Source organism: Lentzea sp. NPDC006480 (genome assembly GCF_040611995.1).
Lineage (GTDB): Bacteria > Actinomycetota > Actinomycetes > Mycobacteriales > Pseudonocardiaceae > Lentzea.
Genome location: NZ_JBEXPJ010000050.1, coordinates 1 through 50,554, shown reverse-complemented (window position 1 = coordinate 50,554; position 50,554 = coordinate 1). Strand labels below are relative to the sequence as shown.

49 protein-coding genes are annotated in these 50,554 nt (G+C 67.0%); 27 read left to right on the top strand and 22 right to left on the bottom strand.

Going from position 1 to position 50,554, the window contains the following annotated elements; all coding sequences use genetic code 11:
• The coding region (locus tag ABZX92_RS21255; protein WP_355561880.1) for a cytochrome P450 at positions 1 to 1,172 on the bottom strand (1,172 nt) is incomplete at its 3' end.
• Between the two features lie 162 nt (positions 1,173 to 1,334).
• Between ABZX92_RS21255 and ABZX92_RS21250 the strand changes: the two genes are divergently transcribed.
• The gene (locus ABZX92_RS21250) at positions 1,335 to 2,624 is read left to right on the top strand and encodes a VCBS repeat-containing protein (RefSeq protein ID WP_355561877.1); all 1,290 of its coding nucleotides are present in this window, start codon (positions 1,335 to 1,337) and stop codon (positions 2,622 to 2,624) included.
• 165 nt (positions 2,625 to 2,789) lie between these two features.
• Complete coding sequence (locus ABZX92_RS21245) at positions 2,790 to 5,507, top strand: NACHT domain-containing protein (protein ID WP_355561874.1); 2,718 nt, start codon at positions 2,790 to 2,792, stop codon at positions 5,505 to 5,507.
• A gap of 21 nt (positions 5,508 to 5,528) precedes the next feature.
• On the opposite strand, the gene ABZX92_RS21240 is transcribed toward ABZX92_RS21245, so the two are convergent.
• On the bottom strand, positions 5,529 to 6,083 hold the full coding sequence (locus tag ABZX92_RS21240) for an XRE family transcriptional regulator (RefSeq protein ID WP_355561871.1): 555 nt from the start codon (positions 6,081 to 6,083) through the stop codon (positions 5,529 to 5,531).
• Positions 6,084 to 6,140: 57 nt separating this feature from the next.
• On the opposite strand from ABZX92_RS21240, the gene ABZX92_RS21235 reads away from it, so the two are divergent.
• From ABZX92_RS21235 to ABZX92_RS21225, 3 genes are all read left to right on the top strand, one after another.
• The gene (locus tag ABZX92_RS21235; protein WP_355561868.1) at positions 6,141 to 6,836 is read left to right on the top strand and encodes an AzlC family ABC transporter permease; all 696 of its coding nucleotides are present in this window, start codon (positions 6,141 to 6,143) and stop codon (positions 6,834 to 6,836) included.
• Positions 6,815 to 7,123 (top strand): AzlD domain-containing protein, encoded by a 309-nt coding sequence (locus ABZX92_RS21230; RefSeq protein ID WP_355561865.1) that lies wholly within the window; start codon positions 6,815 to 6,817, stop codon positions 7,121 to 7,123. The genes ABZX92_RS21235 and ABZX92_RS21230 overlap by 22 nt, the downstream gene beginning before the upstream one ends.
• Positions 7,124 to 7,303: 180 nt before the next feature.
• Positions 7,304 to 9,691 carry a BREX system ATP-binding domain-containing protein gene (locus ABZX92_RS21225; RefSeq protein WP_355561862.1) on the top strand — a complete coding sequence of 796 codons (2,388 nt, stop codon included), beginning with the start codon at positions 7,304 to 7,306 and terminating at the stop codon, positions 9,689 to 9,691.
• 33 nt (positions 9,692 to 9,724) lie between these two features.
• Here ABZX92_RS21225 and ABZX92_RS21220 read toward each other — a convergent pair whose 3' ends face one another.
• Together ABZX92_RS21220 and ABZX92_RS21215 are read right to left on the bottom strand one after the other, a co-directional pair.
• Positions 9,725 to 11,203, bottom strand: coding sequence for a non-reducing end alpha-L-arabinofuranosidase family hydrolase (locus tag ABZX92_RS21220; RefSeq protein ID WP_355561859.1), 1,479 nt, complete (start codon positions 11,201 to 11,203; stop codon positions 9,725 to 9,727).
• 183 nt (positions 11,204 to 11,386) lie between these two features.
• A complete protein-coding gene (locus tag ABZX92_RS21215; RefSeq protein ID WP_355561856.1) occupies positions 11,387 to 11,827 on the bottom strand; it encodes an Lrp/AsnC family transcriptional regulator in 441 nt (146 codons plus the stop codon).
• Positions 11,828 to 11,901: 74 nt separating this feature from the next.
• On the opposite strand from ABZX92_RS21215, the gene ABZX92_RS21210 reads away from it, so the two are divergent.
• Complete coding sequence (locus ABZX92_RS21210; RefSeq protein WP_355561854.1) at positions 11,902 to 13,089, top strand: PLP-dependent transferase; 1,188 nt, start codon at positions 11,902 to 11,904, stop codon at positions 13,087 to 13,089.
• A 140-nt stretch (positions 13,090 to 13,229) separates the two neighbouring features.
• A complete protein-coding gene (locus ABZX92_RS21205) occupies positions 13,230 to 14,576 on the top strand; it encodes an amino acid permease (RefSeq protein WP_355561883.1) in 1,347 nt (448 codons plus the stop codon).
• Positions 14,577 to 14,631: 55 nt separating this feature from the next.
• On the opposite strand, the gene ABZX92_RS21200 is transcribed toward ABZX92_RS21205, so the two are convergent.
• Positions 14,632 to 15,084: a helix-turn-helix domain-containing protein gene (locus tag ABZX92_RS21200; RefSeq protein WP_355561851.1), complete on the bottom strand. Its 453-nt coding sequence runs from the start codon at positions 15,082 to 15,084 to the stop codon at positions 14,632 to 14,634.
• 79 nt (positions 15,085 to 15,163) lie between these two features.
• Between ABZX92_RS21200 and ABZX92_RS21195 the strand changes: the two genes are divergently transcribed.
• The 4 genes from ABZX92_RS21195 to ABZX92_RS21180 are packed head-to-tail and all read left to right on the top strand — an operon-like array spanning position 15,164 to position 17,508.
• Positions 15,164 to 15,754, top strand: a complete 591-nt coding sequence (locus ABZX92_RS21195) for a dihydrofolate reductase family protein (protein WP_355561849.1) — start codon at positions 15,164 to 15,166, stop codon at positions 15,752 to 15,754.
• On the top strand, positions 15,751 to 16,119 hold the full coding sequence (locus ABZX92_RS21190; protein ID WP_355561846.1) for a PPOX class F420-dependent oxidoreductase: 369 nt from the start codon (positions 15,751 to 15,753) through the stop codon (positions 16,117 to 16,119). The genes ABZX92_RS21195 and ABZX92_RS21190 overlap by 4 nt, the downstream gene beginning before the upstream one ends.
• A 10-nt stretch (positions 16,120 to 16,129) precedes the next feature.
• Positions 16,130 to 16,762 (top strand): pyridoxal 5'-phosphate synthase glutaminase subunit PdxT, encoded by a 633-nt coding sequence (gene pdxT, locus ABZX92_RS21185; RefSeq protein WP_355561844.1) that lies wholly within the window; start codon positions 16,130 to 16,132, stop codon positions 16,760 to 16,762.
• Entirely contained in the window at positions 16,759 to 17,508 is a 750-nt protein-coding gene (locus ABZX92_RS21180; protein ID WP_355561841.1) for a YebC/PmpR family DNA-binding transcriptional regulator, read from the top strand. The genes pdxT and ABZX92_RS21180 overlap by 4 nt, the downstream gene beginning before the upstream one ends.
• Positions 17,509 to 17,561: 53 nt before the next feature.
• Here the strand turns inward: ABZX92_RS21180 and ABZX92_RS21175 are convergent, their stop codons facing one another.
• Positions 17,562 to 18,122, bottom strand: a complete 561-nt coding sequence (locus tag ABZX92_RS21175; protein WP_355561838.1) for a TetR family transcriptional regulator — start codon at positions 18,120 to 18,122, stop codon at positions 17,562 to 17,564.
• Between the two features lie 59 nt (positions 18,123 to 18,181).
• Here ABZX92_RS21175 and ABZX92_RS21170 point away from each other — a divergent pair, with 59 nt between their 5' ends.
• A complete protein-coding gene (locus ABZX92_RS21170) occupies positions 18,182 to 18,988 on the top strand; it encodes an SDR family NAD(P)-dependent oxidoreductase (protein WP_355561835.1) in 807 nt (268 codons plus the stop codon).
• Here ABZX92_RS21170 and ABZX92_RS21165 read toward each other — a convergent pair.
• Positions 18,960 to 19,124 (bottom strand): DUF397 domain-containing protein, encoded by a 165-nt coding sequence (locus ABZX92_RS21165; protein WP_355561832.1) that lies wholly within the window; start codon positions 19,122 to 19,124, stop codon positions 18,960 to 18,962. The genes ABZX92_RS21170 and ABZX92_RS21165 overlap by 29 nt on opposite strands.
• On the bottom strand, positions 19,121 to 19,957 hold the full coding sequence (locus tag ABZX92_RS21160) for a helix-turn-helix transcriptional regulator (protein ID WP_355561829.1): 837 nt from the start codon (positions 19,955 to 19,957) through the stop codon (positions 19,121 to 19,123). The genes ABZX92_RS21165 and ABZX92_RS21160 overlap by 4 nt, the downstream gene beginning before the upstream one ends.
• A 103-nt stretch (positions 19,958 to 20,060) precedes the next feature.
• On the opposite strand from ABZX92_RS21160, the gene ABZX92_RS21155 reads away from it, so the two are divergent.
• Positions 20,061 to 20,561: a DUF4262 domain-containing protein gene (locus tag ABZX92_RS21155; RefSeq protein WP_355561827.1), complete on the top strand. Its 501-nt coding sequence runs from the start codon at positions 20,061 to 20,063 to the stop codon at positions 20,559 to 20,561.
• Positions 20,558 to 21,025, top strand: a complete 468-nt coding sequence (locus ABZX92_RS21150; protein WP_355561825.1) for a GNAT family N-acetyltransferase — start codon at positions 20,558 to 20,560, stop codon at positions 21,023 to 21,025. The genes ABZX92_RS21155 and ABZX92_RS21150 overlap by 4 nt, the downstream gene beginning before the upstream one ends.
• A 360-nt stretch (positions 21,026 to 21,385) precedes the next feature.
• Here the strand turns inward: ABZX92_RS21150 and ABZX92_RS21145 are convergent, their stop codons facing one another.
• Both ABZX92_RS21145 and ABZX92_RS21140 read right to left on the bottom strand, forming a co-directional pair.
• Positions 21,386 to 22,048, bottom strand: coding sequence for a glycoside hydrolase family 75 protein (locus tag ABZX92_RS21145; RefSeq protein ID WP_355561823.1), 663 nt, complete (start codon positions 22,046 to 22,048; stop codon positions 21,386 to 21,388).
• An 85-nt stretch (positions 22,049 to 22,133) separates the two neighbouring features.
• On the bottom strand, positions 22,134 to 22,697 hold the full coding sequence (locus tag ABZX92_RS21140) for a TIGR03086 family metal-binding protein (RefSeq protein ID WP_355561820.1): 564 nt from the start codon (positions 22,695 to 22,697) through the stop codon (positions 22,134 to 22,136).
• Positions 22,698 to 22,845: 148 nt separating this feature from the next.
• Here ABZX92_RS21140 and ABZX92_RS21135 point away from each other — a divergent pair, with 148 nt between their 5' ends.
• Entirely contained in the window at positions 22,846 to 24,315 is a 1,470-nt protein-coding gene (locus ABZX92_RS21135) for a peptide MFS transporter (RefSeq protein WP_355561817.1), read from the top strand.
• Between the two features lie 165 nt (positions 24,316 to 24,480).
• Here ABZX92_RS21135 and ABZX92_RS21130 read toward each other — a convergent pair whose 3' ends face one another.
• Both ABZX92_RS21130 and ABZX92_RS21125 read right to left on the bottom strand, forming a co-directional pair.
• Positions 24,481 to 25,761 carry a cytochrome P450 gene (locus tag ABZX92_RS21130; protein ID WP_355561814.1) on the bottom strand — a complete coding sequence of 427 codons (1,281 nt, stop codon included), beginning with the start codon at positions 25,759 to 25,761 and terminating at the stop codon, positions 24,481 to 24,483.
• Positions 25,762 to 25,792: 31 nt separating this feature from the next.
• On the bottom strand, positions 25,793 to 26,386 hold the full coding sequence (locus ABZX92_RS21125; RefSeq protein ID WP_030470246.1) for a TetR/AcrR family transcriptional regulator: 594 nt from the start codon (positions 26,384 to 26,386) through the stop codon (positions 25,793 to 25,795).
• Positions 26,387 to 26,565: 179 nt separating this feature from the next.
• Here ABZX92_RS21125 and ABZX92_RS21120 point away from each other — a divergent pair, with 179 nt between their 5' ends.
• Both ABZX92_RS21120 and ABZX92_RS21115 read left to right on the top strand, forming a co-directional pair.
• A complete protein-coding gene (locus ABZX92_RS21120; RefSeq protein ID WP_355561811.1) occupies positions 26,566 to 26,718 on the top strand; it encodes a hypothetical protein in 153 nt (50 codons plus the stop codon).
• Positions 26,719 to 26,966: 248 nt separating this feature from the next.
• Entirely contained in the window at positions 26,967 to 29,852 is a 2,886-nt protein-coding gene (locus ABZX92_RS21115) for a PQQ-dependent sugar dehydrogenase (RefSeq protein ID WP_355561808.1), read from the top strand.
• 49 nt (positions 29,853 to 29,901) lie between these two features.
• On the opposite strand, the gene ABZX92_RS21110 is transcribed toward ABZX92_RS21115, so the two are convergent.
• Positions 29,902 to 31,386: a S8 family serine peptidase gene (locus ABZX92_RS21110; protein WP_355561806.1), complete on the bottom strand. Its 1,485-nt coding sequence runs from the start codon at positions 31,384 to 31,386 to the stop codon at positions 29,902 to 29,904.
• Positions 31,387 to 31,558: 172 nt separating this feature from the next.
• On the opposite strand from ABZX92_RS21110, the gene ABZX92_RS21105 reads away from it, so the two are divergent.
• From ABZX92_RS21105 to ABZX92_RS21075, 7 genes are all read left to right on the top strand, one after another.
• Positions 31,559 to 32,122, top strand: a complete 564-nt coding sequence (locus ABZX92_RS21105; protein ID WP_355561803.1) for a YbhB/YbcL family Raf kinase inhibitor-like protein — start codon at positions 31,559 to 31,561, stop codon at positions 32,120 to 32,122.
• Positions 32,123 to 32,306: 184 nt separating this feature from the next.
• Positions 32,307 to 33,506, top strand: coding sequence for a glutamate-cysteine ligase family protein (locus ABZX92_RS21100; RefSeq protein WP_355561800.1), 1,200 nt, complete (start codon positions 32,307 to 32,309; stop codon positions 33,504 to 33,506).
• Complete coding sequence (gene egtB / locus ABZX92_RS21095) at positions 33,503 to 34,792, top strand: ergothioneine biosynthesis protein EgtB (RefSeq protein WP_355561798.1); 1,290 nt, start codon at positions 33,503 to 33,505, stop codon at positions 34,790 to 34,792. Before ABZX92_RS21100 ends, egtB begins: the two co-directional genes overlap by 4 nt.
• Positions 34,793 to 34,796: 4 nt before the next feature.
• Positions 34,797 to 35,522, top strand: coding sequence for an ergothioneine biosynthesis protein EgtC (egtC, locus tag ABZX92_RS21090; protein WP_355561795.1), 726 nt, complete (start codon positions 34,797 to 34,799; stop codon positions 35,520 to 35,522).
• The gene (egtD, locus tag ABZX92_RS21085) at positions 35,519 to 36,490 is read left to right on the top strand and encodes an L-histidine N(alpha)-methyltransferase (RefSeq protein WP_355561793.1); all 972 of its coding nucleotides are present in this window, start codon (positions 35,519 to 35,521) and stop codon (positions 36,488 to 36,490) included. Before egtC ends, egtD begins: the two co-directional genes overlap by 4 nt.
• A 62-nt stretch (positions 36,491 to 36,552) precedes the next feature.
• Complete coding sequence (locus tag ABZX92_RS21080) at positions 36,553 to 38,163, top strand: alpha/beta hydrolase (protein WP_355561790.1); 1,611 nt, start codon at positions 36,553 to 36,555, stop codon at positions 38,161 to 38,163.
• 91 nt (positions 38,164 to 38,254) lie between these two features.
• Entirely contained in the window at positions 38,255 to 39,847 is a 1,593-nt protein-coding gene (locus ABZX92_RS21075; RefSeq protein WP_355561787.1) for an alpha/beta fold hydrolase, read from the top strand.
• Here ABZX92_RS21075 and ABZX92_RS21070 read toward each other — a convergent pair.
• Both ABZX92_RS21070 and ABZX92_RS21065 read right to left on the bottom strand, forming a co-directional pair.
• On the bottom strand, positions 39,804 to 40,817 hold the full coding sequence (locus tag ABZX92_RS21070; RefSeq protein ID WP_355561785.1) for a hypothetical protein: 1,014 nt from the start codon (positions 40,815 to 40,817) through the stop codon (positions 39,804 to 39,806). The two genes, ABZX92_RS21075 and ABZX92_RS21070, sit on opposite strands and share 44 nt — an antisense overlap.
• Positions 40,814 to 41,530, bottom strand: a complete 717-nt coding sequence (locus ABZX92_RS21065) for a sulfite exporter TauE/SafE family protein (RefSeq protein ID WP_355561783.1) — start codon at positions 41,528 to 41,530, stop codon at positions 40,814 to 40,816. The genes ABZX92_RS21070 and ABZX92_RS21065 overlap by 4 nt, the downstream gene beginning before the upstream one ends.
• 163 nt (positions 41,531 to 41,693) lie before the next feature.
• Here ABZX92_RS21065 and ABZX92_RS21060 point away from each other — a divergent pair, with 163 nt between their 5' ends.
• Positions 41,694 to 43,457, top strand: coding sequence for a LamG-like jellyroll fold domain-containing protein (locus ABZX92_RS21060; RefSeq protein WP_355561781.1), 1,764 nt, complete (start codon positions 41,694 to 41,696; stop codon positions 43,455 to 43,457).
• On the opposite strand, the gene ABZX92_RS21055 is transcribed toward ABZX92_RS21060, so the two are convergent.
• Positions 43,417 to 44,334 carry a sigma-70 family RNA polymerase sigma factor gene (locus ABZX92_RS21055; protein WP_355561778.1) on the bottom strand — a complete coding sequence of 306 codons (918 nt, stop codon included), beginning with the start codon at positions 44,332 to 44,334 and terminating at the stop codon, positions 43,417 to 43,419. The two genes, ABZX92_RS21060 and ABZX92_RS21055, sit on opposite strands and share 41 nt — an antisense overlap.
• On the bottom strand, positions 44,331 to 45,293 hold the full coding sequence (locus ABZX92_RS21050; RefSeq protein ID WP_355561775.1) for a YafY family protein: 963 nt from the start codon (positions 45,291 to 45,293) through the stop codon (positions 44,331 to 44,333). The genes ABZX92_RS21055 and ABZX92_RS21050 overlap by 4 nt, the downstream gene beginning before the upstream one ends.
• Positions 45,294 to 45,476: 183 nt before the next feature.
• Here ABZX92_RS21050 and ABZX92_RS21045 point away from each other — a divergent pair, with 183 nt between their 5' ends.
• On the top strand, positions 45,477 to 45,668 hold the full coding sequence (locus ABZX92_RS21045; protein ID WP_355561772.1) for a S1 RNA-binding domain-containing protein: 192 nt from the start codon (positions 45,477 to 45,479) through the stop codon (positions 45,666 to 45,668).
• A gap of 43 nt (positions 45,669 to 45,711) precedes the next feature.
• Here the strand turns inward: ABZX92_RS21045 and ABZX92_RS21040 are convergent, their stop codons facing one another.
• The 3 genes from ABZX92_RS21040 to ABZX92_RS21030 are packed head-to-tail and all read right to left on the bottom strand — an operon-like array spanning position 45,712 to position 47,918.
• Positions 45,712 to 46,587 (bottom strand): hypothetical protein, encoded by an 876-nt coding sequence (locus ABZX92_RS21040; protein ID WP_355561770.1) that lies wholly within the window; start codon positions 46,585 to 46,587, stop codon positions 45,712 to 45,714.
• Complete coding sequence (locus ABZX92_RS21035; RefSeq protein WP_355561767.1) at positions 46,569 to 47,030, bottom strand: hypothetical protein; 462 nt, start codon at positions 47,028 to 47,030, stop codon at positions 46,569 to 46,571. Before ABZX92_RS21035 ends, ABZX92_RS21040 begins: the two co-directional genes overlap by 19 nt.
• A gap of 15 nt (positions 47,031 to 47,045) precedes the next feature.
• The gene (locus ABZX92_RS21030) at positions 47,046 to 47,918 is read right to left on the bottom strand and encodes an alpha/beta hydrolase (protein WP_355561764.1); all 873 of its coding nucleotides are present in this window, start codon (positions 47,916 to 47,918) and stop codon (positions 47,046 to 47,048) included.
• Between the two features lie 50 nt (positions 47,919 to 47,968).
• Here ABZX92_RS21030 and ABZX92_RS21025 point away from each other — a divergent pair, with 50 nt between their 5' ends.
• Positions 47,969 to 49,633 (top strand): BTAD domain-containing putative transcriptional regulator, encoded by a 1,665-nt coding sequence (locus ABZX92_RS21025; RefSeq protein WP_355561761.1) that lies wholly within the window; start codon positions 47,969 to 47,971, stop codon positions 49,631 to 49,633.
• Here ABZX92_RS21025 and ABZX92_RS21020 read toward each other — a convergent pair.
• Together ABZX92_RS21020 and ABZX92_RS21015 are read right to left on the bottom strand one after the other, a co-directional pair.
• The gene (locus ABZX92_RS21020) at positions 49,630 to 50,082 is read right to left on the bottom strand and encodes a hypothetical protein (RefSeq protein WP_355561759.1); all 453 of its coding nucleotides are present in this window, start codon (positions 50,080 to 50,082) and stop codon (positions 49,630 to 49,632) included. The genes ABZX92_RS21025 and ABZX92_RS21020 overlap by 4 nt on opposite strands.
• 23 nt (positions 50,083 to 50,105) lie before the next feature.
• A complete protein-coding gene (locus ABZX92_RS21015) occupies positions 50,106 to 50,441 on the bottom strand; it encodes a hypothetical protein (protein WP_355561756.1) in 336 nt (111 codons plus the stop codon).
• Positions 50,442 to 50,554: the final 113 nt, after the last annotated feature.

The window sequence follows — 50,554 nt, the reverse complement described above, 5'->3', positions numbered from 1 at the left end:
GGCCGCGTTGCCGGACGGGGTCGGGGCCAGGCCGCTCGGCGTGCACCTCGAAGGGCCGTTCCGAGCCGCGTGATCACGACCTTCATCTCCAGCTGCGCGAAGTGTTCGCCCAGGCAGCGGTGGATGCCGCCGCCGAACGCCTGCAGCGCCGCCGCCGGTTCGGTGAGGAACCGGTCCGGCCGGTACTCGCCGGGATTCTGGAACACGGCCGCATCCCGGTGCGACACACCGGGATGCAACATCACGGTCGCGCCGCGCGGTATGACGTAAGTCTCATGTGGAATGTCCACAGTGGCTTTGCGGGCGAGCACGGCGGTCACCGGGTGCAGCCGCTCGGACTCCTTCAGCGCCCGGCCGAGGAACGCCTCGTCGCCCACCCGCGCCAGCTCGTGCGGATGCCGCAGGAGATCGATCAACGCCCAGGCCAGATGCCCGGTCGTGGTCTCGTGCCCGACCCACACGAGCATGACCACGAGATCGACCAGCAAGTCGTCGTCCCGCAACGGCGCGTTCGCCATCAGCTCCAGGAAGTCCGGTTCCTCCGCCGGGATCGCGCGTCGCTCGGCCACCAGCGCCGACGTGATCCGCCGCAGCCGGTCGCGCGCACGGTGGCTCCGCAGCAGATGCGGTGCGGGCACCCAGCCGGGCAGCAACGGGTCCATGCCGCCCGCGAACGCCCGGAACTCGGTCAACAGCCCGCAGAACCGCGCGGCCGCGTCGTCGCCGAGGAAGAGCGACGTGGCGATCTCGATCACCAGCGGCCCGAGCAGGTCGGTCAGCTCGACCGTGCCGGTGTCCGGCAGTGAGTCGATGAGCGCGTTCGTCCTGCGGTCCATCTCCGCGACGTGCAGCCTGACCCGTCCGCCGGCGAACTGCGGCGCCAGCACCGCCCGTTGCCTCAGGTACTCCTCGTGCGGAGCGAGCCAGAACGTGTTCTGCCCGAACATGTGCCTGAGGAACCGGTAGGACTCGCGGATCGACAACCGCAGCGCGTCCGACTCGGCGTGGAAGAACTTCGCGTTGTCCTGCCCCAGCAACACGATCCCCGGCCCGCCCGGCAGCCGCACCGAGAACATCCGGCCGTGCTCGGCCTGTCCGCGCCGCACCAGCTCACCGGGGTCGCGCAGGAACTCCAGGGTGTGGCCGAGCAACGGGCGTGCTCCGGAAACCACGGGCGGCAGGGTCACCACCGGTGTATAGCGCCCCGATGATCGCCCGGCCAAGGAGTGGAACGGGAGCCGGTCGAGACGTGTGGAGTGCGTGTAGGGGCCGTGTAGCCCGCCTCCCCAGGCTCAGCGCCAACCACTCGACAGGGGAGACCAACCGTGAAAAGGATGCTCGTAGCGCTGAGCGCCGCTGTCATCTCGTTAGCGCTCGTTGTGCCTGCTTCCGCCGCACCGCCGACGCCCGCGTTCGGCGCGGCGATCGACAAGTACGCCACCTACGTGGGCCAGACGACGTGCGACCCGGACGCCAAGCCGGGCGTGGTCGGGTTCCGCGACCTGCTCAAGGCCGAGTACGGACGGGCCGACCTCGGCATGGTCCGTGCCTGCGACTCGGGCGGCCAGAGCGAGCACAAGGAAGGCCGCGCGCTCGACTACCCGTTCGACGCCACGAACTCCACCCAGGCCGCGCAGGCCGCCGATGTGATCAACTGGTTGCTCGCGACCGACCAGTACGGCAACAAGCACGCGCTGGCCCGGCGGCTCGGCATCATGTACATGATCTGGAACCACAAGATCTGGAAGGCCTACGAGGCCTCGTCCGGCTGGCAGGCCTACAGCGGAGAGTCGCCGCACACCGACCACATCCACTTCAGCTTCAGCTGGGCGGGCGCGCGCAAGCAGACGACGTGGTGGACCTCGGCGCGCAGCCTCTCCGCGGAGAGCGTGAACGGCGACCGCTACGACGACCTGCTCGCGGTCGGCCCGGACAACACGATGCGCCTCTACCCCGGCACGTCGACCGGAAAATTCGGGGCGTCTGTTGAAGTGGGACCGGGCTGGTCCGCGTCGTTCAACCGGATCGGCGTGGGCGACACGAACGCCGACGGCTTCGCGGACATCATCGCCACCGACACCGACGGTTCGCTGCACTACTGGCACAACTCGGGCCGCGGCACGTTCACCAAGCTCGCCAACTCCGGTTCCGGGTGGCAGACGCTGGAGTGGTTCGCGGTGCTGGACGTGAACGGCGACAACCGCGCGGACATCGTCGGCCGCGACGGCGGGCGGCTCTACTGGTACCCCGGCGAGGGCTCCGGCAAGTTCTCGGCGCGGATCTTCATCGGCGAGGGCTGGGCGTCGTTCCCGCGCTTCGTCGGCGGGGATGCTGATGGTGACGGCGACGGCGACCTGTGGGGCGTGAACACGGCCGGTGAGCTGTTCTTCTGGGAGGGCAACGGAAACGGCACCTTCTCCAGTGGGCGTCAGGTCGGTGCCGGGTGGGCCGGGTTCTCCGGTCTGAACGTGCTCGACGTGAACGGTGACGCTCGCGCGGACATCGTGGCGGTGCGGTCGAGCGACTCGACGTTGTGGCGGTGGGGTGGAGAGGGCGACGGCACGTTGTCCACGGCGGTGCAGGTCGGCTCCGGGTGGAGCGGCTTCCGGCCCGCCTTCTACTAGAGCTCAGATCGTTGGGTGGCCTGCTCACAGGGGTGATCGGGCCACCCATGACCAAGGTGAGCCATCAAATGGGTGAACCTGATGCTTCGTCGTAACGAGCAACGGCCGCATTTCGACCAACGTGTCGTCGAACACCGTCATTGATGACAGCAACAGAGGTGACCAATGAGCCTGCTTTCGTTCCCGGTCATCTCGTCGTCTGGCGTGCTTGTAGCGCTGGTTACCTACATCTATCAACGTCGAAAGTATGCCAAATCGGTAACGCGAGCTCTCGGACTGGAGAAGTTTCCCACTTACGTTGTTCGAGGTGTGGGTTACCGACTTGCAGCATATTTGCGTCCACGCCTTGCTGCGAGACTGAGCCTGCGTGACTTCGCGATCAACCGGCTGGCTGCAAGCTCGGCAAAAGTGATGGTTCCGGCCGCAATTCCGGTCGAGTTGAACCTTGACCGCATGTTCGTTCCGCTCACGGCTGTTTCCTCAGAGCATGGAAGGGTGTCGGCCGTTCAGGTGGCTCACGGTGACGAGTATCGACGGGTACTTCTTATCGGAGACCCTGGGTCCGGAAAGTCGACGCTCGTCAAGCGAATATATCGAGACATCTGTCAAATCGCAATCATTGCCAGGCAAATTGGACGAATTCCAGTTCTCATCGAATTGAAGAACCTCGATGTGCGCACCGGGGTCGAGGGCGGTGCTGAGCGCCGTAGTCTTCTTGATATTGTCAAATCGCATGTCACATCGGTTCAGGCGTACTCTGGCGAGGATCTATTCGAATCGTTTTTGAACGATGGCCGGGTTACGGTCATGCTTGATGGCCTGGATGAGGTCAAGACAAGCGATTTCGACAAAGTGTCGGAAGACATAAGTTCTTTTTGTGAGGAGCTCGGGCGCAGAAACCCAAAAAATCAAATAGTGCTGACCACCAGGCGCCAGCTGTATGTCAATCTTCCGGAGGAATTTTCTTCGAAGTTCGAATCGCATCTCACGCTGGAGCCGTTTACTCCTGATGATATGTACGAGTTCCTGAGTAAGTGGCCTTACAAGTCTCATCCACATCGCGAGTTGGCTAGAATATTTGCCAACCTTTCAGCGCAACCAAATATTCGGAGTATGTGCCAGACGCCGCTCATCCTTGCGATGTACGTGGCTACTGATCAAATAACGGGTGGTGAGGAGCTCCCTGAAACGCGACCGGATTTCTATAGGGCTGTCACCGATGAACTTCTGGTTCGGCGTCGTGGGCGTCAGCTCGGATTGACTACCGGCTTGAATCTCCTGCGCCGGAACCGTCAGCAGATTCTCGGTCGACTTGCGCTCGAACACTTGCTCGATGGGAAGCAGTCTCGTAATACCTTACGCTTCGACGCTGCAGTGCGGATTATTAAGGAGGTCAACGAGGGAATCTCGGATTTCGAGGCTGGCCGTCTTTTGCGTGAACTTTCGCGTGACACGGGATTGTTTACCGAGGAGAAGCGAGAGGAAACTCTCAGATTTGTTCACCTGACTTTTTGTGAGTTCCTCGCCGGCCAGTTCATCGCGCAGGGTGCCGTTTCTTCCTGGTGCACAATTACGTCCAATGTGGAGAATGGCAATGAGGCAATGGACTCGAGGCGGGCCGTAGAAAGATTCTCTGAGGTTATAGTCTTTGCAACCGCCCTTGAGGATAATAGACACATACGGAGAGAAAGGGTTCGGTGGGTTCTTGAGCACGGTGGCTGGGATCTGGCTTTGCGGGTGATATTGGATACCCAGCCGTATGATGACGGCTATGCAGTCGACAAGTTGATGGAAATAGCTGAATCGGTCGCCCGCTTCCATTCTAGTGATAGAAACGAGCAGTGGTTTCACCTGCTTCGCCAGGTAGCGGTTGTTCTGCGAGATCGCGAGCTTGTTGACGGGGCGACAAGCGATGTGCAGACTAACTATCTCGCAAGGTTCTTCATGCAGGCGGCAAATGAGTCCACCGCCGAGCTCAAGAACCTTATTCTGCCATATCTCAGGCTAGATCCTGCAGGGGCACTTCAGTTGATCTATTCAATGGGTGAGGGCGCGGTTTCGGAATACTCGCCACTTCTCATCAAAGCGCTTGACGAGCCTGCGGTTCTAGCTCACGCATTGGCGCAATTCTCCATTGCTGAAGAGGGCGCGAGGACGTGGGGTCGAATCCTCGCTCTCGGGTCCATTCATCATAGGAGCGTACTGCGGCGTCTTCGTTTGATGCAGGTCGAAGAAATACTGGAACGCAAGGCTTCGGCTGCAGCCGGACGCCGTAATGGTTGGCATCGTTGTTGGCTCACTCGGGGTAGCGTATTGGGGGAGGTTCTAGAGGCGGGGATTGCATGGCCAGGAAGATCGGCCCTCTTGGCGGCAACTGCCACTATTTCTCCGCGAAGAAATAGAGCTACCGACATGTTGGCATGTGTATCGATAGGTGCGGTCGTTGGTGCAGTTCTTACTTCGGTTGCAGTGGCCGGGGTGGGATACCTTCTAGCCCCTATGCCGATTGTGTATGCATGCTTAGTCGCTGTTGGCTTGACACTGTCTTCGATAACCGTTTCGGCGTTTCAGAGAAACAGCTGGTGCGGGACTAAATCTCTTTTGCGATACTATGATTCGACTGCCTCTCGAGTTCACTCAGAATCCGCCTCTGCTATTGTTTCGATGGCGGCTCGAAACCCCTCCGTTTCTACGCTTCAGCTCATGCGTATTGCGCGAGGTGAACCGCATCCGGAAGGAATCCGCTTCAGCTGGCGGGAGCGTTTTAAGCTCGCCCTGCCGGCAGAGACAATCATTTGCGCGAACTCACGTATGTCGTTAATTAGGTACATGACGCCGTATCTTCTCATGGCGGACCTGAATGATTCGGAACTGAGTGATTGAACCTCTCTCGTGTCGAGAAAGTCAGGCCGTGTGCTCCATGACCATCATCGCGGTCGTGCCCGGCTCGAGCGCCTTGCAGATGTGCGGCAGATCCCCGGGATAGACGATGTAGTCGCCGGGCCCGAGTTCGACCGGGTCCTCGGCGAGGCCGGCCAGGCAGCGGCCGGAGGCGACGACCATGTGCTCGACGCTGCCGGGCACGTGCGGCTCGGACTCGCGGGCGCCGCCGGGTTCGAGGGCCAGCCAGTAGATGTCGTGCTTGGTGCCCGGACGGCAGGCGGCCAGCAGCGTGGCGGAGTAGTGCGCGCGCTCGGAGTGGATGACCGGGCCCTCGCCGGCTCGGATCACCTGGACGCGCGGGACGGCGGGTTCGACCAGGCGGCTGAACGGGACGCCCAGGGCGACTCCGAGGGCCCACAACGTCTCCACGCTCGGGTTGCCGGCGCCGGATTCCAGCTGGGAGAGCGTGGACTTGGCGATTCCGGCCTTGCGGGCCAGGTCGGAGAGCGACATGCCGGTGCGGTCGCGCTCGCGGCGGAGGTTGGCCGCGATGAGGTCGAGTGGTGCGTTCGACACAGAAGTCCATCCGTTCGGCTTGACGAACACCCGTTCAGGTGTTCATCGTAATGGGTGATGCGTTCGATATGGCGAACCCTTGATGCTGTGCTTCTGCGTGACGTGGCCGCAGTCGCATTAGGTGCCGCGGTGACCGGCGCTTCGTTCGGCGCGATCTCGGTGGGCTCGGGCCTGCCGTGGTGGATGCCGGTGCTGATGTCGCTGGTGATCTTCGCGGGCGGCTCGCAGTTCATGGCTGTGGGCATCGTCGCCGCTGGTGGCAGCCCTGCCGCTGCGGTGTTGGCCGGCCTCGTGCTCAACGCGCGGCACCTGCCGTTCGGGCTGGCGATCGGCGACGTGCTGGGCAGGAACCCGCTGGCCAGGATCGTCGGCAGCCACCTGCTGATCGACGAGTCGACGGCCTTCGCGATGGCGCAGAAGGATCCCGCGAGAGCGCGTGCGGCGTACTGGGCGTGCGGCGTGTCGTTGTTCTTCAGCTGGAACGCCGGGGTGCTCATCGGGGCGCTCGCGGGGCAGGCGATCGGGGATCCGGCGACGTTCGGGCTGGACGCGGCGTTCCCGGCGGCCATGCTCGCGCTGACCCTGCCTGCTTTGAAGGACGCCTCGACGCGCAACGCGGCGCTGGCCGGTGCGGCGATAGCGCTCGCGACCACGCCGTTCCTGCCCGCGGGTGTGCCGGTGCTGCTCGCGCTGGCCGGGTTGCTGGTGTTCAAGACCAAGAAGGAGGAGCCGTGCCCGTCGCCGCAGTCCTGATCCTCGCCGCCGGCACGTTCGCGATCCGGCTGGCCGGGCCGCTGCTCAGGGACCGGTTCACGCTGCCGGAGAAGGTCCGCGAGCTCCTCTCGGCGTCGGCCACTGTGTTGTTGTTGGCGCTGGTGGCGGTGTCGGCGCTGACGAACGGGAAGCAGTTCGGCGGCTGGGCGCTGGCGATCGGTGTGGTGGTCGGCGGGCTCGCGGCGTGGCGGAAGCTGCCGTTCATCGCGGTGATCGTGCTGGCTGCGGCGACCACGGCGGGGTTGAGGCTGATCGGTGTCGCGTGAAGGGCTGTCGTTCGTTCTTGGGGGCGGTTGAGCGTGCCGGAGTGGCGATCATGGCCGGGTTGGGGCTGATCGGCGTGGTCGCTCGCTCATGGGTCGGCGGCGAGGCGCACTCGGGTGGCATGTGGGGGTGCGATGCCCTCGCAATAGGGGGCTGATGGGCGACAGGCCTCAGATGGACCCATGGCTGCGAAACCTGGACTGGTCGGGCGGGACCGGGAGACGACTCGGCTGGCGGGTGCGCTGTCGGCGGCGGCACGTGGCGACGGGCATCTTGTGGTGGCGACCGGGGGACTGGGGGCCGGCAAGACGGCGCTGCTCACCGTGGCGCGGGAGCTGGCGGCGCAGCGGGGGTTCACGGTGCTGGCCGCGCGGGGGAGCTATCTGGAGCGCGAGCTGCCGTTCGGGCTGGTGAGCAGGCTTTTCGTGTGCGTGCAGCCAGGGGACGAGGTGCAGCACCTGCCGCGCATCGCAGCCGCGCTGGGGCAGTCGGACCAGCTCGCCGAACCGGGGCCGGTCACGTTGCCCGAGCTGCACGTCCTGCACCGGGCACTCGCGCGCATGGCCGGCGAACGGCCCGTGGCGATCGTTGTCGACGACGCGCAGTGGGCCGACCAGCCTTCGCTGCAGTGGCTGAGCACGTTGCCGCACCGCATCGAGCACCTGCCGGTGTTCGCACTGGCGGGGATCGGCGCGGGCGAGGTGTGCACCGGGCCGCAGACGCTCGAAGAACTGCTCGCCGCGAGCACCAGCGAGATCCGGCTGGACGAGCTGTCGTTCGACGGCGTGCGCGCGCTGGTCGAGCAGGAGCTGGGGCGTCGGGTCGACGACGAGTTCGTGACGCTCTGCCGCACGCAGGCAGGCGGCAACCCGTTGCTGCTGCTCAACCTGATCCGCGCCTACCCCGGTGCGACCGCGCCGGCGTTGCTGCCCACGGTCAACGTCCGGCTGCGCCGCCTCGCCCCGCACGCCCCCGACGCGCTGCACGCGCTGGCCGTGCTGGGTGGCGAGGTCACGTTGCCGCGCGTCGCCGAGCTGATCGGCACCGAAGCGTGCGAGCTCGCCGGAACGATCGCCTCGCTGCACCGGATGGGCTTGTTGAGCGCGGCCGGATCGCTGGTGCATCCGTTGGTGCGCAACACACTTCGCGAAGAACTGACCATCACCGAACGCCAGGACCTGCACGCTGCCGCGGCCCGGCTGCTCACCGAGACGGGCGCGTCGGCCGAAGCCGTGGCCGAGCACCTGGCCGAGACTCGGCCGCTGGGCGAGGAGTGGGCGACCGAGGTGCTGGTGTCCGCCGCCGGACGGGCCCGCGCGCGCAACCGGGTCGTGGACGCCGTCCGGTATCTGCGCAGGGCGATGGACGAGCCGGGATCTCAGGATCTGCTGGCGGAGCTCGGTGAGGCGGAGTCCTATGTGGATGTTCCGGCCGCCGTGGACCACTTGGGCGAGGCCGATCCCGCGCACCCCGCGCTGCCGGGGCTGCTGGCGTTGCTGGGGGAGGAGCCGGAGTTCGAACCGGACGCGGTCGGCGACCCGGACGTCGTGCCCACCACGCCATCGGAGTTCGAGCCCTACCTGCGGGCGATCACGCTCATCAGGACGCGTGGCGAGCTTGCGCCCGCTTATGCCCGTGCGGACCGTGCGTTGACCATCGCACGCAGGTGGCAGCACCGGCCGTGCGTCGCGGCGGCGCTCACGGCGCGTTCGGCCTGCCTCAGGGATCTTGGACGACTGGCGGCCGCGGAATCCGATGCGCGGGAAGCACTGGCGATGCTCGAAAGCTGCGGGGCGGCGCGCGTGTCGACGCCGACCTTCGCCGCGCTGACCGAACTTTCGCTGGCCCTGCTGGACATGGGTGATGTCGAGATGGCGGCGCAGGTGTTCGAGGTCGTGCCCGGCGAGGTGCCGGATCTGTTCGGCGCACCGGCACTGCTGGCCGCGCGCGGCAGGGTGCGGATCGCGGCCGAGCGGCGCAAGGACGGCGTGCGTGACCTGCTGGACTGCGGCGAACGACTCCGTGCGCGTGGTTGCGACAGCACGTCGTGGCGGCTTCCTCTCGGAGGCGACCACCTGGTCGCGGAGGAGTTCTTGGCGCGCGCAACGGGCGCGGTGCTGCCGTTGGCGGCCGTGTTGCGGGAACAGGGTGTGCTCAGAGGCGTGGAAGGCATTGCGCTGCTTGAAGAATCGGTCGGTCTGCTCGCTACGACGAACGCGTTGCTCGAACGAGCCCGCAGCCACTTCGCGCTCGGCCGCGCGCTGCACCTCGCCGGACGGGTCAAGCCCGCCCGCGCCGAGCTCAGGACAGCCGTCGATCTCGCGGACGACTGCGGCGTCGAGGACCTGGCCGAGGAGATCCGGCAGGAGCTGGCCGCCGGGCCGGCTGGGCTGACCGAGTCCGAACGCCGGGTCGCCGCGCTGGCGGCCGAGGGGAAGATGAACCGGGAGATCGCGGCCGCGCTGTTCGTGCAGCTGCGCACGGTCGAGATCCACCTGACGAAGGTCTACCGCAAGCTCGGCATCGACGGCCGCGACCAGCTCGCACCCGCACTCCGGCTCGCCGGCTAGCGGGCTCGGCAGCACACCGAGCCCGCCACACCGCTAGCGCTGCAACGTGAGCACGCCCGGCTTGTACGGCAGGAGGCCGTAGTCCGTGCCGTCGGAACCGGGGTCACGTCCCTGGTAGAGGAACTGCAGGTTGCAGGGATCGACGGTCTTGGTCTGGTCCGGGTTGGCGCGCACCAGATCGCCGTGGCTGATGTCGTTGGTCCACGTGGCGCCGCTGTTGGCCTTGCCGGCGAACGGGTTGCTCTCGGTGTCGGCCTGCGGGGTCCACGAGCCGTTCAGGCTGGTGGCGGTGAACGAGCGGAAGAAGCGTCCCCTCGCCCCGCGCGCCTCGACGATCATGAGGTACTGGTTCTGGTCCTTCACCTTGTAGACCTCGACCGCTTCGAACAGGTTGGCCTCGGTGTCGCTCATGATCTTCGTAAAACTCGCGCCGAAGCTACCGGGGAAGTTCCCGATGGGCATGCTCGCGCGGTAGATGTTGCCGAGGTCGTCGGCGAAGAACAGGTACATGTTCGTGCCGTCGCCGATGATCGTCTGGTCGATCGGCGCTCCCTTGGCGAGGGTGCCGGTGAACAGCTGCTGCTGCGCGGACCAGCTGTTGGGGTCGGCGGGGTTGGTCGAGGTGCGGTAGGAGAAGGTGTCCGGCCAGCCCCACTGGTAGGCGAGCACCCAGATGTTCTTCGGGGCGAAGTAGAACAGCGTCGGCGCGACGGCGCCGAACGACATGGAGTTCTGGGTGGCGGTGCCCATGTCGGACCAGTTCGTGAACGGGCTGAAGCTCGTCGACTTCCAGGCCGTTCCGGTGTCGTGCGTCGTGGCGTAGACGAGGTGCTGGCCGTTGTAGACGACGTTGGTGAAGTCCTTCAGCGACACCCAGCCCGACTTCGGGTTCGCGAGCGGGCCGGTCGACGTCCAGCGGTACGTCGACGGCAGCGCGCAAGTGCCGCCACCTCCGTCGACCCGGACGAGCTGCCACTGCTGGTTGCTGCCGTTCCAGTCGCTCCACTGCACCACGGCGGCGCCGTCGGCGGCCGAGGCGCCCTGCACTTCGACCGCCTTGCCGCTGTTGCGGTTGAGCAGCCGGACGTATCCGCTGTCGGAGTCGGCGAGGCGGAACTGCTGGTTGGCGCCGCCGTTGTCGGTCCACTGCACCATGGCGGCGCCGTCGGCGGTCGAGCCGCCCTGCACGTCGGCGACCTTGCCGGAGTTCCGCACGCGCAGCTTGTAGTAACCGCTGCCGGCGTCCACGAACTGGAACTGCTGGTTGCTCGCGTTGCTGCGGGTCCACTGGATGAGGCTGCCGCCGTCCGCGGTGGACGCGCCGTTGACGTCGAGTGCCTTGCCGCTGCTGCGGTTCAGCAGCACGTACCAGGCGGAGGTGTCCACCGTGGCGGCCGAAGCCGCTGTCGGGACCACCGTGAGCAGCCCGCCCACGACCGCCATGGCGGCCGCCGAGGCCAAGCCGGACCGCCACCGGCGACGCCATCTCGTGCTCGCAAACCCAACCGGCATGGCAGCTTCCCTTCGTCAGGAGCGAAGTGTTAGCGCTAACATCTTCCGAGTACGACCAGGGCAGGAACTTTGGGGTGTGAGGTCGTAGAGACTGTGAGCGATAACATCCATCGCGTCAAGATGTAACCGGCAAGTAACATGACCGGCCGGTCGGGTCTGCGGGTCTGCCTGAAAGGACCGGGATCAGTGCTTGCGAACGTGCGAGAAGAGCAAATTCGTATGAACCTCTGTCACCTCTCGGCGGCTCGTGAATTTGTCGAGCACAAGCCGTTGCAGATGGCCGACGTCCGATACCGCGACATGCACTAGGAAATCTTCCGGACCTGTCACGTGGGAGAGCGCAAGAGTTTCGGGCAACGACAGCACATAAGCCATGAACGGGTCGACGATCTCCTTGGTGTGCGGACGGATCTTCAGCGCCAGCATCGCCTGCACATGCCGTCCGAGCGCGCCCAGATCGACCTCGGCGTGATATCCGGTGATCACCCCGCGCTCCCGCAACGCCCGGTGCCGCACGACCGCCGTGGACTGCGCGACGTTCACGCGTTCGGCCAGGTCCTTGTTCTGCAGCCGCGCGTCCTTCCGCAACTCCCGCACGATGGCCTCGTCGATCGAATCCAGCACGGCGAATCTCCGTTCCATCGAATCCACTGCGGTTCAGCGACCGTTCTGACGAGGAAGTCTCCACCATTCCGGCCATGACGCGCATCGAGACCATCGCAGTGCACGGCGGCCGCGACGACCTCGCGGAGCTCGGCGTGCACGCACCCCCGATCGACCTGTCCACCACCTATCCCGTGCCTGACCAGGCACTCGGCGGGGAAGCACTGGGTGTGTGGGCCACCGGCGCCGCACAGGCTTCGTCGCCCGTGTACGCGCGGCTGCACAACCCGACTGTGGCGCGGTTCGAGCAGGCGCTCGCCTCGCTTGAACACACCGAGACCGCGGTCGCGTTCGGCAGTGGCATGGCCGCGGTGGCCGCGGTGATCCAGGCAGCGTGCGTGATGGCCGGAAAGCCGCACGTCGTGGCCGTGCGACCGCTCTACGGCGGCACCGACCACCTGCTGTCGTCCGGTCTCCTGGGCGTCTCCACCACCTATGTCGAAGCAGGCCTGGTGTCGTCCGCGATCCGGCCGGACACCGGGCTGATCGTCGTCGAGACGCCGGCCAACCCGAACCTGGACGTCGTCGACATCGAGCACGTCGTCCGCCAGGCCGGATCCGTGCCGGTGATGGTCGACAACACGTTCGCGACCCCGATCCTGCAGAACCCGGCACTGCACGGTGCCTCGTACGTCCTGCACTCCGGCACCAAGTACCTGGGCGGGCACGGCGACGTGCTCGGCGGCGTCGTGGCCTGCTCGGATGTGCTGGCAGCGGCGTTGCGGCAGGTCCGGATCATCACCGGCGCGGTGCTCCACCCGTTGGGCGGCTACCTGCTGCATCGAGGCCTTTCGACGCTGCCGTTGCGCGTCGAGGCAGCCTCTCGAAGCGCTTCGATCCTGGCTGCGCGGCTCGCTGAGCACGACGCCGTGGAGTTCGTGCGCTACCCGTCCGCGTCGGTGCAGATGCGGGGGACCGGGGCCATGATCGCGTTCGGCGTGCACGGGGATCCGACGTCGATCGTGCGGCGGCTCCGGTTGGTCACGCCGGCCGTGTCGCTGGGCTCCGTCGACACCCTGATCGAGCACCCGTCGGCGCTCACCCATCGCCTGGTACCCGGTGAAGAACTGCGGGCATCGGGAGTTCCGGACAATTTGCTGCGCATTTCAGTCGGACTTGAGCATGTCGAGGACATTTGGGACGACCTGAACAACGCCCTGTGTGATGTCGCTTACGTTAAGCCTTCCCCAGGTGATTACTTGGTGATGACCGCCACTCACTAAGGTCCCAACGCATCAGCGCGTCGGGGCGCGGGAGGTTCCGACGCGAGCATTTTTCCGTTTTCGGAAGGAATCTCCTCGTGAGTTCTGTGGAAACTGATGCGGACGGCTACACCAAGTCGCTGAGCAAGCGTCAGGTGCAGATGATCGCCATCGGTGGCGCGATCGGCGTCGGCCTCTTCCTGGGCGCGGGCGGACGCCTCGCCACGGCGGGGCCGTCGCTGATCCTCTCCTACGCGGTGTGCGGCATCGCGGCGTTCTTCGTCATGCGCGCGCTGGGCGAGCTCGTGCTGCACCGCGCCGTCGCCGGCAGTTTCGTGGAGTACGCCCGCGAGTTCATCGGCCCGTGGGCGGGTTTCGCGTCCGGCTGGCTGTACTGGCTCAACTGGGCGATGACCGGCATCGCGGAGATCACCGCCGTCGCGATCTACATGCACAAGTGGTTCCCGGACATGCCGCAGTGGATCACCGCGCTGATCGCACTGGTGGTCCTGGTCGCCATCAACATGTTGTCCGTCAAGCTCTTCGGTGAGCTGGAGTTCTGGTTCTCGGTCATCAAGGTCACGGCCATCGTCGTGTTCCTCGTGACGGGCATCGGCCTGGTCATCGGGCACGCCGACATCGGCGGCAGCACCGCCTCGGTGTCGAACACCCTGGGCCACGGCGGCCTGTTCCCGGCGGGCTTCGGCGTCGCGCTGATGACCCTGCAGGCCGTGATCTTCGCCTACTCGGCCATCGAGCTCGTCGGCATCGCCGCGGGTGAGACCAAGGACCCGCAGAAGATCATGCCGCGTGCCATCAACGGCGTGGTCTACCGCATCGCGATCTTCTACGTCGGTTCCGTGCTGCTGCTGACGATGCTGCTGCCGTGGGACCACTACACCGGCACCGAGTCGCCGTTCGTGACCGTGTTCTCGGCCCTGGGCATCCCGGCGGTCGGCGACATCATGAACGCGGTGGTTTTGACGGCCGCGCTGTCGTCGTGCAACTCGGGTCTGTACTCCACCGGCCGCATCCTGCGTTCGCTGGCGCAGAAGGGCGAGGCGCCCGCGATCACCGGCAAGATGAACTCCCGCCACGTGCCCTACGGCGGCATCCTCTTCACCGCTGTCGCCTACGTCCTCGGCGTGGTGCTCAACTACGTCGTCCCGAAGGACGCGTTCGACATCGCGATCGCCATCGCGTCGCTGGGCGTCGTGTCGACCTGGGCCACGCTCATCATCTGCCAGATGCGGTTGCGGCAGAAGGCTTTGCGCGGCGAGATCGAACGGCCGTCGTACCGCATGCCGGGCGCGCCGTACACGGGTTGGCTGACGCTGGCGTTCCTCGGGCTGGTGGTCGGGCAGATGGCGTTCTCGTCCGGTGACGCCGAGCGGATCGCGTTCTGGTCCATCCCCGGACTCGCCCTGGTGCTGTTCCTCGGGTGGCGCTTCGTGAAGTCGCGCCAGCCCGTCGGACCGGCGCAGGAGCAGCTCGTCTCGGTCGACTGACCCGTCGACCGGTGATGATCACGAGCCGTCCCCTCACAAAGGGGGCGGCTCGTTTCTATTGTGCGGCCCCAGGTCCGGCGAGCACGTCGACGTCGTTGGCGTGCATGGGTTTGCCGCAGTTCGCGCAACACAGATCCACGTTGCTGATCTCCCCGCACGCGTGGTGGCGGTAGAGCACGGGCGGCCCCGCCTCGCCCGCGAGCCACTTGTCTCCCCACCCGACCATGACCATGAGCAGGTCGACCAGCTCCGTGCCCTTCGGCGTGAGCACGTACTCGTAGCGCGGGCGGTTGTCGTAGGGGCGGCGCTCCAGCACGCCGTGGTCGACGAGGTGGTTGAGGCGCTCGGTCAGGACCTTGCGGGAGATCCCGAGGTCCGCCTGGAGCTGCTCGAACCGGCTCATGCCGACCCACACGTCGCGCAGGATCAGCGGCGACCACGGCTCCCCGATGACGTCGAGCGTGCGCGCGATCGAGCACGCCATCTTGCTGAAGTCCGTCCTCTGCATGCCCCGAGTTTAGCGCTTGGGGTTCCCTTAGGGAACTAAAGACTGCTAGGGTTCCCTCAAGGAACTCAAGGAGGCGATCATGGGCAAGGTCATCAGCGCTCACTCGGTGTCGGCCGACGGGTACATCACGGGCCGCAACCCGAGGGCGGGACACGGGCTCGGCGACGGCGGGATGCTCTTCGACTGGTACTTCGACGGCGACACCCCGAGTCAGGTGTTCGACGGCTTCAAGCTCAGCTCGGCCAGCGCCCCGGTCTTCGACTCGCTCGCCGCACGGGTCGGCGCGGTGGTGACCGGCCGCAACACCTATGAGGACTCCGAGCACTTCGGTGGTGGCAGTCCGCATCCGAAAGCGAAGATGGTCCTGCTCAGCCACCGTCCGGCGCCGGAGCTCACCTCTCGCCAGACCCTCGCGACGAACGTCGAGGATGCGATCAAAACGGCTCTGGAACTGGCTGAGGGCAAGGACGTCGGCCTGATGGGCGGCGGAGTGCTGGCGTCGGCCCTGGAAGCGGGCCTCGTCGACGAGGTGATCCTGCACCAGGTCCCGATCCTGCTCGGTCAAGGACGCCCGTTCTTCCAGGCGCTGCCGAAACACATCAACCTCAACCTCGTCGAAGTCGTCCCCGCGCCCGGTGTCACGCACGTCCGTTACGAGGTGCAGCGATGATCGACGCCGACCTCCGCCGCGTGCTCGACGGCACCTCGCTCGCCCACCTCGCCACGCTGCTGCCCGACGGGTCGCCGCACTCGGTGCCGTTGTGGATCGGCACGCACGGCGACCACATCGCGATCATGACCGGTCCCGGCAGTCAGAAGGCCCGCAACCTGCGCCGCGACCCGCGGGTCGCGATCTCCCTGACGGAGGCGGACAACCCGTTCCAGCCCGTCATCCTGCGCGGCCGGGTCGTGGAGTGGCTGGAGGGCGACGCCGCCTGGGAGGTCGTCGACCAGATCGCCGAGAAGTACATCGGCGGGCCCTACTCGCGTGCCGAGGAGCGGGTGGTCGCGCTGATCGAACCGGGACTCAAATAAGCTGGTGGGCATGGTTGTCGCTGCCCCGCTCGTCATCGGAGTGCTCGCCCTGCAGGGCGACGTCCAGGAGCACCTGATCTCTCTCGCCAAGTGCGATGTCACCGCACGGCCCATCCGCAGGCCCGAGGAGCTCGACGAGCTCGACGGCATCGTGATTCCCGGGGGCGAGTCGACGACCATCTCCAAGCTGCTGGACAACTTCGAGCTGCTCGAGCCGTTGCGCGCCAAGATCGCTCAGGGCTTCCCGGCGTACGGGTCGTGCGCGGGCATGATCCTGCTGGCCAACAACGTGCTCGACGGCCGCGAGGACCAGCACCAGCTCGGTGGTTTGGACGTCACCGTGCGGCGGAATGCCTTCGGGCGGCAGGTCGACTCGTTCGAGACCGACCTGGACCTGGCCGGCGAGACGGTGCACGCCGTGTTCATCCGTGCGCCGTGGGTGGAGGCGGTGAGCGAGGGCGTCGAGGTTCTCGCTACGGTGCCCGTTACGGCTGAGGCGGGCGACGCCGCCGGTAGGATCGTCGCGGTCAGGCAGGGCAACGTGCTGGCCACGGCGTTTCATCCGGAGCTCACGGGGGATGAGCGCGTCCACCGCCTGTTCGTGGACATGGTTCGTGGTTTGACTGGTTCGGAGGAGAAATGAGCGGCCACTCCAAGTGGGCGACCACCAAGCACAAGAAGGCCGCCATTGACGCCAAGCGCGGCAAGCTCTTCGCGCGGCTGATCAAGAACATCGAGGTGGCGGCCCGCACCGGTGGTGGGGACCCGGATGGCAACCCGACGCTGTACGACGCGATCCAGAAGGCCCGCAAGAACTCGGTGCCGCTGGACAACATCGAGCGCGCCCGCAAGCGCGGCGGCGGCGAGGAAGCCGGCGGCGCCGACTGGCAGACGATCATGTACGAGGGCTACGGCCCCAACGGCGTCGCGGTGCTCATCGAGTGCCTCACGGACAACCGCAACCGTGCCGCGACCGAGGTCCGCACGGCGATGACCCGCAACGGCGGCTCGATGGCCGACCCGGGCTCGGTGGCGTACATGTTCAGCCGCAAGGGCGTCGTGATCGTGCCGAAGGCGGGCACGTCCGAGGACGACGTGATGCTGGCGGTGCTGGAGGCCGGTGCCGAGGAGGTCAACGACCTGGGCGAGGCCTTCGAGGTCGTGTCCGAGGCCGGTGACCTGATTCCGGTCCGCAAGGCGCTGCAGGAGTCGGGCATCGACTACGAGTCGGCCGAGTCGAGCTTCCTGCCGTCGGTCAGCGTGCAGCTGGAGGTCGAGGGCGCGAAGAAGATCTTCAAGCTGATCGACGCGCTGGAGGACTGCGACGACGTGCAGAACGTCTTCGCGAACTTCGACGTCTCCGACGAGGTCATGGCCGAGGTCGGCTGACCTTCCACTGCACGAACGCCGGTCACGCACGCGTGGCCGGCGTTTTTGCATTTCTAGAGGTCAGGCCATGCGCGTTGCAGCCGGGCGAACGCTGTGGCCAGTGCTGCGGGCGGGTCGGGTTCTGTGCCGGCCAGGTCGGGGATCTCCAGGACGTACCGGGCGAGCTGCCTGATCGAGAACTCGTCGGCGTTGGTTTCGTCGGCGATGACCTGGGCGAGCGCGGTTTCGCAGCTGACCCACAGCGACCTGGCGTAGGCGCGCAGGGCTGGAGTGGCGACCACGAGGTCGGCCAGCCGGGTGTCCTGCCGGGCGGGGTCGGGGTCGAACGGGCCGCGCGTCGCCAGGAAGTCGTGCAGGGCCTGGAGGATCGAGACGTTCGTCGGCCGTTCGCGGATGGCCGCCGTCAGCGACTGCTCGCGTTCGCTTCGGTCACCCAGGACGAGAGCTTCCTTGCCGCCGGGGAAGTGCACGAACAGCGTCGACACCGCCGTGTCGGCCGCCGCGGCGATCTCCGCGACCGTGACCTGGTCGAACCCGCGCTCCAGGAACAGCTCCCGCGCCGCTGCGGCCAGAGCTTCCCTGGTGGCGGCCTTCTTGCGTTCACGGCGTCCCATGCCCACGAGCATAGCCGGAATCACTCCGAAATCGGAGTCACTCCGGTTATGGTGGTGTCATGACTACTCGCTGGAACGTTCACCGGCTGCCGCGCGCCGAGGGCAAGACCTACCTGGTCACCGGCGCCAACGCGGGCATCGGCTACCACGTCGCCGAACAGCTCGCGACGACTGGCGCCACCGTCGTTCTGGGGAGTCGGAGCGCCGCGAAGGCTGACGACGCGATGGCGTCCATCCGTGCCGTGGTGCCCGATGCGCGCCTACGGCACCTACAACTGGACCTGTCGGACCTCGCCTCGTTGAAGACCTCGGCTGATGAGTTGGACAGCCTCGACGCGGTCGTGTGCAACGCCGGTGTCCAGATCGACGACGCCGACCTGATGTACGCCACCAACCACCTCGGCCACTTCGCGCTGGTCCACTGGCTGATGCCACTGTTGGTGGGAGGCCGTGTGGTCACGACCGGAAGCTTCGTGGGCAAGGACGAGCCGCCCAAGGACGCCTATGCCAGGTCGAAGCAGGCGCAGATGCTGTTCGCGTTCGAGCTCGACCGGCGCGTGCCCGAGGTGATGAGCGTGGTCAACCACCCCGGCGGCGCGCTGGACTCGCTCACGCCGCCACGGAAGTTGCTGAGCTTGCCCGCGGCACTTTTGTTGCAGGGCAAGGACGCCGGTGCATGGCCTGCCGTGCGGGCGGTGCTGGACCCGGACCTTCGAGGCGGCCAGATGGTGGGTCCGCGGGTGTTCGGGCTTTGCGGAGAACCTCGGATCGAACCCGTGCGGGGTCAGCTGGCGGACGGCGAGCTGGCTGCCCGCGTGTGGGAGGAGAGCGTTGAACTCACCGGCGTCGAGCCACGGTGTCCTTGAGGAAGGCGGACCACGCCGCTGCCGAGACGGTCAGGTGAGTGGCCGGAGCCTTGCTGTCGCGGATGCCAACGCCGTGGCCGACTTCCACACAGTTGTTGCCATCGCCGCTGTAGCTGCTCTTGCGCCAGGCAGTCATTCGAGGCCCTCCAGAATGCTGTTGATCACCGCCCTCGATTGTTCCTCATCGAGGGCGACGGCAGCGAGCGCCTTGAGGACGTTCTCGTAGAGGTCGACCGTCTCTTTGTCGTCGAAGAACAGACAGCACCGCAGGCTCTCGACGTAGACGACGGGCGGGTACTTCGGGAACTTCATCAGGCGAAAGTCGCCGGAAGCACCCGCGTGGACGCCGACCGACCGGGGCACGATCCGGATGGAGATGTAGGTCCGCACTGACAGCTGCAAGAGGCGAACCAGCTGGGAACGCCACACGTCGAGACCGCCGACCGGCAGCCACAGCGCCTGTTCGTGCACGTAGAAGGTGAATGTGCGGCGGCCTTCGAGGATCTCTCCTCGCGCGGCCCTCGCGGCGACGGTCTTCGCCATGTTCTCGGCCGACACCGTTTGAGCCTCGGCGGTGACCGCCTCGATGTACTCGTGGGTCTGCAGAAGGCCTGGAACCAAGATCATCGACCAATCGATGATCTCGTTGGCGTCTTTCTCCTGCTCGATCAGCGTGCGGACCTGGTCCGGCACGCCGTCCTCGGGCATCTGCAGCCAGACGTTGCCCGACTCGCGGAACAACTCCATCAGTCGCTCGTGTTCGGCGAGGGGTGCGCGGCAGTACGCGAGCAGGGTGGCGACCTCCAGTTCGGTCACGCCGCCCTTGCCCGCCAGCAGATCCGAGATCTTGGCTTCCTGCCAGCCGAGCAACTCGGCGAGCCTGCGCTGGGTGAGCCCCGTGCGTTCGATGATCGCGCGGACACCGTTTCCGAACTCGCGCCCCACCACGCTGGATTCTCTTTTGGGCATGGAGGAAAGCTAGGAGCCGAACCGGCGCGGGCTCCATCGTTTCGCTTCAAATCTGCCTGAAGGTGGGAGCCTTGGAGCTGCTCTAAGTCGTAGGGTGGAACCCGTGCTTTCCGACGAGGACATCGAACTGCGTGCCCGGCTGCTCTCCGCCGCCGACCGGCACGGCCACACCAACATCATCGTGAACCCCGACGCCGAGGGCCCGGGATATGTGTTCTCGGTGGGGGCGTGGCGGCGGTTCGGCGTGGCGGAGGCCGTGGTGATCGGGCTGCCGCAGGGGATGGGCGAGAACCTGATCAACATGTACGTGGTGCGGGCCAGCAACGGGGAGAGGTTCGTGCCGGGGAAGCTGTACCACAACTTCTTCGACGGGGTGCCGGTCACGTGCGAGCGGGTTTACAAGGGTTTCTACCCGGAGTTCTTCGGGAGTGCGTACCTGCTCTACGACGGGTCGGAGTTCGCGGCGATCCAGCTCATCGTGCCGACGCCGCAGGGGCAGTGGCCGTGGCAGCCCGATGCGCCGGCCGGGTTCCACGAGCACCAGATGATCCTCACCGAGAGCGGGTTGCCGGAGAGCTGGACGCCGGGGGTCACCGGGCCGTGAACGTCCACATCGGACCGATCACCGCGGAGCACGCAGGCGAGGTCCTGACGATCCAGCGCGCCGCCTACCTGGAGGAGGCCCGCCGGTACGGGGCGTGGGACTTGCCACCCCTCGTGGAAACCCTCGACGAGATCACCAGGCACCTCAAGGACGGCACGCCCGCGCTCGGAGCGTTCGACGGGCCGAGGCTGATCGGCTCGGTGCGCAGCAGGATCGAGCACGACCGCATGGAGATCGCCCGGCTGTCGGTCGCGCCGGACATCCAGGGCGCGGGCGTCGGCAGGCGGCTGCTCGAAGGCATCAGCACACTCGCGCCCGCGGAGGTAAGAGTCGTCTGGCTCTTCACGGGGGCACAGAGCGACGGGAACCTGAGGTTCTACGAGAGCGCCGGATTTGTCCGGACCCGGGAACACGAGGACGCCGTCGGTATCAGGTGCGTCACTCTGGAGCAGAAGGTCACCTGACGTTCAGAGCTCGGTCACGCGCGACTGGCAGGGTTCTGAAGCGGTCCACCCATGACCAACCACCGGTGCGGACGTCGATCACACGTCGGCTGATCCGTCCGGCACCCGCCAGCCCCGGCGCATCCGGCGCCGGGGCTGGCGCTGTGTTGGGCAACCCCCCGGAGACCAAAACGTTGTCCGGAGCACGTTGTCCGCTCAAAGCGCTTCGACACCGGACAACGATCTGCCTGTAGAAAGGCTCCTGCGGCCGGCCACTCCGGGGGGATGTGGCAGACCGCGACCGGGGGAGGAGCGCCCCGCCTCGCAGGAGGCAGAGGGGGATGCGGGACGGGGCGCTTCAAGTACTCAGCTCAAGACAGCTCAGTTCTCGTTGAGGAACTTCTGGGCCAGGGCCTCGCCCTGCGACGTGGCCTTCCCGTGGTCCTCGATCGGGGACACCTTCGAGTTCTTGAAGTAGATGTAGTGCACCGGGCCGTCGGTACCGCCGTTCTCCGGGTTCGGGTTGATGCCCAGACCCACGGCGGTGGCGTACGAAGCCTCACCGATGATGTTCGTCGGGCCCGTGTCGCCGACAACGGCGTACTCGACCTTGTTGTTGTAGATGACGGCCACGACGCCACCGCCCTGGATGCCGAACTTCCGGTAGTCCCACGTGCCGCTCGCGGACGGCACCACCACGTACGGGAGCTTGTCCGCGACCAGCGGCTTGCCCTTCGAGTCGTGGAAGGCGGTGTCCGGTTGGAACCACGGGTCGGTGTTCTTGTTGCACTTCGACGTGACCTGGCCGTCGCAGTCGACGTCGAGGTCGGCCTTGTACCAAACGGCGCCGTTCTTGCCGCAGACCGGGATGTTCGCGGACGTCTCGGTGTCGCTGCGGTACTTGCCGTTCGAGATCTGCGAGCAGGACGTGAGCTTGGCCAGCAGCTGCGACGCGCTGGGACCGGCGGCCTGGGCGGCAGGGGATGCCAGGACGGAGGCCACGAGCGCGGACACGGCGAAAAGCCCTGGGGCGAGCTTGCGCATTGCCACCTCTTTCGACAGGTAACTTTCCTGACTAAGGGCGGCGGTGGCACTACTCTGCGCAACTTAAGCAACATGCGTCAAGGGGCTAGGGCTTACGTCCCAGCAGTCCTATTAGTCGTGTTTGGTCATCTGCGTCCGGCGCGACCGGTACTGGTGAGTCGAACATCGAAGTTTCGCCCCATTGTTCGATGTTTCGCTCCACGTACGCCAGGACCGTTGAGGCAAGGTCCGGGTCGAGCCGCTCGTCGGCTCCGATCGAGCGCGCCAGATCCCACGCGTGCACGGCGAGGTCCGTCGTCATCTGCCAGCAGTACTCCTCGGCGTCGATCGACCCCCACGACACGCTCACGGACTTGGCCAGCGCGTCCGGCTCCAGCCACGCCTCGCGCGCCGCCGCGGCCGCCACCACCCAGGACACGAGCGGGTCGTCGCCCAGGTTGTCGTGGTCGAACCGGTCCCCGACCTGTTTGACGGTGCACCCGGCGAGCAACTCAGGGGCCCAGAGCTGTTCGTAGACCAGATGTCCGACGAGGTCTCTGACGGACCACTCCCGGCAGGGCGTGCCGAGCACCCACTGCTCCGGTGCGATCGCTCGCACCCGCCGGTCGAACTCCGTCATGGCCAACCCGTGCGCCTGGATCAAGTCCATCCCAGCAGTGCATCAAATCCCGCTCAATCGCGCACCCCGGCATGAGAGTTGGGCCACTCGGACGCAACCCTGATTTCTAACCGTACGAGCGTTCGGCGTAATGTGCACCGATCCGCCGTGACATCGTTGACACGAGAGGACGATGGCCGTGAGCGCCCCTAGCGCCAGCATCTCCGAGCAGGACAAAGGCTTCTTCGGGCACCCCCGGGGCCTGTCCACGCTCTTCTTCACCGAACTGTGGGAACGGTTCTCCTTCTACGGCATGAAGGCCATCCTCGGCCTCTACCTGTGGACAGCTGTCGCCGAAGGCGGCCTGGGCGTCGACAAGGCGCTCGCCCTGTCGGTCGTCGCCATCTACGGCACCGCGGTCTACATGTCCGGTGTCGCCGGCGGGTGGCTCGCGGACCGCGTGTTCGGTGGCCAGCGCGCCACGTTCTACGGCGGCGTGCTGATCATGTGCGGCCACATCGCCCTGGCGCTGCCCATCGGCATCGCGGGCGTGTACCTGGGCCTGATCTTCATCGTCCTCGGCACCGGCCTGCTCAAGCCGAACATCTCGACGGTCGTCGGTGGCTTGTACGAGCAGCACGACACGCGTCGGGACGCCGGTTTCACGGTGTTCTACATGGCGATCAACATCGGCGGGTTCGTCTCGCCGTTGATCACCGGCGCGCTCGCGGACGGCGTCGGCTTCCACGCCGGCTTCGCGGTCGCCGCGGTCGGCATGGCGCTCGGCCTGATCCAGTACCGCATCGGCCGCAAGAACCTGCGCGGATCCGCTGCCGTGGCGCCGAACCCGTTGCCCCAGGCCGAGAAGGGCCGCGTCTACGGCCTCATCGCCGGTGTCGTCGTCGTGATCGGCGCGCTGGGCGTGGTCTCGTACCTGCTCGGTGGCGTCGAGGGCGTCATCCTGATGATCAGCATCATGTCGATCGTCCTGCCGATCACGTACTTCACCGTGATGCTGCGCAGCAAGAAGACGCTGCCCGTCGAGAAGCCGCGCGTGCTCGCGTACATCCCGCTGTTCATCGCGGCGGCCATGTTCTGGCTGATCTTCGAGCAGAGCGCGTCGGTGATCGCGGAGTTCGCGGACTCGCACGTCGACAACCACGTGTTCGGCTGGGAGTTCCCGGTCGCGTGGTTCCAGTCGATCAACCCGATCATGATCATCGTGCTGGCGCCGGTGTTCGCGTGGCTGTGGCTGAAGCTCGCCGACCGCGCGCCGTCCACGCCGCGCAAGTTCGCCGGTGCGCTGGTGCTCGTCGGTCTGTCGTTCGTGCTCATGTACTTCGCGAGCAACTCGGCCGCCGACGGCAAGGTGACGCCGCTGTGGCTGGTCGTGATGTTCCTGATCATGACCTGCGGTGAGCTCATGCTCTCGCCGGTCGGCCTGTCCGTCACGACGAAGCTGGCGCCCAAGGCGTTCGCGTCGCAGACGATGAGCCTGTGGTTCCTCGCGGTGTCGGCCGGTACCGGTGTCGCGGCGCAGCTCGTGAAGTTCTACACGACGAGCCCGTCGGCGTACTTCTTCACGCTCGGCGGCGCGGCCGTGGTGCTCGGTGTCGCGCTCGCGGTGGCGGCTCCGGCGATCCGGAAGCTCATGTCCGGCGTCGAATAAAGCCTTGGAAAAGGGCGAGAGGGAGGCCCGTCGCGGCGGCGGTGCGGCGGGTCTCCCTCTCTGCCTTCAAGGATGCACTACGGAGATGTGTCATTGGGGCACGAACATTGCTCCAGCCGGGTGAAGTCGAGCACGTGCTGCGACGAATTTCGCCCCACGTCAGCTCTAGTTCACCGCCAGTGATCGTTTGGTTTCGTTCGCTCGCACCGGAAGTCGCAACGCGCCGCGAATCAGCTTCGACCGCCGGCGCGCCACCGGACCGTCCGGCGCGAGGTTCGGGAACCGCTTGAAGAGCTCGTGCAACGCGATGGCGCCTTCGATCCGGCTGAGGCCCGCGCCGATGCAGTAGTGGATGCCCGCGCTGAACGCGAGGTGCTCGCGCGCGTTGGACCGCGTCGGGTCGAACTTGAGCGGATCCTGGAAGACGCGCGGGTCCCGGTTGGCCGCCGCGAGCATCAGCATCACGGGCATGCCCTTGGGGAGCGAGACTCCGGCCAGTTCCAGGCGTTCCCTGGGCCAGCGGATCGTGTACTGCACGGGCGGGTCGAGCCGCAGCACCTCCTCGACGAACCCTTCGGCGTACTCGGGGCTCTGCGCGAGCGGTGCGACGGTGTGCGGGTTCTCGAACGCCTTCAGGACGCCGTTGCCGATCAGGTTGACCGTCGTCTCGAACCCGGCGAACAGCAACAACCCAGTGGTGGCAACGAGATCCTCGCGGCTGAGGTCCGCGTGCTCGGTGACCAGGTAGCTGACGATGTCGTCCTTGGGATTGCGGCGGCGCTCGTCCATCAGGCCGTCGATGAAGTCGTTGTACTCGATGATCGTGTCGTGCAGGTTCTTCAGCTGCTTGTGCGACCACACGCCGTCGAGCGTCTCCGCGAGCGCGCTGCCCCAACGGGCGAAGGTCGGCTTGTCGTCGTCAGGGACGCCCAGCAGGTCCGCGATGACCTGCATGGGTACCTGGGAGGCGAACTCCGTTACGACGTCGAAGTGCCCGTCGAGTCCGTCGAGGTATTTCGCGACGATCTTCTGGATGGACTCGGTGCGGTCCTTCAGCGCGCGGGGCGTGAAGAACGGCTGGACGAGCTTGCGCAGCCGGGTGTGGGTCGGCGGGTTCATCATCAGGAACGAGTCCTGCACCGGGTTGACGATCTTCTCGCCGTCCTTGACCAGCGTGATCGGCACCATCGACGCCTCGTCGAACGTCATCGTGAGGAACCGGCCGTCCCGCAGCACCGAGTCGCAGATCTCGCGGGACGTCGTGACGTACGCTCCCATCCTGCTGCGGACCATGTCGCCCTTGGCGCGCACGGTCTCGTACATCGGGTACGGGTCGGTGTGCGGCGGCGACGTGATCACCTTGGCGTACGGGTCACCGATGAGCGCATAGCCGCGCAGGAGTGTGCGCACTGCGAAGAACTGGGCGGCGGTCTTCAGCGTGGACATGGGTCCACCCTGCGGCTTACGTGAAGAAGCTTCAAGAGCTCCGACGGTGCCGGCGCACGGTTTCTTCGACGAGGTCGAGCACCGGTTCCATGTCGTCCGCGGGCAGGCCCATGGCGAGGTGCGAGACCAGGCCTTCGAGGACCAGCTCCAGGAAGCTCGTCAGGACGGTGACGTCGACGTCGTCGCGCAGGTTGCCGGCTTCGCGCTGGCGGATGAGGCGCTGGCGCGTGGCCGCGGTGAGCTGTTCACTGCGTTCTGCCCAGCGTGCCCGGAAATCGGGATCGGTGCGGAGCCTGCGGGAGACCTCCAGGCGGGTGCCCAGCCAGTCCGCGGCGTGCTCCTCGGTCCGCTTCTCCGGTTCGTCGAGAAGGTCGCGCATGACCTGGACGAGGCCCTGTTCGGCCACCACGTCGGCCATGCGCAGCGCGTCGTCCTCGGCGAGTGCGAGGAAGAGCGACTCCTTGTCGCGGAAGTGGTGGAAGATCGCGCCACGAGAGAGCCCCGTCGCTTCTTCCAGACGGCGTACCGTGGCACCCTCGTAGCCGTGGCGCGCGAAGCAGGCACGCGCACCGTCGAGGATCTGACGGCGGCGGGCGTCGAGGTGGTCCTGGCTCACCCTGGGCACCTGTAGATGGTCGCAGGGCCGGGGCGGGAAATCCAATCCGTACGTACGGATTGGACGGCTCCATCAGTGTGATCTTCCTGGGCGGTCTTCCCGGGGGATCCTCAGCCATGATCCTTTCGTGTGGATCATCGGCCGGGCCTGTGCCGACGTGCGCGCTCCCACCAATAGTCTGCTCCGCCATGGAGACGCAGGAGATCGTCAAGCTGTCGGCGCTCGCGGAGCGCCTCGGGTGGCAGCGACGTGAGTCCACAGGCGTCCACCTGGTCGATCTGCTCGTGAGCCGCACGGTCGCCGATCTCATCGCCGCACTGGCTCAGAACCGGGACCTGTAACGGACGGTGTCACGGCCTCCGGTAAGCGCTTTCCCGCACTTCGATCCGGGGATTGACAGAGGTTGTCATGCGATGGTGTGATCTGCGCGACAGACAGGAAACTTTCTATTCAATAAGTGAATTCCGCCGCCGCTAAGAGTGATCCCCCTACCCGTCTTGTGGGAGGCACAACAGTGGCACCGAGTAGAGGTCGGGCGTTACGCGCGCTCGGCACGATGGGTGTTGCGTTCGCGACAACCATCGCAGTGATGTCGGTATCTGAGAGCGCCTACGCGGCGCCCGCCAGGTACGAAGCAGAGAGCGCGACGATCTCGCAGGGCGTCGTCGAGTCCAACTGGGCCGGGTTCTCGGGCAGCGGTTTCGTCAACTTCGACAACGTCGCGGGGAGCTCGGTCGAGTTCACCGTCAACGCGGCGAAGAGCGGGCAGGCGAAGCTGGTCTTCCGCTACGCCAACGGAACCGCGGACAACCGTCCGGTCGACGTGAGCGTCAACGGCGGCCTCGCGGTCGACGAGCGCGCGTTCGCGAGCACCGGCACGTGGACCGGGTGGACGTCGGTCGACAACACCGTGGCCCTGAACGCGGGCTCCAACAAGATCAAGCTCACGGCCACCGGTGCCACGGGCGGCCCGAACCTGGACTACGTCGAGGTCGAGGAGATCGACGCCGTTCCCGCTCTGGAGCAGGAAGCGGAGAACGCGACCATCGGCCAGGGTGTCGTCGAGTCCAACCACGCCGGGTACTCCGGCACCGGATTCGTCAACTACGACAACGTGGTGGGCTCGTTCGTCGAGTACACGATCACGGCTGACCAGGCCGGCGAGCACGAGCTGACGTTCCGGTACGCCAACGGGACCACGGTCGACCGCCCGGTCTCGGTGACCGTGGACGGTGGCGCCGCGCAGACCGTGTCGTTCCCCGGCACCGGCGCGTGGACGACGTGGCAGACGCGCACCGCGAAGGTGACGCTGAAGGCCGGCGCGAACAAGATCAAGGCGACCGCGACCACCGCGAACGGCGGCCCGAACGCGGACAAGATCTCCGCGGTCCGGCTCGGCCCGGTGGACAACGAACCGCCGACCCCGCCGAAGAACCTGCAGTTCGTCTCGTCGACGTCCACCACGGTCTCGCTGAAGTGGGAAGCGGCCACGGACAACATCGGGGTCACGGGCTACGAGATCTACCAGCACGGCCAGCACGTCAAGAGCGTCGGCAACGTGCTCGAAGCGACCGCGACCGGCCTGCAGCCGGACACCGAGTACGACTGGACCGTGTTCGCGAAGGACGCGGCCAACAACGTCTCGCAGGCGTCGAACAACGTCCTCGGCAAGACCCAGCCCGCGCCGCCGGACAACGAGGCACCCTCGGTTCCCGGCAACCTGCGCTCGCCGGGCAAGTCGGCGACCTCCGTCGACCTGGCCTGGAACGCGTCCACGGACAACATCGGCGTCACCGGCTACGACATCTACGTCAACGGCGCGTACCGGCAGAGCGCTGACGGCAACGCGACCTCGTCGACCGTCGCGGGCCTGACCACGGGCACCGAGTACGCGTTCAAGATCCTCGCCAAGGACGCGAAGAACAACCAGTCCGGGTTCTCCAACGAGATCAAGGTGACCCCGGCGCCCGGTGGGCCCACGGGTACGCCCGACCCCGGTGCGGTGTCCACGATCGCGTCCGGTGTCGACGTGGCGTGGGGCGTGGTGTTCCTGCCCGACGGCTCCGCGTTGTTCAGCGAGCGCAACACGTTCAACATCTACCGGCTGACCAAGAGCGGCCAGAAGACGCTGGCGGGCAAGATCAGCCAGGCTGTCGGCACGAACGGTGAGGGCGGCCTGCTCGGCCTGGAGGTCTCGCCGTCGTTCGCGACCGACCACTGGCTGTACGTCTACCACACGGCGTCCGAGGGCAACCGCGTCATCCGGATCAAGTACGAGAACGGCGCGCTGGTGCAGAACACGTACCAGATCCTGTTGCAGGGCTTGGCGAAGAACCGCTACCACAACGGTGGCCGCCTGCGTTACGGCCCGGTCGACGGCAAGCTGTACGTGTCCGTCGGCGACGCGCAGAACCCGGACAACAACCCGCAGAACAACAACTCCCTCAACGGCAAGATCCTGCGCATCAACCTCGATGGCTCGATCCCGTCGGACAACCCGTTCGGCAACGCCGTCTGGTCGAAGGGGCACCGCAACCCGCAGGGCCTCGACTTCGACTCGAAGGGTCGCTTGTGGGAGGCCGAGTTCGGTGACTCGTCGCAGGACGAGGTCAACCTGATCGTCAAGGGCGGCAACTACGGCTGGCCGCAGTGCGAGGGCACCCAGGGCAGCTGCTCCGGGACCATCGCGCCGAAGAAGACCTGGTCGACGTCGCAGGCTTCCCCTTCCGGTCTGACGATCATCAACGACCACGTGTTCGTGGCCACCACGGTGGGTCAGCGCGTCTACCGGATGCGGATCGACGGTGACACGCTCGTCGACCAGAAGGTGTACTTCCAGAGCACCTACAACCGCCTGCGCACGGTCGAGGTCGACCACGACGGCGACATCTGGCTGACGACGTCGACGGACAAGGACGGCACGGCGAACAACGACCGCATCCTGCTGATCGACATCCAGTACTCGGGCGGCAACCCGCCCGGTGGCGAGTTCAAGCTGACGTCGTCGGCGTTCGCGGACAACGCGATGATGCCCGCCAAGTACACCTGCGCCGGTGACGGCACGGCAGGTCAGGATCCGTCCCCGCCGCTGGCGTGGGGTGCTTCTTCGGGTGCTGCCGGGTACGCGATCGTGTTCGCGGACAAGGCGAACAGCGGCAACAAACTGCATTGGGCGATCTGGGACATTCCCGGTGCGACCAGTTCGCTGCCGGAGAATCTCGGTGCCGGCTTCAACGTGCCCAACCAGGGCGGGGCGAAGCAGAAGGCGATGGGCAGTGGCGGGAATGCGCTGAAGTACTTCGGGCCGTGCCCGGGTGGTTCCACTCACCCGTACACGTTCACGTTGTACGCGTTGAACACCGCAACTGTTCCGGGAATCACCTCGTCGTCGACGATGGCTCAGATCGAAACGGCCATCAAGAACGCGTCCACCGCGAACACGGTGCTGCGCGCTCAGTCGAACGCCGCGGCGTGATGACTGAATAGAGAAAGGCGGGGCCTCCTGCGGGGCCCCGCCTTTTTGTTTACTTCTTGGGCAGGGTGATGGCCCAGGAATCGAGGATGCCGGTGTCACCTTCACTGCGGTCGCGGACCACGAGGTACCAGTCGCCGTTCTTGGTCTCGGTGGTCAGGTCGACCGTGTAGACGGGCTTGAGCGTGGTGCCGGTGCCGTTGGCCTTGAGCGGGTAGACCTTGCCGGAAGGGCCGACGAGGTCGACCTTGAGGTCGCCCTGGGCGCTGTGCTTGATGGTCACCTCGACCTTGGTGTTCGCGGGCGCCTTGCCCTTGCAACCCGCGAACCGGATCACCGTGCTGATCGGCTCGCCGGCGTCCGGGATCTCGACGTCGTTCTCGTTGGACTTGCGGCCACAGCCGGGGGTGGGAGGCGGCGGGATGATGCCGTGGTTGGTGAACAGCAGCTTGTTGGGGGAGTTGGGGCCAGGGTTGGTGACCTTGTCACTGGCGGCTTGGCTGACGAGTGCGTCGTGCACCTGTTGCGGAGCGGCTGTGGGGTTCTTGGCGAGGTAGAGCGCGGCTGCTCCGGCGACGTGCGGGGACGCCATGCTCGTGCCTGATGCGTTGAGCGTGGCCGTGTCGTCGCTCTTCCAGCTGCTCAGGATGCCCAGGCCGGGCGCGAAGATGTCGAGGCACGTGCCGTAGTTGCTGAAGTAGGCGCGGCTGTCGTCGCGTGCCGTGGCACCGACCGTGATCGCCAACGGCTCTCGCGCGGGCGACTGCGTGCACGCGTCGCCGTTGCTGTTGCCCGCCGCGACCGCGTACGTGACGCCGGACTCGATGGAGCGTTTGAGTGCCGCGTCGAGGACGTCGTCTTTGTCGCCGCCCAGGGACATGTTGGCCACGGCGGGTTTCTGCGCGTTCTTGGTGACCCAGTCGATGCCCGCGACGACCTGCTCGGTCGTGCCGGACCCCTTGCAGTCCAGGACCCTCACGCCGTGCAGCGTGACCTTCTTGGCGACGCCGTAGTCCTTGCCGCCCACCGTGCCCGAGACGTGCGTGCCGTGGCCGTGGCAGTCGTCCGGGTTGGTGTCGTTGTCGATGGCGTCGAAGCCTTCCTTCACGCGGCCCTCGAACTGCTGGTGCGTCGCGCGGATGCCGGTGTCGACGATGTACGCGTGCACGTTGGCCGCGTCCGTCGAGTAGTAGTAGGTCTGGTCGAACGGCAGGCTGCGCTGGTCGATGCGGTCCAGCCCCCAGGCCTGCGGGTTGTTCTGCGCGTCGTTGATGGTGTGCGTCTGGTTGCGCTGGACGAGCTTGACGTTCGGGTTCTTCGCGAGGTCCGCGGCTTTCCGCGCAGTCATCGTCGCCGAGAATCCGTTCAGCGCCGATGAATATGTGTGGCGGACGTGCACGTCGTATTGAGATGTGACGTTCGCGGTGAGGATGTGCTCCCTGAGGACCACGATGAACGTGTCCTCGGCGGCTTGTGCAGGTGTGCTCAGGCCCGATAGCACAACTGCGGCGGCGAGTCCGATCCGGAATTTCCGCATTGTTCTCCCTTGTGAACGCGTCTCAAAAGGCTCTGCTCACGCGGCGGATACGCGAACTCATCGCGGAGAGTAGTACACGAATGCTCACTCGCCGTATTGCATCGGTCACCTATATGTGGTCATATGTCTGTTGTCAGAAACCTCCGCCGCCCGTTCAACTGGAGGTTCTTTCGTGCGTAAATTCTTCGTGGCCGCGCTCTCATTGGCCGCATTGGCTGTTGCCGCTCCCGCAGTCGCCGCTCCGGCCCCGCTGGCGTTGACGAGCACGGCCTACAAGAACAACGGCAACATCCCGGACAAGTACTCGTGCGCCGGCGACCACGGCGCGGGCAACGACATCTCCCCGCCGCTGGCCTGGACCGGCGGCGACGTGAAGGCCGCCTCCTACGCGCTGGTCTTCATCGACACGTCGAACGGGGGCAAGCACTGGGCGGCCTGGGACATCCCGGCCACCGCCGCCGGCCTGCCCGAGGGCCTGAAGAAGGGCTACGACGTCGTGGAGCCCGAGCTGAAGGGCGCTCACCAACGCGCCATGGGCAACGCGTCCGTGAACGAGCAGTTCTTCGGGCCTTGCCCGCGTTCCAAGCACAAGTACGAGTTCACGCTCTACGCGGTGAAGGTGGCGAAGCTGCCGGGCGTGAACAAGAACTCGAAGGTCGCCGACGTGGAGGCCGCGGCCAAGAAGGCGGCGGTGGGTCAGGCGAAGCTGGCCGGCTTCTCCACGGCGAAGCCCTAGTTCGGCGGCCGGGGCGGTCCGGTCTCCGAACCGGATCGCCTCGGTCACATTTCCCGTTGCGCGCACGCGTGCGCACGGGCGACGTCGTTGATCCGTAAGGATTTGCGGGTGTGCGAGGGCGTGCAACTGTCAGACCCCGCGTGTAGCGTCGAGTGCGCCATTCGATCACGGGGAGTGTGGCAGCGTGACTGCGTTGCGTAACGAACCGGCGCCGGTGAGGTTCGCCGACCGCGCCGAGGCCGAGGCTTACGTGGCCTCGGTCTGTTTCAAGCACGGGCCACCGAGGCTGTTCGGCGTCGAGCTCGAATGGACCGTGCATCACGCGGAAGACCCAGGTCAGACGCTGGACAGGAACCGGTTGGCCGCGGCTCTCGGAGAGCACGCGCCGCCCACGCTGGTTCCGGACAGCCCCCAGAGGCCGCTGCCGAGCGGCACCCCGTTGACCGTCGAACCGGGCGGGCAGGTCGAGATCTCCACCCCTCCCTGCGCCAGCCTCCCGGACCTCTTCGACACGGTCGCCCAGGACATCTCCCATCTCACCGCAATGTTGGCGGACCACGGTCTCGTGCTCGGTGACCGAGGCGCTGACCTGCACAGACATCCCACGCGCATGCTGCAGGTGCCCAGGTATGCGGCGATGGAGCACGCGTTCAACGACGTAGGCGCCGACGGCATCGCGATGATGTGCAACACGGCCGGGCTGCAGGTGTGCCTCGACTTCGGCGAGGAGAAGCACCTGCGGGACCGGTGGGCCGCGGTGCACCAGCTCGGGCCGGTGCTGATCGCGATGTTCGCGAACTCGCCGAGCATCGGGGGCATGCATCAGGACTGGGCGTCGGCGCGCATGCGGACGCTCTACGGCACGGATCCCGTGCGCACCAGACCCAGTGCTGTGTGCGCCGATCCGGCCCAGGCCTATGCGAAGAGAGTCGTCGACACGCCGGTGATCGTCGTGCGCGGGCCGAGTCCCAGCTGGATTCCGCCGCGCAGGTTCACGTTTGCCGACTGGATCGAGGGGGCACTCGAACGCAGCCCCACCAGCGACGACCTGGATTACCACATGACGACGATGTTCCCGCCGGTCAGACCGCGCGGGTACATCGAGATCAGATACCTCGACACACCCGCGCCCGGCGGGTGGATCGCGCCGAGTGCGCTGCTCGTCGCGCTGTTCAGCGATCCGTCCGTGGTGGACGGTGTGCTGGCGGCGACGGAACGGGCGGCCGGGCGGTGGCTCGTCGCCGCGCGGCACGGGATGGCGGACGAACGCATCGCTCGTGCGGCCGAAGATGTTGTGGCCCTTGGTATCGAGGCGTTGCCCCGCACCGGACTCTCTCCTGACCAGATCAGCGCCATCAGCTCGGAGCTTGAGGGGAAGCTGTGACTGAAGAACTCCGCGAGCAGGTGGCGGAGGAACTGTTGCGTTCGCGCGCGCGTTCCACCGCCCTGACCGACGCCGTCGACGAGCACGATCTCGTCCGGCAGCACTCCAAGCTGATGTCGCCGCTGGTCTGGGACCTGGCGCACATCGGCAACCAGGAAGAGCTCTGGCTCGTTCGCGACGTCGGCGGTCGCGAACCGGTGCGGAGTGACATCGACGAGTACTACGACGCGTTCAAGTTCTCCCGCAGCGTCCGGCCCGAGTTGCCGCTGCTGAACCCTCGCGAGGCCCGGCAATACGTGGGAGACGTGCGCGGCAAGGTGTTCGACGTGCTGGAGAAGGTGCCGCTGGAGGGCCGCAAGCTCGTCGAGAACGCCTTCGCGTTCGGCATGATCGTGCAGCACGAGCAGCAGCACGACGAGACGATGCTCGCCACGCACCAGCTGCGCACCGGCGAACCCGTCCTGCACGCGCCGCAGCCGCCGCACGGAAACCTCGTACCCGCAACGGAAGCGTTCATCCCGGGCGGACCGTTCGAAATGGGCACGTCGGACGAACCGTGGGCGCTCGACAACGAACGTCCCGCGCACGCCGTCCACGTCGACTCGTTCTTCATCGACACCACACCGGTCACGAACGCCGAGTACGCCCAGTTCGTGCTGGCCGGCGGATACGACGACCGTCGTTTGTGGACGGATGCGGGCTGGGAACACCGGACGACGGCCAAGCTGGTCGCGCCGCGCTTCTGGCAGCGCGAGGGGAACTCGTTCGTGCGCACGGCGTTCGGCGTGACCGAGCCGATCGTGCCGGACGAACCCGTTGTGCACGTGTGCTTCCACGAGGCGCAGGCGTACGCGACGTGGGTGGGCAAGCGGCTCCCGACCGAACCGGAGTGGGAGAAGGCGGCCCGTTTCGACGCGGAGACCGGGCAGACCCGCCGGTACCCCTGGGGTGACGAGGAACCGACCGAGCAGCACGCGAACCTCAACCAGCGCCACCTGCGCCCGGCGCCGGTCGGGGCGTATCCGGCAGGTGCGTCGAGCGCGGGTGTGCACCAGCTGATCGGCGACGTGTGGGAGTGGACGTCGAGCGACTTCGGCCCGTATCCGGGGTTCGAGGTCTTCCCGTACGCCGAGTACTCGCAGGTCTTCTTCGGACCGGACTACAAGGTGCTGCGCGGAGGTTCGTTCGGCACCGACAAGTCCGCGATCAGGGCTACCTTCCGCAACTGGGACTACCCGATCAGACGGCAGATCTTCGCCGGCTTCCGCTGCGCCAGGGACGCCTAGCCCGATGTGCCGCCATCTGGCTTACCTGGGCACCGCCGTGCCCTTGGCGAGCATGCTCTACGACGCACCGCACTCGCTGGAGCACCAGTCGTACGCGCCTGCCGACATGCGGGCCGGCGGAACCGTGAACGTCGACGGCTACGGCGTCGGCTGGTTCCCCGGTCCGGTCCGGTACCGGCGCGCGGGCACGTTGTGGAGCGACCCGAACCTGCGGCAGCTGGCGAGCACCGAATCCACGGCTTTCCTGGCGGCAGTGCGGTCGGCCACCGCCGGCATGCCGGTGTCGGACGCGGCGTGCGCGCCGTTCACCGACGGCACGTGGTTGTTCAGCCACAACGGACGCGTCGACGGCTGGCCCGGGACGGTGGCCGGGCTGGCGAAGACCTTGGACGTCACCGACTTGCTCACGATGGACGCACCGACCGACTCCGCACTGTTGTGGACGGTGCTCAGACGTCGCCTGGAGACCGGGAAGAACCCAGCGCAGGCGCTTGTTGAACTCGTGCAAGAGGTAGCGGACGCGGCACCCAAGTCGCGCCTGAACTTCTTGCTGACCAACGGAAGAACGCTCGCGGGGACAACGTGGACACACGCCCTGTGGGTGCTGCAGAAGGCGCAGGGCGTGACGATCGCGTCCGAGAGGCTTGACGACGACCCTGGCTGGCGGGAGATCCCCGACCGGCACGTGGTCACCGCGGATCCATCCACTGTGGAGGTTCGACCGATATGACCGAGCCGGTGCTGGACGTTCATCTCAAACCGGAGGACGCCGCACACGCGCTTCGTGCCGACGTGCGCGCGGGGCTGACGGCGGACCCGAAGTGGGTGTCGCCGAAGTGGTTCTACGACGCGGTGGGCAGCGCGTTGTTCGAGGACATCACGAGGTTGCCCGAGTACTACCCGACGCGTGCCGAACGCGAGGTGCTCGCCGACCGGGCGAGCGAGATCGCGGCGACGACCGGCGCGCACGCGTTGGTGGAGCTGGGTTCCGGCTCGTCGGAGAAGACGCGGCTGCTGTTGAGCGCACTGCGCGAGCACGGCACGTTGCAGGAGTTCGTGCCACAGGACGTCTCGGTGTCGGCGCTCACCGAGGCCGCGCACGCGATCATGGCGGACTACCCGGGACTGCGCGTGCACGGCGTGGTCGGCGACTTCACGCAGCACCTCTCGTTGCTCCCCGGTGAGTCGCCGCGCGTGGTGGCGTTCCTGGGCGGCACGATCGGGAACCTGATTCCGGAGGAGCGGGAGAAGTTCCTCCGGACGGTTCGCGACGTGCTGGAGCCGGGGGAGTGGCTGCTGCTCGGCACGGACCTGGTGAAGGACCCCGCGACGTTGGTCCGGGCATATGACGACGAGCAGGGCGTTACGGCCGAGTTCAACCGAAATGTGTTGAACGTCTTGAATCGTGAGGTCGGCGGCGACTTCGACGTCGACGCGTTCGAGCACGTGGCGTTGTGGAACGCCGAGCAGGAGTGGATCGAGATGCGCCTGCGCGCCAAGCGGGCCATGCGAGTGACGCTCGCGGATCTCGGGTTGACCGTTGAGTTCCGCGAAGGTGAAGAACTGCGGACCGAGGTGTCGGCCAAGTTCCGCGAGGAAGGCGTGCGCCAGGAGCTCGAAGACGGCGGCTTTTCCTTGCACCGCTGGTGGACCGACTCCGAAGGAAGGTTCGCCGTTTCGCTCGCCCAAGCGGTGTAAGGAGACGAACACCCTCCGATAGGCGGGTACTGGCGGCCCATCGACAGTGATGGGCTGCATCGATGACGTCCACTCCTGCATCAACGCGTGCCGTGCGCGTCGCGCTCGTCAGTGCGCTCGCGCTCGGCACTGTCATTTCCGGCCTGGGGACTGCGTCAGCCCAGCCGCAGAACCAGGCCGCTTCGGTCAGACCCGCCGCGTGGGGGCCTTGCGCGGCCGACGTGCTCGCCGAAATCCCCGCCGCCCAACGGGACAAGGTCAGCTGTGCCGTCCAGGAGGTGCCCGTCGACCACTCGCGTCCGCGCGGGGACTCGACGGGCGTCATCATGATGAAGCGCCCCGCCGGTGACCCGGCCAAGAAGATCGGCTCGTTGTTCATCAACCCCGGCGGCCCCGGTGGCGCCGGCCTGATCTACAGCGCGTACGGCTCCAGCTTCTTCACCCCGGAGATCCTGGAGAAGTTCGACCTGATCGGCTTCGACCCGCGCGGTGTCGGCCGTAGCGCGCCGCTGCGCTGCTTCCGCACCCAGGAAGAGGCTGACGCGGTGAACACCGGCTGGTACGCGCTGCCGATCACCAAGGACGAGATCGCGAGCTCCATCAAGCAGTCCAAGGTCTACACGGACTACTGCAAGATCAACGCCGGTCCGCTGCTCAACCACATGTCGACCGAAGCCGTCGCTCGCGACCTCGACGTGATGCGTGAGGCCGTCGGCGACAGGCAACTCACCTACGTCGGCTTCTCGTACGGCACGCTGCTCGGCGCGACCTACGCCAACATCTTCCCGCACCGCTCGCGCGCGATCGTGATCGACGGCAACGTCGACCCGCACCTGCGACTCACCGACGGCACGCAGTACGACCGCGAACGCGCTCGCGGCTTCGAGATCTCCTTGGACGCGATGCTGCGGAGGTGCGACACGGTCGGGGTGGCGAAGTGCGCGTTCGCCGGTGACGCCCGCAAGAAGTTCGACAACATCCGCGAGTCGCTGCGCAAGGGCCCGACGACGTTGCCCGGCGGCACCCAGGTCACGCTGACCGACGTCGTCAGCCGCACGTCGAGCAGCCTGTACAGCCCGTCGACGTTCAAGGCGCTCACCGCATGGCTGCAGTCGATCCACGTCGCGCAGAACCCGTCGGCCGCCGCTTTGGGCGTGCAGTCCGTTGTGGACGTTCCGGTGCTGAACAACCTCGGTGGTCGCGCGGACGTGCGCGTCCTGCCGGACACTCCGTACACGGCGGACGATTCGTACTACGCGGTCAACTGCACCGACAAGCCGTTCGCGCGCACGAACCGCAACTGGGCGACCACGGCGGCCAAGTGGGAGAAGGAGTCGCCGACGTTCGGCCGCTACCAGGCCGCCTCGGACCTGCTGACCTGCCCGACGTGGCCGACGCGCAACCCGGACCGCTGGATCGGCCCGTGGAACCGGAACACGAAGAACCCGGTCGTCGTGGTGGGCAACTACTACGACCCGGCGACGCAGTACCTGTTCGCGCAGCGCATGGCCAAGGAACTGGGCAACGCGCGGCTGATCAGCGTCGACGCGTTCGGTCACTGCATTCTCGGTGACTCCGCCGGTGCCGACGCGGCGGTGACCCGCTACCTCGTCGACCTCACCACGCCGGTGAACGGTTCGGTGTTCCAGCCGAACGTCCAGCCGTTCGCCTGATCCGGCACAACCCTCCGTTCGACGGGTACAAACGCTGCACCGTCAGTGATGGGCTGCACGCGTGACGTCATCCTCTGCAATCACGCGTGCAGTGCTCACGAGCGCGCTCGTGCTCGGCACTGTCGTTTCCGGTCTGGGCACCGCGAGTGCCCAGACCGAAGCATCTGCCGTCAGACCCGCTGCCTGGGGGCAGTGCGCGGCTGACGTGCTCGCCGGTCTGCCCGCCTCGGTCACGCCCGAGGAGCGGGCCCGGCTCACCTGCGCCACCCAGGAGGTGCCCGTCGACCACTCGCGCCCGCGCGGTGAGAAGACCGGTATCGCCATGATGAAGCGCCCGGCCAACGACCCGGCGCACAAGATCGGCACGATCTTCCTGAACCCCGGTGGCCCCGGCGGTTCCGGGCTCATCCGCGGCGCCGTGGCGAAGAACTACTTCCAGCCGCCGGTGCTCGACCGGTTCGACGTCGTCGGCTTCGACCCGCGCGGGGTCGCTCGCAGCAACCCGTTGCGCTGCTTCCGCACCCAGGAAGAGGCCAACGCGGTGAACGAGGGCTGGTACTCCCTGCCCATCACCAAGGCTGAGATTTCGAGCTCGCTCAAGCAGTCGAAGGCCTACACCGACTACTGCAAGATCAACGCCGGTCCGCTGCTCAACCACATGTCGACCGAGGCCGTCGTGCGCGACCTCGACATCATGCGCGAGTCCGTGGGCGACAAGCAGCTGAACTTCGTCGGCTTCTCGTACGGCACGCTGATCGGCTCGACGTACGCGAACATCTTCCCGCAGAAGTCGCGCGCGATCGTGATCGACGGCAACGTCGACCCGCAGCTGCGCCTGACCAACGGCACCGAGTACGACCGTGAGCGCGCGCAGGGCTTCGAGATCTCGCTCGACGCGATGCTCAAGCGCTGTGACTCCGTCGGCGTGGCCAAGTGCGCGTTCGCCGGCAACGCCCGCCAGAAGTTCGAGAACATCAAGGCGGCGCTGCGCAAGAACGGCCCCGTCACGGTGCCGGGCGAAGCCGCCCCGGTCGGCCTGGACACCGTCATCGGCCGCGTGGCCGGCGACCTGTACACGGTCGCGCGGATCAACACGCTGGTGCCGTGGCTGCAGAAGGTCCACGTGGCCCTCAACCCGGCGGAGGCGTCCGCCGCGGCGTTCAGCGCCCAGTCCGTTGTGGACGTTCCGCAGCCCGCGACCGGCAACGGTCGCTGGGACGTGGATCCGCTGCCGGACACCCCGTACACCGCCGACGACTCGTACTACGCGGTGAACTGCAGCGACAAGCCGTTCCCCCACACCAACCGCTTCTGGGAGCAGACGGCCGCCAAGTGGGAGAAGGAGTCGCCCACGTTCGGCCGCTACCAGGCCGCGTCCGACCTGATGACGTGCCCGACCTGGCCGACGCGCAACCCGGACCGCTGGATCGGCCCGTGGAACCGCAAGACGCCCAACCCGGTCGTCGTCGTGGGCAACTACTACGACCCGGCGACGCAGCACCTGTTCGCGCAGCGCATGGCCAAGGAGCTCGGCAACGCGCGGCTGATCAGCGTCGACTCGTTCGGCCACTGCATCCTGGGCCGCGCGGCCGGGGCTGACGCGGCGGTGGCGAAGTACCTGCTGACGCTGGAGGCGCCGGTCAGCGGTTCGGTTTTCCAGCCGAACGTTCAGCCGTTCGCCTGATCGAACCGACGCGGTGGCGGTGCTGGTACAGCGCCGCCACCGCGGCACCGATGAGGAGCACGCCGGCCAGGATCTGCCACGCTGAGAACTCCAGAGGCGGCTTCACCGGCGCGTTCCTGGCGTCGATCCACATCATCTGCCCGGTGCCGGTGGGACTGTGCAGGGCCGCGATCACGACGTCGAAGACCACGAGGCCGATCGCACCGAGCAGGAGCTTGAACCACAGCGGTTGCTTGATCGCCGACGCGACCAGCAGCACCGCCGCGCTGAGCAACGGCGACACCGCGGCCGCGGCCAGCGATGCCAGCGCCACGACGCCGTTGACGCCGTCCTTCCGGGCCAGCGCCCAGATTCCCAGTGCGAGTGTGGCCACGATCGCGAAGATCGTCGCCACGACCGACCACGGCTGGTGCTGATCCATCAACACGAACATCAGAATCCCGATGCCTGCCAGGTAGCGGACGTCCTTGCGCGGCCCGATCGCGGCCGCGGCGGCCGCGAACAGCACGATCGGGGCGTAGTAGGGGGTCGTCGCGACCGCGACGCCGTACAGCGCGCCCGCGACGGCCGTCCGCCAGCTGCGGCGCCGGATCGCCCAGCCCAGCACGCCGAGGACGATCAGCCATGCCGGAATCACCGGCAGTTCGAAGAGATACTTGGCGTCGAAGGGGGCGTAGGGCTCTTCCACCGAGTACCAGCCGCGCTGGATGTCGATGCTGCAGAGGGCGCCGCCGTTGAGGCAGAAGTCGTTCTCGTGCTCGAAGTTGACCATCAGAACCACGGAGCGCAGCGAGAGCGCGGTGATGCCGGCGATCACCAGTGCGACCCAGGCGGGCTTTGGCGCCACGACGATCAACAGGACTGCGATCGCCAGCCCGGCGAGCTGGAGCGGTGGCAGCCAGTGCTGCTGGTCGTTGATCAGAGCGAGTGCGGTGAGCACCGCCCCGACGATGATCGTCCCCCAGTTCACAGCAATGCGCTCCTCACGATCAGCACGACGGAACTCGCTCCCGCCACGATCAACATGGGTGTCCGGATGCCTCCCGCGTCGAACCGCTTCCGCAACGGTCCGGACAACAGGAAACCCGCGATCAGGAAGGGAATCAGCGTGAGCCCGGTCCACAGCTGGTGCGCGGTGACCTGCCCGGCCGCGAGCAGCCCGATCACCGACGCGCCGGAGCCGAGCACGAAGAACGCCGCCAGCGTCGCCCTGACCTGCGGGCCTGCCTGGTTCTGGTAGAGCAGCGCGACCATCGGGCCGCCGACCGCGGTGGCCGTGCCGAACGAGCCGCTCGCGAACCCGGCCGTGATCAGCGACTTCGGTTCCGGCTGCGGCCGCCAGGTGGTGACTGACAGCAGCACGCACGCGAGCACCGAGCCGCCGACCACGAGTCCGAAGCCCTTCGGGTCCAGCGCGTCGACGATCAGGATGCCCACGACCGTGCCCGGCAACCGTCCCAGCATCGCCCACCCGACACCACGCCAGTCGACGTGGCTGAACTCTCTCGCGAGCGACATCGACGCGTGCGCGGTCGCGACCATGAGCACCGGGACCGGCAGCAGCGACGGGTCGAGCAGCGCGATCAACGGCACCGCGACCAACGCCAGCCCGAACCCGATCAACCCCTGCAACAGCCCACCGAGCGCCACAACCAGCCCAGCAGCCGCAATCCCCCACGACATGATTAGCCATGCTATCGAGTACGCGGGGACCTTTCGTACTCTTCTGGCGCACGCGGGGTCCCCGCGTGTGGTCAGAGCAAACGAAAGCTCCCCGCGTGCGGTTCGAGCGAGGGTTCGTTTGGCGTTCGCCTGGTGTTGGGGGAGCGCATTTACGATCCGCGCCATGACTGCGTCCCGTCGTTCGTTCCTGCTCGGCACCGGTGCGACTGCCGCTGCTGCCGCCCTGGTCACGCCCGGTTCTGCCCAGGCTGACATCGTTGTCAGGGGGAGGCCGGACCCGGAGGCGCGCAGGTTCACGCTCGCCGTGATCCCGGACACGCAGTACATGTTCGACCTGGACCGCGGCGACTCGGCGCCGTTGAAGGCGACGCTGCAGTACCTGATCGACCACCAGCGGTCCGAGAACATCGTCTTCATCAGCCACCTCGGCGACCTCGTCGAGAACGGGCAGAAGAGCGAGATCGACGACATCAGCGAGCGCTTCGAGGTGCTCGACCGGCGCCGGGTCGGGTACAGCGTGCTCGCGGGCAACCACGACCTGCCGGACTCGCGCACCGACGACCAGCGCGGCCGCACGCCGTACCTGGACAGGTTCGGTCCTTCACGGTTCCGGAACTCGCCGACGTTCCGCGGTGCGAGCACTGATGGCTACAACTCGTTCCACGTTTTCAAAGCCGCCGGCAAGGAGTGGCTGGTCCTGGCGCTGGACTGGCGCATGTCCGCCAAGGGTTTCGAGTGGGCTCGGTCTGTTCTGAAGCAGCACGCGAAGCTGCCGGTCATCCTCACCACGCACGAGCTCGTCTACGACGGCGGTGAGGGCAACGCGACGATGTCCGACTACGGCCGCAAGCTCTGGGACGAGCTGATCAAGGACAACGACCAGATCTTCCTGACGCTGAACGGGCACTTCTGGCCGCCGGCGCGGGCGACGATGCGCAACACCGCGGGCAACGACGTGCACGTGCACATCACGAACTACCAGGACCGCTACTACGGCGGCGGCGCGATGATCCGGCTCTACCACTTCGACCTCGACCGCAAGACGATCGACGTGCGGACGCTGTCGCCGTGGCTGCTCGGCAAACGGTCGCTCAACCCGTTGGAGCGCAAGGAGATCGAGCTGACCGGGCCGGTCGACCGGTTCAGCGTGCCGATCGACTTCGAGCAGCGGTTCGCGCGGTTCGACCCGCCGGTGCTGCCTCCCGCTCAGCCCGCTCGCGACGTCCTGGTTGCCGGCACCGTCGCCTACTGGCGGCTCGGCGAAGGTCTGAAGGACCTGTCGGGCAACGGGAACGACCTGAAGCAGACCGGTACGCTGACAGCGGCCGATGATCACCACCGGTTCGCGCCGTCACATCGCTCGTTGTTCTTCGGCAAGAACGGCTATCTGAGCACTGTGGACGGTGCGCCGCTGAACAAGCAGACGTTCGAGCGCGGCTACACGATCGAGCTGTTCCTCAAGCTGCCCAAGGATTTCGACCACCCGTGGTGCGGCCTGTTCACGAAGCTCGCGCCCGGTTCGGCCGCGGGCAAGACCGGAGACGACCCGAGCGAGCCGATCGCCACGCTGAACCTCGCGGGCGGTGGCTCGCTGCAGTGGGCGGTGTTCCCGCGCAACCTGCCGGGGCTGTCGACGAACTGGGGTCACGAGATGACCTACGAGACGTGGTGGCACGTCGCGGTGGTCAACAACGGCGTGCACACCACGTTGTACGTCGACGGCTCGCCCTTGCTGCGCAACCCGTCCACGCCGGCGCGCGGCATCTCGACTGCCGGTGACCCGTGGCTCGTCGGTGCCTACGCGTACAACAAGATCGTGGAGAAGTCGTTGTACGGCTGGATCGGCGACATGCGCGTGGTGAACCGGCCACTCGACAGGTCCGAGTTCATGCCGTCGTTGGCAGCCCGAACTTCGGGAACAGACTGAGGTCGAAGAACGACGAGACGTGCGTGATCCGGTCGTTCCGCACCTCCAGCACCTGGAGGTTGAACGGCCGGAACACACCGTCCTCTTCTCGTAGGTAGAGGCCGTACGCGGGCTGTTCGTTGGCCTGCACCGGGATCATGCGCGCGCCGTGCGGCACGGCCGGGCACTGGTTCGTGAGGTGCCACGCGATCATCTCGGGGCCGCTGTACCACTGCGGGTACGGCGGCATCTCCCAGACGACGTCCTCGGCGAACATGCCGATGATCGCGGGGATGTCCTTGGCCTCGAACGCTTTCACCCACTTGTCGAGCAGCGGCTTGGCATCGGCGGGTTCGGTGACCTCGTCCTCGCTGAGGTCCTTCAGCTGTGCGTGAGCCCGTTGCAGAGCGCTGTTGACGGCCGCGACGGTCATGTCCAGCTGGTCCGCGGTCTCGGCGGCGGTGAGCTTGAGGACGTCGCGCAGGATCAGCACCGCGCGTTGCCGCGGCGGCAGGTGCTGCAGCGCCGCGACGAACGCCAGCCGGGTGGACTCGCGTTCGGTGACGATCGCGGCCGGGTCGGTCGGGAACGGCTCCAGCCACGGGATCTCGTGGTCCTGGGTGAGCGGGTCGCTCTCGGTCGAGCTCGCACCGAGCCCGAACGGCAGCGGCCGGCGCGTGCGGGTGTCGAGCGCGGTGAGGCAGACGTTCGTCGCGATCCGGTACAGCCAGGTGCGCACCGACGACCGGCCCTCGAACTGGTCGTACGCCTTCCACGCGCGCAGGTACGTCTCCTGCACCAGGTCCTCGGCGTCGTGCAGCGAGCCGAGCATCCGGTAGCAGTGCGCGAGCAGCTCCCGCCGGAACGGGTCGGCCGCCTGGGCGAAGTCCACTGTCACCCTTGCACTCTAATCGCGTTCTGCAAGCGCCCGATGATGGCTTGGACGTGGTCGCGCAGCTCCGGCGGTTCGTGCACGTCGAACTCCAGGCCCAGGAACATCAGGTGGAACACGATCCGGTCGAGCGAGTCGGCTCCGGTGCGCATCAGGCACGAGTTGTCGTCGATCGGTTCCAGCGCCGCCGACATCGGCGACGAGCGTTCCGCGACTGCCTGCATGGGTGCGTGGACCGTGAGCACGGCCTGGTAGGTGTAGACGTTCGTGGAGACCTGGCGGGACACGAACTCGCCCAGGGACTCCGCCGGCGGCTCACGAGGCGTGCACCGGGCGGCGAGCGTCGGCGGGTCGGGGATGCGGTCGACCCGGAAGGTGCGCCAGTCCTGTTTGGACACGTCCCACGCGACGAGGTACCAGCGCTTGCCGGTGTGCACGAGGCCTTGGGGTTCGACGAGCCGCTTGCCGGGCCCGCCTTGCGTTGGGGTGTAGGTGAACCGGAGCTGCTGGTGGTCGCGGCAGGCGGCGGCGATGATCGTGAGCGTCTCGGGGTGGACGGTCGGCCCCGCGCTGGTGAGAGGCGTGGTGTGGGCTTGGAGTGCCTGGACGCGGCGTCTCAGGCGGCTCGGCAGGACCTGTTCGAGCTTCGTGAGCGCGCGGACCGACGTCTCCTCGATGCCCGCGATCGTGCCGTTCGCGGCAGTTCTCAGCCCGACCGCCACGGCGACCGCTTCGTCGTCGTCCAGCAGCAACGGCGGCAGCTCGGCGCCGGCGCCGAGCTGGTAGCCGCCCGCCGCGCCGGGCAGGGAGGTGACGGGGTAGCCGAGGCTGCGGAGCTTGTCGACGTCGCGGCGGATCGTGCGGACGTCGACGCTGAGCCGGTCGGCGAGCTCCGGGCCCGTCCAGTCGCGCCGCACCTGCAACAGGGACAGGAGCTTCAGCAGCCGTGCGGACGTCTCCAGCATGTGAGGAAGTCTAGATTCCATTGCGGACAACGGCCTGTGGTGGCTAATGTTTGCGGCATGACTGCCGGGTCGGCCTTGTGCCGTGAGCGGAACGGTTGCCCGGCCCTGACTTGATCAGGGCCCCTCCAGCTCCGCGCGTGATCTCGTTCTGGGACAACGCGCTTGGAGAGGAGGTGATGCGCAATGCTTCCCAACGTTGGTGATGTCTTTTCCGGCAAGGTCGTCTCGACCGTGCCGTTCGGCTCGTTCATCGAGCACCCCGCCGGTGCCCACGGGCTGCTGCACGGTCAGCAGGCCGAGGTCGGCTCCTCGGTGCAGGTGAAGGTCCTCATGGTGGACACCGAAAAGCAGCGGTTCAGCCTTGAGCTGGCTTAACACATGAGTTTCACCGGACAGAGGCGCCCTGTCCGGTGATCGCTCACGCCTTGCGGTAGTCCGCGCACTCCACGATCAGGCGGTCGTGGAGGGTTCTGCGGTGCCCTTGTTCCTGGGGTGCCGAGCCCAGCGCGCTCGCCGGGCTGGTGACGTCGTGCAGCAGCCGGTACAACACGACATCCGTTGCGGTGTAAAGCCAATCGTCCGCCTTGCCGGGCGGTGCGGCCGGTCCGAGCATGTTCTCGAACCACGCCGGGAAGAGCAGGTCCTGAGCGACCGCGTCCTCGATGCGGGTGCGGATCAGCTCGCGTGCCTCCGCGACGGCCTCGTTTCCCGCTGACTTGGCAGCGGTGTCCTTGGCGTGCCCGTTCTCGTCAGGTGCGTCCGGGCGTTGCTTGCGGGTGATCGTGTGCCACTGCTTGTACTTCTTGCGCCACAACGATTCCGCGTTGGGTGGCAACGTCGTGAGCGCTTCGGCCGCGTCGATGGCCGCCAGCGCGGCCTTGTCGTAGTCGGCTATGGCCTTGCGGGTGTCCTTGGCTTCCTGCGGCGTGAACGTCTTGCGCGCGTAGGCTTCCTGGCCCGCGAGGATCCTGGCGATGAGCGACTTCTCGATCTCCGGCCAGGTGTCGAAGTCGGCCTTCTGCGTCTCGCCCGCGCGGACCTTCCTGTTGAGCGCCACCAGAAGCCGTTCGAGCCGGTGCACGCTGTCCGCGAGCTCGGTGACCCGCTCGTTGGTCTTGGCGAGCTTGCGGGTGGTGTCGCGGAGCTGGTTCGTGGTGCTCAGCTGCTGCTGGGCGGCTTCGGTCTGGGCGTTGTCGAGGCTGTTGCCGAGCGACTTGAGGTCCTTCTTCAGCCGCTCGATCTTGCCGTCGAGCGCCTTGACCGGGTCGATGTCCATCATCGCAGCGTCCTCCACGCCCACCACGCGACGCCCGCCAGCACGGCCAGCGCCGCCCAGCCGTGTGCCAATGGTGTCAGCAACACGGCGATGAGCGCCGCCACGATCGCCGCGGTCCTCGCGCGCGGTTCCCAGATCATCCGGCCGACCGGGTCCACGAGGACGGCCGCGGCGACGGCCAGGGCGAGCACGACGGACAGCAGCGACCAGCCGTCGAACCAGCCGATGACGGCGATCAGGGCGGCGATGGCCGTGCCCGCCGCGATCGCCCGGTTCGGCACCGTGAGGCGGGCGGCCTCGACGTCACGGCGGGCGTGCATGACCGCCTCGACCTCTTTGTCGGTCTCGGCCAGGAGCTCGGGGAAGTCAGGGCTGCCGGGGCCTGCGGCCTGAAGTGCGCGTAATGCTGTTCGCAACGCGTGCTGGCGGTCGGCCAAGCGGGCGAACGGTTCGGCTGCCATGCCCCGAAATCGTGATCAACACACCCCCTCCGCGGCCAGACCAGTGAGCGGAGTTGGTCCGGTTGCCGACGAACTTCCCTCAACCGGAGCAACGAGGTCCCTGATGAACTTCGTGACTTCGTCCGGTGCTTCCTCTGCGACGAAGTGGCCGGCCTGCGTCGTGGTGAAGCGGAGGTCGGTGGCCCACTTGCGCCAGAGCTCGGTCGGGTCGAAGCCCAGCTGGGTGCCCCAGTCCTGCTGCATGACGGCCACCGGCATGGTGAGTTTGTTGCCTTTGTCGAGGTCTTCGCGGTCGTGCTCGACGTCGATGGTCGCCAGGGCGCGGAAGTCCTCGATGATCGACGGGATCGAGTCGCGGGCGGCCTTGAGGTACTCGGTCCTGATGTCTGCGGGGAACGGGCTCTTCGACCAGACGTCGAGGAAGTGGCCGAAGAACGCGTCTGAGCTGGTGGTGATGAGCTGCTCAGGCAGGTCGCTCGGCTGGGCCATGAGGTAGAGGTGGAAGGCCACGGCTGCCTCGCGGCCGTGCAGGACGTTCCAGGTGTCGATCGCCGGGACGCTGTCGAGGAGGCCCAGGTGGCTGATCCTGGACGGGTGGTCGAGGGCTGCGCGGAACGCCACGTGGACGCCTCGGTCGTGGCCGATCAGGGCGAACGAGCCGAGTCCGAGCTCGTCGGCCAGATCGATGACGTCCTGGGCCATGGTGCGCTTGTCGTAACCGGTGCGCGGCTTGCCGCTGGCGCCGTAGCCGCGCAGGTCGGGGCAGATGACGGTGTGGTGTTCGGCGAGCTTCGGGGCGACGTGGCGCCACATCAGGTGGGTCTGCGGGAAGCCGTGCAGCAGGATGATCGGCGAGCCTTCACCGGTGATCTGCGTGTTCAGGTGCATGCGACCCAGCATCGGGCGGGCTGATCAGCAGGCGATTAGCATCCACGTCCGTGCAGATCAGGGTGCTTGGGCCGGTCACGGTCGTCGGCACCGATGGTCGTCTTGTAGCTGTGGGCAGCAAACGGCGCCGTGAGTTGCTCGGTCGTCTCGTGGCGGCTGGTGGGCGCGTTGTGTCGCTCGACGTGCTGATCTCCGACCTCTGGGACGACCCGCCGGTGGGTGCGGTCGGGGCGGTCCGGACTTTCGTGTCCGAGCTGCGGGCGGCCTTGGGGTCTGCGGCGATCGAAACGGTTGGTCGTGGGTACGCGCTGCGGGTTTCCGACGTCGATGTGTGGCGGTTCGAAGCTGATCCCGCGTCGGTCGCGTGGGGAGAGCCTTACGCCGATCTGGGGTCGTCGCCGTGGGTGGTGCAGGAGCGCGCTCGGCTGTTGGAGCTGCGTGCGCGCGCCTTGCTCGATGCGGGCCGTGGGGCGGCTTTGGTCGGGGAGTTGGCCGCGTTCGCTGCTGCGCACCCGTGGCGGGAGAAGGCTCAGGTGCTGCTGGCGCACGCGTTGTTCCAGGACGGGCGGCAGGTCGAAGCGCTTCGAGTGCTGCGTTCGTCGCGCGACCGGCTCGTTCGTCTCGGGTTGGATGCTTCGCCTGATCTTGACCGCGCCGAGGCGGACATCCTGCGTCATGCCGTGGCTCGGGGAGGCTCCTACGCGCAGTTGAGGTCCGCGAGTGTGGTTGCCGGCGAGGCGGCGTTGACGGGTGGCTTGGCGCTGGCGCAGTCCCAGCGGTTCGCGGCGGTTCTTGAAGCTGATCGGCTGGGCAATCCGTTGCTCACGGCTCGGGTGCTGACCGCATACGACGTGCCGGCGAACTGGACCGTGAGCGACGACCCGGTCCAGGCTGCGGAGTTGGTCTCGGTGGGGCGGCGCGTGTTGCCGCGCCTTGAGGGTGCGTTGCGCGCGCGGGTGCTGGCCACTCTCGCGGTGGAGCATCGGGGCACGCGTGATGCCTGGGCTCTGGAGGCGGCTCAGGAAGCTGAGGAGCTGGCGCGTTCGCTGGGTGATCCGGCTTTGCTCGTGATGGCTTTGAACGCGCGGTTCATGCAGTCGTTCCAGCGGCCCGGGCAGTCCGCGGAGCGCGGTGTGATCGGTTCCGAGTTGATCGAGGTGTCTGCTCGGCACGACCTGCCGGCGTACGAGATCCTCGGCCATCTCGTGGCGCTGCAGGCGTGTTCGGCGGTGGGGGACTTCGCGGCGGCCGAGCGGCACGTCCTCGTGGCAGAACAGCTGGCCGAGACTCACGAGGCGCCGCTGGTACGCGTATTCACGAACGGGTTCCGGCTGATGCGCGCACCGGATGAAGCCGGATACCGCGCGCTGGACCTGTCATCCATGCCAGGGGTGGAGGCCGGGTTCCTGCCGCTGGCGCTGCTGTCGATGGGACTACCGGTCGACGGCTCGCTCGACTGGGGGCCGTATCGGCCGTGGGGACTGCCGTTGATGCACCTTGAGGGTCGCGACGTCGCCGCAGCCCGTCGTGCTGCTGCGTCGCTGCCCACGCCGCGTGCGGACCACTACTACGAGGTGCTGTGGTGGATCACCGCACGCATCGCCGCGTTGCTCGACGACGACGTGCTCGCCGAGGCGGCACGGGAGGCGCTCGAACCGGCCCGCGGCGAGATCGTCGGCGGTACCACGGCGATGCTCGCGTTCGGCCCTGCTTAGGACTTGCGGCGCGCCTCCGCCGGCCACACGACCTCGATCGGCACCCCGGACGCCCGCGCCTGCTCCACCACGTCCGCGGTCCCGCCCCTGCCCTGCTGCGCCACCCCGTCCCACACCGCCACCAACAGCTCGACCGACGCGAGGATGCGTTCGTTCGCGGCGACGTAGGCGAGCCGGTTGGACGTCATGTGCGGCAGCACGCTGACCACCGTGGCGGCCGCGCGCAGCTCGTCGTACTCGGCGACCTGGTGGGGCTTGAGCTTGTCCCGGTAGTCGAGCGCCGGCAGCACCACCTCGACCTGTCCGCCGAGGTCCAGCACCGCCCGCGCGAACACCTGGTCGGCGCCCGGCGCGAGGCACGTCACGCCGACCACGGGTTGCCCGAGCCGTTCGAGCACCTCGGTGATCGCGGCCTGCACTGCCGGGACGCACTCAGGCACCAGGTTCATGTGTCCGGTGATCCCGACCCGCATCAGGCCGTCCGGATCGCTCTGATCGCGTCGCGGGTCTCCTGAACGGCGCGGATGTGGCGGTGTGTGGCCGCCTCCTTGGCGAAGTCCTCCAGCTTGCGCAGCACGCGCCCCGAGGAGAGCTTCGCCGCCGTCGGCAGGACCTCGTTGATCAACCCGCACGCCGCCTCCGGGTCTCCCGCGACCATCTTGGTGCGCGCCAGTCCGATCACGTCGAACGCGCGGTTGCGCACCTTCGACGGGTCTCGCAGCTCCAGTGCGCGCCGGATGTGCTGTTCGGCGAACACGGCCTGCGCCGGGTCGTGCATGGCCAGGTCGCGGCACCGCGCCCCGATCACGCCCTCCAGCTCGGCCTCGTCGAAGCTGTGCAGGTAGCGCGGGGGACGGCCAGCTCCTCGCGGACGTCGAGGATGTACCGGGCCATGTCCTCGGTCTCCTCGACGTTCATGCC

Coding starts and splice junctions, on each gene's coding strand:
- ABZX92_RS21170 (WP_355561835.1), top strand. CDS start 18,182: ATGACTACTCGCTGGAACGTTCACCGGCTGCCGCGCGCCGAGGGCAAG.
- ABZX92_RS21220 (WP_355561859.1), bottom strand. CDS start 11,203: ATGCCGGTTGGGTTTGCGAGCACGAGATGGCGTCGCCGGTGGCGGTCC.
- ABZX92_RS21115 (WP_355561808.1), top strand. CDS start 26,967: ATGTCGGTATCTGAGAGCGCCTACGCGGCGCCCGCCAGGTACGAAGCA.
- ABZX92_RS21250 (WP_355561877.1), top strand. CDS start 1,335: ATGCTCGTAGCGCTGAGCGCCGCTGTCATCTCGTTAGCGCTCGTTGTG.
- ABZX92_RS21045 (WP_355561772.1), top strand. CDS start 45,477: ATGCTTCCCAACGTTGGTGATGTCTTTTCCGGCAAGGTCGTCTCGACC.
- ABZX92_RS21060 (WP_355561781.1), top strand. CDS start 41,694: ATGACTGCGTCCCGTCGTTCGTTCCTGCTCGGCACCGGTGCGACTGCC.
- ABZX92_RS21050 (WP_355561775.1), bottom strand. CDS start 45,293: ATGCTGGAGACGTCCGCACGGCTGCTGAAGCTCCTGTCCCTGTTGCAG.
- egtC (WP_355561795.1), top strand. CDS start 34,797: ATGTGCCGCCATCTGGCTTACCTGGGCACCGCCGTGCCCTTGGCGAGC.
- ABZX92_RS21175 (WP_355561838.1), bottom strand. CDS start 18,122: ATGGGACGCCGTGAACGCAAGAAGGCCGCCACCAGGGAAGCTCTGGCC.
- ABZX92_RS21110 (WP_355561806.1), bottom strand. CDS start 31,386: ATGCGGAAATTCCGGATCGGACTCGCCGCCGCAGTTGTGCTATCGGGC.
- ABZX92_RS21235 (WP_355561868.1), top strand. CDS start 6,141: ATGCGTTCGATATGGCGAACCCTTGATGCTGTGCTTCTGCGTGACGTG.
- pdxT (WP_355561844.1), top strand. CDS start 16,130: ATGGTTGTCGCTGCCCCGCTCGTCATCGGAGTGCTCGCCCTGCAGGGC.
- ABZX92_RS21080 (WP_355561790.1), top strand. CDS start 36,553: ATGACGTCCACTCCTGCATCAACGCGTGCCGTGCGCGTCGCGCTCGTC.
- ABZX92_RS21190 (WP_355561846.1), top strand. CDS start 15,751: ATGATCGACGCCGACCTCCGCCGCGTGCTCGACGGCACCTCGCTCGCC.
- ABZX92_RS21200 (WP_355561851.1), bottom strand. CDS start 15,084: ATGCAGAGGACGGACTTCAGCAAGATGGCGTGCTCGATCGCGCGCACG.
- ABZX92_RS21205 (WP_355561883.1), top strand. CDS start 13,230: ATGATCGCCATCGGTGGCGCGATCGGCGTCGGCCTCTTCCTGGGCGCG.
- ABZX92_RS21020 (WP_355561759.1), bottom strand. CDS start 50,082: ATGAACCTGGTGCCTGAGTGCGTCCCGGCAGTGCAGGCCGCGATCACC.
- ABZX92_RS21210 (WP_355561854.1), top strand. CDS start 11,902: ATGACGCGCATCGAGACCATCGCAGTGCACGGCGGCCGCGACGACCTC.
- ABZX92_RS21195 (WP_355561849.1), top strand. CDS start 15,164: ATGGGCAAGGTCATCAGCGCTCACTCGGTGTCGGCCGACGGGTACATC.
- egtD (WP_355561793.1), top strand. CDS start 35,519: ATGACCGAGCCGGTGCTGGACGTTCATCTCAAACCGGAGGACGCCGCA.
- ABZX92_RS21180 (WP_355561841.1), top strand. CDS start 16,759: ATGAGCGGCCACTCCAAGTGGGCGACCACCAAGCACAAGAAGGCCGCC.
- ABZX92_RS21035 (WP_355561767.1), bottom strand. CDS start 47,030: ATGGCAGCCGAACCGTTCGCCCGCTTGGCCGACCGCCAGCACGCGTTG.
- ABZX92_RS21120 (WP_355561811.1), top strand. CDS start 26,566: ATGGAGACGCAGGAGATCGTCAAGCTGTCGGCGCTCGCGGAGCGCCTC.
- ABZX92_RS21065 (WP_355561783.1), bottom strand. CDS start 41,530: ATGTCGTGGGGGATTGCGGCTGCTGGGCTGGTTGTGGCGCTCGGTGGG.
- ABZX92_RS21225 (WP_355561862.1), top strand. CDS start 7,304: ATGGCTGCGAAACCTGGACTGGTCGGGCGGGACCGGGAGACGACTCGG.
- ABZX92_RS21165 (WP_355561832.1), bottom strand. CDS start 19,124: ATGACTGCCTGGCGCAAGAGCAGCTACAGCGGCGATGGCAACAACTGT.
- ABZX92_RS21145 (WP_355561823.1), bottom strand. CDS start 22,048: ATGCGCAAGCTCGCCCCAGGGCTTTTCGCCGTGTCCGCGCTCGTGGCC.
- ABZX92_RS21030 (WP_355561764.1), bottom strand. CDS start 47,918: ATGCACCTGAACACGCAGATCACCGGTGAAGGCTCGCCGATCATCCTG.
- ABZX92_RS21130 (WP_355561814.1), bottom strand. CDS start 25,761: ATGTCCACGCTGAAGACCGCCGCCCAGTTCTTCGCAGTGCGCACACTC.
- ABZX92_RS21140 (WP_355561820.1), bottom strand. CDS start 22,697: ATGGACTTGATCCAGGCGCACGGGTTGGCCATGACGGAGTTCGACCGG.
- ABZX92_RS21245 (WP_355561874.1), top strand. CDS start 2,790: ATGAGCCTGCTTTCGTTCCCGGTCATCTCGTCGTCTGGCGTGCTTGTA.
- ABZX92_RS21160 (WP_355561829.1), bottom strand. CDS start 19,957: ATGCCCAAAAGAGAATCCAGCGTGGTGGGGCGCGAGTTCGGAAACGGT.